The 57671-nt window shown below is 72.0% G+C and carries 53 protein-coding genes and 1 tRNA gene (2 of these 54 only partly in view); 44 read left to right on the plus strand and 10 right to left on the minus strand.

Annotated features, from left to right (window positions below; genetic code table 11):
• Positions 1 to 210 carry the 3' portion of a hypothetical protein gene (locus ACSQ2D_RS10630; protein ID WP_435985919.1) on the plus strand. The gene continues 141 nt to the left of window position 1, outside the view, so 210 of the gene's 351 nt are visible here — the last part of the coding sequence; the start codon falls outside the window, past its left edge; it ends in the stop codon at positions 208 to 210.
• Between the two features lie 49 nt (positions 211 to 259).
• Positions 260 to 781: a flavin reductase family protein gene (locus ACSQ2D_RS10635; protein WP_435985920.1), complete on the plus strand. Its 522-nt coding sequence runs from the start codon at positions 260 to 262 to the stop codon at positions 779 to 781.
• Between the two features lie 42 nt (positions 782 to 823).
• On the opposite strand, the gene ACSQ2D_RS10640 is transcribed toward ACSQ2D_RS10635, so the two are convergent.
• Both ACSQ2D_RS10640 and ACSQ2D_RS10645 read right to left on the minus strand, forming a co-directional pair.
• Positions 824 to 2815: an acyl-CoA dehydrogenase family protein gene (locus ACSQ2D_RS10640; protein WP_435985921.1), complete on the minus strand. Its 1992-nt coding sequence runs from the start codon at positions 2813 to 2815 to the stop codon at positions 824 to 826.
• 23 nt (positions 2816 to 2838) lie between these two features.
• A complete protein-coding gene (locus ACSQ2D_RS10645) occupies positions 2839 to 3564 on the minus strand; it encodes a TetR/AcrR family transcriptional regulator (RefSeq protein ID WP_435985922.1) in 726 nt (241 codons plus the stop codon).
• A gap of 98 nt (positions 3565 to 3662) precedes the next feature.
• On the opposite strand from ACSQ2D_RS10645, the gene ACSQ2D_RS10650 reads away from it, so the two are divergent.
• Genes ACSQ2D_RS10650 through ACSQ2D_RS10660 form a run of 3 tightly spaced genes read left to right on the plus strand, consistent with a single transcriptional unit; the run spans position 3663 to position 7145 of the window.
• Positions 3663 to 4958, plus strand: a complete 1296-nt coding sequence (locus ACSQ2D_RS10650; protein ID WP_435985923.1) for an acetyl-CoA C-acetyltransferase — start codon at positions 3663 to 3665, stop codon at positions 4956 to 4958.
• 2 nt (positions 4959 to 4960) lie between these two features.
• A complete protein-coding gene (locus ACSQ2D_RS10655) occupies positions 4961 to 6280 on the plus strand; it encodes a 3-oxoacyl-ACP reductase (RefSeq protein ID WP_435987844.1) in 1320 nt (439 codons plus the stop codon).
• A gap of 7 nt (positions 6281 to 6287) precedes the next feature.
• Positions 6288 to 7145, plus strand: a complete 858-nt coding sequence (locus tag ACSQ2D_RS10660; protein WP_435985924.1) for a MaoC family dehydratase — start codon at positions 6288 to 6290, stop codon at positions 7143 to 7145.
• A gap of 45 nt (positions 7146 to 7190) precedes the next feature.
• Here ACSQ2D_RS10660 and ACSQ2D_RS10665 read toward each other — a convergent pair whose 3' ends face one another.
• The gene (locus ACSQ2D_RS10665; protein ID WP_435985925.1) at positions 7191 to 8156 is read right to left on the minus strand and encodes a hypothetical protein; all 966 of its coding nucleotides are present in this window, start codon (positions 8154 to 8156) and stop codon (positions 7191 to 7193) included.
• Between the two features lie 240 nt (positions 8157 to 8396).
• On the opposite strand from ACSQ2D_RS10665, the gene thrS reads away from it, so the two are divergent.
• The 9 genes from thrS to ACSQ2D_RS10710 all read left to right on the plus strand — a co-directional run bounded on the left by thrS (position 8397) and on the right by ACSQ2D_RS10710 (position 20603).
• On the plus strand, positions 8397 to 10382 hold the full coding sequence (gene thrS, locus ACSQ2D_RS10670) for a threonine--tRNA ligase (RefSeq protein WP_435985926.1): 1986 nt from the start codon (positions 8397 to 8399) through the stop codon (positions 10380 to 10382).
• Positions 10383 to 10595: 213 nt separating this feature from the next.
• The gene (locus ACSQ2D_RS10675) at positions 10596 to 13880 is read left to right on the plus strand and encodes a GH92 family glycosyl hydrolase (protein ID WP_435985927.1); all 3285 of its coding nucleotides are present in this window, start codon (positions 10596 to 10598) and stop codon (positions 13878 to 13880) included.
• A gap of 480 nt (positions 13881 to 14360) precedes the next feature.
• Positions 14361 to 15002: an HIT family protein gene (locus ACSQ2D_RS10680; RefSeq protein ID WP_435985928.1), complete on the plus strand. Its 642-nt coding sequence runs from the start codon at positions 14361 to 14363 to the stop codon at positions 15000 to 15002.
• A 94-nt stretch (positions 15003 to 15096) separates the two neighbouring features.
• On the plus strand, positions 15097 to 15720 hold the full coding sequence (gene pgsA / locus ACSQ2D_RS10685) for a phosphatidylinositol phosphate synthase (RefSeq protein ID WP_435985929.1): 624 nt from the start codon (positions 15097 to 15099) through the stop codon (positions 15718 to 15720).
• Positions 15717 to 16727, plus strand: coding sequence for a phosphatidylinositol mannoside acyltransferase (locus ACSQ2D_RS10690; protein ID WP_435985930.1), 1011 nt, complete (start codon positions 15717 to 15719; stop codon positions 16725 to 16727). The genes pgsA and ACSQ2D_RS10690 overlap by 4 nt, the downstream gene beginning before the upstream one ends.
• Entirely contained in the window at positions 16724 to 17896 is a 1173-nt protein-coding gene (locus ACSQ2D_RS10695; RefSeq protein WP_435985931.1) for a glycosyltransferase family 4 protein, read from the plus strand. The genes ACSQ2D_RS10690 and ACSQ2D_RS10695 overlap by 4 nt, the downstream gene beginning before the upstream one ends.
• On the plus strand, positions 17893 to 18444 hold the full coding sequence (locus ACSQ2D_RS10700) for a hypothetical protein (RefSeq protein ID WP_435985932.1): 552 nt from the start codon (positions 17893 to 17895) through the stop codon (positions 18442 to 18444). The genes ACSQ2D_RS10695 and ACSQ2D_RS10700 overlap by 4 nt, the downstream gene beginning before the upstream one ends.
• Before the next feature lie 101 nt (positions 18445 to 18545).
• Positions 18546 to 19484: a pyridoxal 5'-phosphate synthase lyase subunit PdxS gene (gene pdxS, locus ACSQ2D_RS10705; RefSeq protein ID WP_435985933.1), complete on the plus strand. Its 939-nt coding sequence runs from the start codon at positions 18546 to 18548 to the stop codon at positions 19482 to 19484.
• A gap of 99 nt (positions 19485 to 19583) precedes the next feature.
• Positions 19584 to 20603: a DUF4037 domain-containing protein gene (locus ACSQ2D_RS10710; RefSeq protein WP_435985934.1), complete on the plus strand. Its 1020-nt coding sequence runs from the start codon at positions 19584 to 19586 to the stop codon at positions 20601 to 20603.
• Positions 20604 to 20700: 97 nt separating this feature from the next.
• On the opposite strand, the gene kynU is transcribed toward ACSQ2D_RS10710, so the two are convergent.
• Positions 20701 to 21954 (minus strand): kynureninase, encoded by a 1254-nt coding sequence (gene kynU, locus ACSQ2D_RS10715; RefSeq protein ID WP_435985935.1) that lies wholly within the window; start codon positions 21952 to 21954, stop codon positions 20701 to 20703.
• Between the two features lie 223 nt (positions 21955 to 22177).
• Here kynU and pdxT point away from each other — a divergent pair, with 223 nt between their 5' ends.
• From pdxT to ACSQ2D_RS10765, 10 genes are all read left to right on the plus strand, one after another.
• Positions 22178 to 22834: a pyridoxal 5'-phosphate synthase glutaminase subunit PdxT gene (gene pdxT, locus ACSQ2D_RS10720; protein WP_435987845.1), complete on the plus strand. Its 657-nt coding sequence runs from the start codon at positions 22178 to 22180 to the stop codon at positions 22832 to 22834.
• Positions 22831 to 23592 (plus strand): YebC/PmpR family DNA-binding transcriptional regulator, encoded by a 762-nt coding sequence (locus tag ACSQ2D_RS10725; RefSeq protein WP_435985936.1) that lies wholly within the window; start codon positions 22831 to 22833, stop codon positions 23590 to 23592. The genes pdxT and ACSQ2D_RS10725 overlap by 4 nt, the downstream gene beginning before the upstream one ends.
• Positions 23593 to 23735: 143 nt before the next feature.
• Positions 23736 to 24392, plus strand: a complete 657-nt coding sequence (gene ruvC / locus ACSQ2D_RS10730; RefSeq protein ID WP_435985937.1) for a crossover junction endodeoxyribonuclease RuvC — start codon at positions 23736 to 23738, stop codon at positions 24390 to 24392.
• A complete protein-coding gene (gene ruvA / locus ACSQ2D_RS10735) occupies positions 24389 to 24991 on the plus strand; it encodes a Holliday junction branch migration protein RuvA (RefSeq protein WP_435985938.1) in 603 nt (200 codons plus the stop codon). The genes ruvC and ruvA overlap by 4 nt, the downstream gene beginning before the upstream one ends.
• A complete protein-coding gene (ruvB, locus tag ACSQ2D_RS10740) occupies positions 24988 to 26124 on the plus strand; it encodes a Holliday junction branch migration DNA helicase RuvB (protein ID WP_435985939.1) in 1137 nt (378 codons plus the stop codon). The genes ruvA and ruvB overlap by 4 nt, the downstream gene beginning before the upstream one ends.
• 243 nt (positions 26125 to 26367) lie before the next feature.
• Entirely contained in the window at positions 26368 to 26715 is a 348-nt protein-coding gene (gene yajC, locus ACSQ2D_RS10745) for a preprotein translocase subunit YajC (RefSeq protein ID WP_435985940.1), read from the plus strand.
• Positions 26716 to 26722: 7 nt separating this feature from the next.
• A complete protein-coding gene (secD, locus tag ACSQ2D_RS10750; RefSeq protein ID WP_435985941.1) occupies positions 26723 to 28642 on the plus strand; it encodes a protein translocase subunit SecD in 1920 nt (639 codons plus the stop codon).
• A complete protein-coding gene (secF, locus tag ACSQ2D_RS10755; protein ID WP_435985942.1) occupies positions 28639 to 29787 on the plus strand; it encodes a protein translocase subunit SecF in 1149 nt (382 codons plus the stop codon). The genes secD and secF overlap by 4 nt, the downstream gene beginning before the upstream one ends.
• 64 nt (positions 29788 to 29851) lie before the next feature.
• Positions 29852 to 30376 (plus strand): adenine phosphoribosyltransferase, encoded by a 525-nt coding sequence (locus ACSQ2D_RS10760; RefSeq protein WP_435985943.1) that lies wholly within the window; start codon positions 29852 to 29854, stop codon positions 30374 to 30376.
• Positions 30377 to 30404: 28 nt separating this feature from the next.
• Positions 30405 to 32690 carry a RelA/SpoT family protein gene (locus tag ACSQ2D_RS10765; protein ID WP_020144302.1) on the plus strand — a complete coding sequence of 762 codons (2286 nt, stop codon included), beginning with the start codon at positions 30405 to 30407 and terminating at the stop codon, positions 32688 to 32690.
• A 126-nt stretch (positions 32691 to 32816) separates the two neighbouring features.
• Here ACSQ2D_RS10765 and ACSQ2D_RS10770 read toward each other — a convergent pair whose 3' ends face one another.
• On the minus strand, positions 32817 to 34874 hold the full coding sequence (locus tag ACSQ2D_RS10770; protein ID WP_435985944.1) for a DUF349 domain-containing protein: 2058 nt from the start codon (positions 34872 to 34874) through the stop codon (positions 32817 to 32819).
• Positions 34871 to 35713: a peptidylprolyl isomerase gene (locus ACSQ2D_RS10775; RefSeq protein WP_435985945.1), complete on the minus strand. Its 843-nt coding sequence runs from the start codon at positions 35711 to 35713 to the stop codon at positions 34871 to 34873. The genes ACSQ2D_RS10770 and ACSQ2D_RS10775 overlap by 4 nt, the downstream gene beginning before the upstream one ends.
• Positions 35714 to 35941: 228 nt before the next feature.
• Here ACSQ2D_RS10775 and ACSQ2D_RS10780 point away from each other — a divergent pair, with 228 nt between their 5' ends.
• Positions 35942 to 36643 (plus strand): MBL fold metallo-hydrolase, encoded by a 702-nt coding sequence (locus tag ACSQ2D_RS10780; protein WP_435985946.1) that lies wholly within the window; start codon positions 35942 to 35944, stop codon positions 36641 to 36643.
• On the plus strand, positions 36640 to 37992 hold the full coding sequence (hisS, locus tag ACSQ2D_RS10785) for a histidine--tRNA ligase (RefSeq protein ID WP_435985947.1): 1353 nt from the start codon (positions 36640 to 36642) through the stop codon (positions 37990 to 37992). Before ACSQ2D_RS10780 ends, hisS begins: the two co-directional genes overlap by 4 nt.
• Positions 37993 to 38070: 78 nt before the next feature.
• Here the strand turns inward: hisS and ACSQ2D_RS10790 are convergent, their stop codons facing one another.
• Together ACSQ2D_RS10790 and ACSQ2D_RS10795 are read right to left on the minus strand one after the other, a co-directional pair.
• The gene (locus tag ACSQ2D_RS10790) at positions 38071 to 38682 is read right to left on the minus strand and encodes a hypothetical protein (RefSeq protein WP_435985948.1); all 612 of its coding nucleotides are present in this window, start codon (positions 38680 to 38682) and stop codon (positions 38071 to 38073) included.
• Complete coding sequence (locus tag ACSQ2D_RS10795) at positions 38679 to 38942, minus strand: hypothetical protein (protein WP_435985949.1); 264 nt, start codon at positions 38940 to 38942, stop codon at positions 38679 to 38681. The genes ACSQ2D_RS10790 and ACSQ2D_RS10795 overlap by 4 nt, the downstream gene beginning before the upstream one ends.
• A gap of 311 nt (positions 38943 to 39253) precedes the next feature.
• Here ACSQ2D_RS10795 and ald point away from each other — a divergent pair, with 311 nt between their 5' ends.
• The 14 genes from ald to ACSQ2D_RS10865 all read left to right on the plus strand — a co-directional run bounded on the left by ald (position 39254) and on the right by ACSQ2D_RS10865 (position 53042).
• A complete protein-coding gene (gene ald, locus ACSQ2D_RS10800) occupies positions 39254 to 40369 on the plus strand; it encodes an alanine dehydrogenase (RefSeq protein WP_435985950.1) in 1116 nt (371 codons plus the stop codon).
• The gene (gene xerD, locus ACSQ2D_RS10805) at positions 40366 to 41352 is read left to right on the plus strand and encodes a site-specific tyrosine recombinase XerD (protein WP_435987846.1); all 987 of its coding nucleotides are present in this window, start codon (positions 40366 to 40368) and stop codon (positions 41350 to 41352) included. The genes ald and xerD overlap by 4 nt, the downstream gene beginning before the upstream one ends.
• A 204-nt stretch (positions 41353 to 41556) precedes the next feature.
• The gene (locus ACSQ2D_RS10810) at positions 41557 to 42393 is read left to right on the plus strand and encodes a ParA family protein (RefSeq protein WP_435987847.1); all 837 of its coding nucleotides are present in this window, start codon (positions 41557 to 41559) and stop codon (positions 42391 to 42393) included.
• Between the two features lie 14 nt (positions 42394 to 42407).
• Positions 42408 to 43526: a segregation and condensation protein A gene (locus ACSQ2D_RS10815; RefSeq protein ID WP_435985951.1), complete on the plus strand. Its 1119-nt coding sequence runs from the start codon at positions 42408 to 42410 to the stop codon at positions 43524 to 43526.
• Entirely contained in the window at positions 43519 to 44175 is a 657-nt protein-coding gene (gene scpB, locus ACSQ2D_RS10820; protein ID WP_435985952.1) for an SMC-Scp complex subunit ScpB, read from the plus strand. The genes ACSQ2D_RS10815 and scpB overlap by 8 nt, the downstream gene beginning before the upstream one ends.
• A complete protein-coding gene (locus tag ACSQ2D_RS10825; protein ID WP_435985953.1) occupies positions 44172 to 45134 on the plus strand; it encodes a pseudouridine synthase in 963 nt (320 codons plus the stop codon). Before scpB ends, ACSQ2D_RS10825 begins: the two co-directional genes overlap by 4 nt.
• A 46-nt stretch (positions 45135 to 45180) precedes the next feature.
• Positions 45181 to 46263, plus strand: a complete 1083-nt coding sequence (locus tag ACSQ2D_RS10830; protein WP_435985954.1) for a prephenate dehydrogenase — start codon at positions 45181 to 45183, stop codon at positions 46261 to 46263.
• 59 nt (positions 46264 to 46322) lie between these two features.
• Positions 46323 to 47030, plus strand: coding sequence for a (d)CMP kinase (cmk, locus tag ACSQ2D_RS10835; protein ID WP_435985955.1), 708 nt, complete (start codon positions 46323 to 46325; stop codon positions 47028 to 47030).
• Entirely contained in the window at positions 47027 to 47692 is a 666-nt protein-coding gene (locus ACSQ2D_RS10840; protein WP_435985956.1) for a lysophospholipid acyltransferase family protein, read from the plus strand. The genes cmk and ACSQ2D_RS10840 overlap by 4 nt, the downstream gene beginning before the upstream one ends.
• Before the next feature lie 12 nt (positions 47693 to 47704).
• Positions 47705 to 49204, plus strand: a complete 1500-nt coding sequence (gene der, locus ACSQ2D_RS10845) for a ribosome biogenesis GTPase Der (RefSeq protein WP_435985957.1) — start codon at positions 47705 to 47707, stop codon at positions 49202 to 49204.
• Positions 49205 to 49348: 144 nt separating this feature from the next.
• Positions 49349 to 49422, plus strand: a tRNA-Pro gene (locus ACSQ2D_RS10850).
• A 278-nt stretch (positions 49423 to 49700) separates the two neighbouring features.
• Positions 49701 to 50204 carry a hypothetical protein gene (locus tag ACSQ2D_RS10855; protein WP_435985958.1) on the plus strand — a complete coding sequence of 168 codons (504 nt, stop codon included), beginning with the start codon at positions 49701 to 49703 and terminating at the stop codon, positions 50202 to 50204.
• A 109-nt stretch (positions 50205 to 50313) separates the two neighbouring features.
• Positions 50314 to 51297 (plus strand): hypothetical protein, encoded by a 984-nt coding sequence (locus ACSQ2D_RS10860; protein ID WP_435985959.1) that lies wholly within the window; start codon positions 50314 to 50316, stop codon positions 51295 to 51297.
• Entirely contained in the window at positions 51297 to 53042 is a 1746-nt protein-coding gene (locus ACSQ2D_RS10865) for an Ig-like domain repeat protein (RefSeq protein ID WP_435985960.1), read from the plus strand. The genes ACSQ2D_RS10860 and ACSQ2D_RS10865 overlap by 1 nt, the downstream gene beginning before the upstream one ends.
• A 63-nt stretch (positions 53043 to 53105) precedes the next feature.
• Here the strand turns inward: ACSQ2D_RS10865 and ACSQ2D_RS10870 are convergent, their stop codons facing one another.
• A complete protein-coding gene (locus ACSQ2D_RS10870) occupies positions 53106 to 53909 on the minus strand; it encodes an acyltransferase (RefSeq protein ID WP_435985961.1) in 804 nt (267 codons plus the stop codon).
• Positions 53910 to 54029: 120 nt separating this feature from the next.
• Positions 54030 to 55463 (minus strand): YibE/F family protein, encoded by a 1434-nt coding sequence (locus tag ACSQ2D_RS10875; RefSeq protein ID WP_435985962.1) that lies wholly within the window; start codon positions 55461 to 55463, stop codon positions 54030 to 54032.
• A 148-nt stretch (positions 55464 to 55611) separates the two neighbouring features.
• On the opposite strand from ACSQ2D_RS10875, the gene ACSQ2D_RS10880 reads away from it, so the two are divergent.
• The 4 genes in view from ACSQ2D_RS10880 to ACSQ2D_RS10895 are tightly spaced (at most 2 nt apart) and all read left to right on the plus strand, a layout consistent with a single transcriptional unit that may run on beyond the window.
• The gene (locus tag ACSQ2D_RS10880) at positions 55612 to 56220 is read left to right on the plus strand and encodes a CDP-alcohol phosphatidyltransferase family protein (protein WP_435985963.1); all 609 of its coding nucleotides are present in this window, start codon (positions 55612 to 55614) and stop codon (positions 56218 to 56220) included.
• Positions 56217 to 57266, plus strand: a complete 1050-nt coding sequence (locus tag ACSQ2D_RS10885) for a DUF881 domain-containing protein (protein WP_435985964.1) — start codon at positions 56217 to 56219, stop codon at positions 57264 to 57266. The genes ACSQ2D_RS10880 and ACSQ2D_RS10885 overlap by 4 nt, the downstream gene beginning before the upstream one ends.
• Positions 57263 to 57595, plus strand: coding sequence for a small basic family protein (locus ACSQ2D_RS10890; RefSeq protein WP_028785606.1), 333 nt, complete (start codon positions 57263 to 57265; stop codon positions 57593 to 57595). Before ACSQ2D_RS10885 ends, ACSQ2D_RS10890 begins: the two co-directional genes overlap by 4 nt.
• A 2-nt stretch (positions 57596 to 57597) precedes the next feature.
• On the plus strand, positions 57598 to 57671 hold the start of the coding sequence (locus ACSQ2D_RS10895; RefSeq protein WP_435985965.1) for a DUF881 domain-containing protein. The gene runs 1102 nt beyond the window's last position; the window shows 74 of its 1176 coding nt (coding positions 1-74); it begins with the start codon at positions 57598 to 57600; its stop codon lies beyond the right edge, outside the window.

Consider the following 57671-nt stretch of genomic DNA (forward strand, 5'->3'; position numbering starts at 1 on the left):
GACTACGTCGCGACCCACCCCAAGGCCAACATCGTCCTCGACATGGACTCGTCGGTCCTCGAGAAGCTCGTGGGCCGGGTCGTGCGCCTCGGCGAGTGCACCCTCGAGGTGACCCAGACGCCTTCGCAGTGCGCCGGCGTGTACGCCCGCGTCGTCGTGCCGGGCGAGGTGTCGGTCGACGACGCCCTGCTCGTCGCCGAGGACGAGTGAGCGTCGATCCGGGCCGGCGGCCCGGACCGCCGGCGGGTGCGTGCGCGACGTGACGATCCACACCGAGCACCCCTTCGACACTCCCGACGAGGACCGTGACCCGGTCCGGCGACTGCGGGGCCGCATCGGTGGCACGGTGTCGCTCTGGACGTCGGGCGAGGGCATCGAGCGGGTCGGCCTGACCGTCTCGTCCTACCTCATCGCCACCGGCGACCCCGGCCGGGTGGTCGGGCTCCTGCACCCCGACGCCGACCTGCTCGACGCCCTCGACGAGACCGGCACGGCCGTCGTGACGCTCCTCGGCGCGCGCGACGAGCGCCTCGCCGACGTCTTCGCCGGCGTGATGCCCGCGCCGGGCGGGGCCTTCCGGCTCATCGAGTGGGAGCAGACCGAGTGGGGTCCCCGTCCCAGCCATGCCACGACGTGGATGGGCGTGCGCCTCGACCCTGGCAGCCGCCGCGACGTCGGCTGGTCGGTGCTCGTCGAGGCGACGATCGAGCACGCCGAGGTCGGGGCCGAGGACGCCCCGCTCGTGCACCGGCGCGGTCGCTACCAGCGCGCCACCGAGTGACGCGCGGCTGACCGCGCCGGACGGCATACGACCCAGGTGGGGTCAGGCGGTCCCTGACATCTCCGTCGTGAGCAGGCCGTCGGGGATGCCGAAGGCGTCGACGAGCGTCCGGGCGTGCGGGCGCAGCTCGGCGCACACCTCGTTGACGAGGGCGGTGAGGGCCTTCGTGCGTGCCGGGCTGAGGCGGTCGTGCTCGAGGTACCACGCCTTGTGGCGCTCGATGGTCGACAGGACATAGAGGTCGCAGACCCTGGCCAGCACGGCGCGGGCCTCGCCGTCGGCACAGGACTCCACCGACGCGGCGAAGGTCTCGGCGACCAGGCGCTCCACGTGGGCCGTCGCGGCATCGACGAGGTGGTCCTGCGTCGCGTTGAAGATCGCGAACGCGTCAGCGCCCGGCGCGGTGGCCCGTCGCAGCCGTCGGGCCAGGCCCTCGACGAGGTGGTCCTCGCGTTCGCGCAGCAGGCGCAGCTGGGTGCCGCGGATGCCGAAGGTGACGTCCTCCTCCCGGCCCGGGGCCGCGTCGACGAGCCGCTGGATGATGCCGCGCGCCGACGACCGCTCGATCACCGTGCCCCCGACGAGCCGGGCACCGAAGCGCACGATCCCGGCGGTGTCGAGGTCGCCGAACGTCGCCTGGTAGTCGGTGAGGAGCGACTTGGCGACGAGCTGGAGCAGCACGGTGTTGTCGCCCTCGAACGTCGTGAAGATGTCGGTGTCCGCCTTGAGCGCGGCGAGCCGGTTGGCCCAGAGGTAGCCGGCGCCGCCGCAGAGCTCACGGCACTCCTGGATGGTGTCGGTGGCGTGCCGGGTCGTCAGCACCTTGATACCGGCGGCCCGCGTCTCGAGCCGGCGCTGGTCCTGCTCCGAGGTCGCGCGCCCGGCGAGCACGTCGTCCATCGCCGCGACGAGCTCGTGCTGGGCGAGCTGGAGGGCGTATGCCGTCGCGATCCTGGGCAACAGCCGTCGCTGGTAGGTGCGGTAGTCGAGGACGGTCGTCTCCACCTCGCTGCCCGGGGCCGCGAACTGGCGCCGCCCCGCGGCATACGTCGTCGTGACGGCAAGGGCCGACCGGGCGGCGGCGCCCGCCCCGCCGGCCACGGAGATGCGGCCGCGGACGAGCGTGCCGAGCATGGTGAAGAAGCGACGACCGGGGTTGTCGATGGGGCTCGAGTAGGTGCCGTCGTCGCCGATGTCGCCGTAGCGCCCGAGCAGGTTCGTGCGCGGCACCCGGACGTGGTCGAAGAGGAGGCGTCCGTTGTCGACGCCGCCGAGGCCGAGCTTGGGCCCGCAGTCCTCGATGGTGACGCCGGGGGCCGGGGTGCCGTCCTCGTCGCGGATCGGGACGAGGACACAGTGCACGCCGCGGGACTCGCCGCCGACGACGAGCTGGGCGAAGACGGCCGCGAGCCGCCCGTCTCGGGCCGCGTTGCCGATGTAGTCCTTGCGCGCGGCGGGCTCGGGCGAGTGGACGACGATCTCGTCGGACGCCGGGTCGAAGGTCGCGGTCGTCAGCAGGCTCTGCACGTCGCTGCCGTGGCCCGTCTCGGTCATCGCGAAGCACCCCTGCAGCTCACCGGACGTGATGCGGGGCAGGAGGTGGTCGTGGCGGCTCGTGCCGAGGAGCGAGACGGCGCCTCCGAAGAGGCCCCACTGGACGCCGGCCTTGACGAAGAGCGAGAGGTCCGTGTGCCCGAGCATCTCGAAGGCGGCGACGGCCTCGCCGTAGCGGGCGGTGCCGCCCTGGCGCTCGGGGAAACCGTGGGCGGCGTAGGGCTCGGTCGCCAGGGCCGAGAGCTGGGCGGTGACCCGGGAGCGGTGCTCGTCCATCGGCAGCGGTGTCGGCGGCGGTCCGAACGTCGCCGGGTCGAGGGCGCGGCAGTGGTCACGCACCTCACCGAACGGTCCGTCGAGGTGAGCGCGGAGCGCCGCGGTGAGCGCGGGACCGGCCGGGTCGGCGGCCCCCGGGATCGGGTCGAGCTGCTCGGGTGCGGGTGCGGGTGACTCGGTGGGGGAGCCTGTGGCCGTGGACATCTCGGTGCCTTCCGGTCTGGACCTCAGGAGGTCGCGGTGGTCGAGGTGGTCGAGGGGGTGGATGCGGTGCTGGCGTGGGGCGTGAGGACGGGGGAGAGCCCGTGCCACGCGAGGTCGGTCAGGGCCTCGACGACGGCAGCCCGAGGTGCGCGGTCCCCCTCGGGGGTGGCGAGCCAGTCGTCGGCGACGGCGCGGACCGAGCCGACGAGGGCGATGGCCCACGTGCGGGCCCGGGACGGGTCGGTCGCGGGGGACCGGAGGGCCTCGAGGAGCAGGCCGGTCAGCTGGTCGGTCACCTGGCTCACCGTGCCGCCCACGGGGTCGTCGGCGAGCGGGAGGTCGACGAGCGGCCGGTTGACGACGAAGCGGTAGACCTCGGTGTCGGACTCGACGAGCGCGAGGTAGGCCTCGACGGTGGACGCGACGAGCTCGCGGGTGCCCGCGAGCGGTGTGCTCGACCGGCCGAGTGCCGACCCGACGTTGCCGACGACGCGACCGTCGATGCGGGCGGCCACGGCGCGGTAGAGACCCGCCTTGTCGTCGAAGTGGCGGTAGATGACGGTCTTGGAGGTGCCCGCCTCGGCCGCGATGTCATCCATCCCCACGCCGGCCCCGTGGGTCCGGATCGCGCGGATCGTCGCGTCGACGAGGGCGGCTCGGCGCTCCTCGCGGTGGCGCTCCCAGCGCGAGTCCCGCCCGTCCCGAGGGGCGGCGGGAGGCTGTCCCGGACGATCCACGTCGTTGTCCATCTCACGAAAGTAACAGGTACTTGCTGTATCGACTACTGCTGGTTTCGGTTATCTTGGTCGAGAACGACAGGTCACACATCCGACAGCAGGAGAGACCCATGGCTTCCCAGTCCACCCCGCGCGCACCGCGTCGAGTCGCGGTCCTCGGGGGCAACCGCATCCCGTTCGCCCGGTCCAACGGCCCCTACGCGAAGGCGTCCAACCAGGACATGCTGACCGCGACCGTCGACGGCCTCGTGGCCCGCTACGGCCTGGCGGGAGAGCGGCTCGGCGAGGTCGTGGCCGGCGCGGTCCTCAAGCACAGCCGCGACTTCAACCTCACCCGCGAGACCGTCCTCGGCACGCGTCTCGACCCGGCGACGCCGGCCTACGACATCCAGCAGGCCTGCGGCACCGGCCTCGAGGCCGCCGTCCTCGTCGCCAACAAGATCGCGCTCGGTCAGGTCGACGCCGGCATCGCCGGGGGGGTCGACAGCGCCAGCGACGCCCCGATCGCCGTCAGCGAGGGCCTGCGCCAGACCCTGCTCGCCGCCAACCGGGCCAGGTCCGCGGGGGAGCGGGCCAAGGCCCTCGCCGGCCTGCGTCCCGGTCACCTCGTGCCCGCCATCCCCGAGAACGTCGAGCCGCGCACCGGCCTGTCGATGGGCGAGCACATGGCCCTCACCGCGGCGCAGTGGGGCATCACCCGGGAGGCCCAGGACGAGCTCGCCGCCGCGAGCCACCAGCACCTCGCGGCCGCCTACGAGCGCGGCTTCTTCGACGACCTCGTCACGCCTTACCTCGGGGTCTCGCGCGACACGAACCTCCGTGCGGACTCGACCGTCGAGAAGCTGTCGACGCTCAAGCCCGTCTTCGGCAAGGGTGACGGTGCGACGATGACGGCCGGCAACTCGACCCCGCTCACCGACGGCGCGTCGGCGGTGCTCCTCGCGAGCGAGGAGTGGGCAGCCGAGCACCGGCTGACGCCTCTCGCCTGGTTCGTCGACGCCGAGACCGCAGCCGTCGACTACGTCCACGGCGACGAGGGCCTGCTCATGGCCCCGGCGTATGCCGTCCCGCGCCTTCTCGCGCGAAACGGCCTGACCCTGCAGGACTTCGACTTCTACGAGATCCACGAGGCCTTCGCCGCGACCGTGCTCACGACGCTCAAGGCCTGGGAGGACCCCGACTTCTGCCGCGAGCGCCTCGGCCTCGATGCCCCGCTCGGCTCGATCGACCGCAGCAGGCTCAACGTCAACGGCTCATCGCTCGCCGCGGGCCACCCCTTCGCGGCGACGGGCGGGCGCATCGTCGCCTCGCTCGCCAAGCAGCTCAAGGAGGCCGGCGGGGGCCGTGGCCTCATCTCCATCTGCGCTGCCGGTGGGCAGGGCGTCGTCGCGATCCTGGAGGCGTGAGCATGACCGATCTCTTCTCGACCATCGTCCGCTCGCCCGTGGCCCGCAAGGTCGGGGTCCCGCAGCCGACCCGCCTGCGGCGCTACGAGCCGGGCATGCCGCTCTGCGAGGGTCCCGTGCTCGTCGCGGGGGGCGGTCGCTTCGCCGACGGCGTCGCCGCCTGGCTCGGGGGTGCGGGGGTCGCCGCGGTGTCCACCCTGCCGGACGCGGGCGAGAAGGTCGGCGCCGTGGTCCTCGACCTCAGCGCGGCCGTCGACCCGGCCGAGCTCGACCAGCTGCGCCTGCTCGGCGCCCCGGCCGTCAAGGCGCTCAGACGCAACGGTCGCGTCGTCGTCATCGGCACCGACCCCGAGACGCTGACCGACGTGGCCGCGGTGGCGACCCAGCGTGCGCTCGAGGGTGCCGTGCGGTCCGTCGGCAAGGAGCTGCGCGGCGGTGCCACGGCGAACCTCGTTCTCGCGCAGGGGGATGCGCACGACGGCGTTCGTTCGGCCGTCGAGTTCTTCCTCTCCGGGCGGTCGGCCTACGTCGACGGCCAGGTCGTTCGCGTCGACGGGTCCACGAGCGGTGACGTGGACTCGCTGCGCCCGCTCGACGGCACGGTGGCCGTGGTCACGGGAGCCGCGCGGGGCATCGGCGCCGAGATCGCCCGGGTCCTGTCGCGCGACGGTGCGACGGTCGTCGCGGTCGACGTGCCTTCGGCCGGCGACGCGCTCGCCGTGGTCGCCAACGAGGTCAAGGGCACGGCCCTCCAGCTCGACGTCACGGCCGACGACGCGGGCCGGCGCATCGTCGAGCACGCGACCTCGCGCCACGGCGGTCTCGACATCGTCGTGCACAACGCCGGCATCACCCGCGACAAGCTCTTCGTCAACATGGACGACGACCGCTGGCGCAGCGTCATCGACGTCAACCTCCGCTCGGTCCTGCGGATGAACGACGCGATCCTCGGCGAGGGAGGCCTCTCCGACGGCGGGCGCATCGTCTGCGTCGCCTCGATCGCCGGCATCGCGGGCAACCGCGGCCAGACCAACTACGGCGCGAGCAAGGCCGGTGTCATCGGGCTCGTCTCCGCCCTGTCGCGTCAGGTCGCCGATCGCGGGATCACGGTCAACGCCGTCGCGCCCGGTTTCATCGAGACCGAGATGACGGCACGGATCCCCTTCGCCACGAGGGAGATCGGCCGGCGCATGAACTCTCTCCAGCAGGGCGGTCACCCGAAGGACGTCGCCGAGACCATCGCCTGGTTCGCCCAGCCCGGCGCCGCTGCGGTCACGGGACAGGTGGTCCGCGTCTGCGGCCAGAGCCTGCTCGGGGCGTGAGCGTCCGATGACGAAGGAGATCACCCTCGAGGCGTCACCGGACCTGCGCCGCATCTACGCCACGGCCGCCCTCCGGCGAGGCAACGCGAGCGACACGCTGCCCGACGTGCGCTGGTCACGAGCCGGCATACGCGTCGACGTCGACGACCTCGTCGCCTACGCGCACGTGTGCCGCTTCCCCGTGTCGGGCACGCTGCCGCCCACCTACCCGCACCTCGTCGCGTTCCCGCTCCAGATGGCGGTCATGAGCGGCGACCGCTTCCCGCTGCCGCTGCTCGGAGCCGTCCACGTCGAGAACCGCATCGAGTCGCTGCGGCCCATCCAGCTCGACGAGCCCCTCGACGTCTCGGTGTGGGCGCAGGACCTCCGGCCGCACCGCCGCGGGCGCCAGGTCGACCTCGTGTCCGAGGTGGGCGTGCGTGGCGAGGTGGTGTGGCGCGGGGTGAGCACGTACCTCTCGCGGGGAGCCGAGCACCCGGACGCCGAGCCGTCCGAGCCGCCGTCGACCGAGTCGCTCGCAGCCGTGGCGGCCGGGCCGACGTGGCGGCTCGGAGAGGGCACCGGACGGGCGTATGCCGCCGTGTCGGGCGACTGGAACCCCATCCACGTGCACGCCCTGACCGCCCGACCGCTCGGCTTCCCGAGCGCCATCGCCCACGGGATGTACTCCTACGCCAGGGTGCTCGCCTCACTCGGGCCACGGCTCCCTGATGCGGGGCTGACGAGCCGCGTCTGGTTCCGCAAGCCGGTGCGGCTCCCGTCGACCGTGCGCCTGCGCACGGCGTTCGAGCCCTCTCGCACGCTCTCGGTCCTCGAGCACGCGAAGGGCGAGGTCGAGCACGCCGTCGTCGAGAACGCCTGGTGACCCGTCGCCTGCCCGAGGGCTGTGACCGTCAGGGCCTCGGGCAGGTCAGGGACCAGCCGGGTGGATCGGCTGTGTCAGCCGGAACACACCGCTGCGCACCACGTAGCCGAGCTCCCGGTTGATGCGACGGATCCCGTGGTTGTGCTCCTCGTTGTTCGTCCGGCTCGAGGTCGCGCCCGCGGCGCGGGCGGACAGGTGCGCCTGCTGCTTGACCAGCGACATGAGTCCCCGGCCGCGGTGGGCCGGGTCGACGCCGCTGTAGGCGATCGAGAGGCTGCCGTCCTCGACGCCCCCGAACGTGATCGCGACGGGCACCCCGTCGACCCGGGCCACGACACCGATCGGCGTCTCGCCGGACGCCACGAGACCGCGCAGCCTGGCCAGGTCGAAGAGCCAGCCCTGCGCGGCCTCGGGGTTCGTCTGGCTGGCGAGGAGCATGCGTTCGACGGCGTCCTCGTCGTCGAAGACGAGGTCGGGGGCGTCGTGGAGGGAGACCCCGTCCGGAGGATCGGGCTCGGGCAGCTCCGTGAGGTCGAGCACGGACTCGATCGAGTGCTCTGCCACCGAGAAGCCCCAGTGACGCGCGACCTCGAGCGAGCGCGGGTCGTCGTCGAAGGTGCCGCCGATGAGGTGGGTCGTGCCGGCGGGCAGGTGCTCGAGCAGGCTCGAGCGCACCGCACGGCCGACGCCCCGTCCCTCGTGCTCCCGAGCGACGACGACGCGGAGGAAGGACCGCCCCGTCGGGGCGAACCGCGGGTGCGCGGTGAACCCCACCCCGAGCATGACCCCGTGTCGGTCCACGGCCTCGACGGCGCAGAGCCCCTCGAACATCTCGGGGGAGGTGAACACCCATCCCGCGTCGCTCCGCGTGACGTGCACCTGCCGGGCGCACACGAGGTCGAGGGCCTCCGTGTGGCGGTCGGTGGGAAGGGCGGCCACGCGTACCTCGGACGGGTCCGGGGGAGCCGTCGACCGGCGGCCCCCGAAGCCGACCACCTCGGCAGGTTCCATCAGGACGTCCCCCTTCGCCAGACCTCCGTCGGGCCGCCCTCCGAGGCGGCCTTCCGGCTCACCAGTATCCGCTCGGCCGGGGTCTCACGGGGGTCTTTCGAGTCAGCCCGGCAGGGCCACGACCAAACCGTGTCGCCCGGCTCGCCGGGGCCTCGATACGCTTGCACGAGCCGCTTCGAGCGGCACCACCCACGACCCGCCGCCCGCCGGCGGGTCCCTGTCGAACGAGGAGCACCAACCGTGTCTGCACAGATCACCGTCACCGTCGCCGGAAGCGAGCGATCGGTGGCGGAGCAGACGACGGCGGGTGAGCTCTTCGAGGGTGACCGCGCCGTCGTCGTCGCGCGCGTCAACGGTCAGCTGCGCGACCTCTTCCACGTCCTCGCGGAGGGCGACGTCGTCGAGCCCGTCACCGTCGACAGCGAGGACGGCCTCGCCGTCCTGCGCCACTCGACCGCCCACGTGCTCGCCCAGGCCGTCCAGTCGCTCCACGCCGACGCCAAGCTCGGCATCGGCCCGCCGATCCGCGACGGCTTCTACTACGACTTCGACGTCGAGACCCCGTTCAACCCCGATGACCTCAAGGCCCTCGAGAAGGCCATGCAGAAGATCATCAACGAGGGCCAGACCTTCGCACGCCGGGTCGTCACCGACGCCGACGCCCTCGAGGAGCTCAAGGACGAGCCGTACAAGTGCGAGCTCGTCGGGCTCAAGGGGGGCAACGCCGACGACGCGGCCGAGGGCGCGGGCGTCGAGGTCGGCGCCGGCGAGCTGACGATCTACGACAACATCCGTCGCGACGGCACGCGCGCCTGGGGCGACCTCTGCCGCGGCCCGCACATCCCGAGCACCAAGCTCATCGGCAACGCCTTCAAGCTGATGCGCTCGGCCGCCGCGTACTGGCGCGGATCCGAGAAGAACCCGCAGCTCCAGCGTGTCTACGGCACCGCGTGGCCGACCAAGGACGAGCTCAAGGCCTACCTCGACCGCCTCGCCGAGGCCGAGCGGCGCGACCACCGTCGCATCGGCGCCGAGATGGACCTCTTCAGCTTCCCCGACGAGCTCGGATCCGGCCTCGTGGTGTTCCACCCCAAGGGTGGTGTCATCAAGCGGGAGATGGAGGACTACGTCCGCCGCCGGCACATCGAGGAGGGCTTCTCCTACGTCGGCACGCCGCACATCAGCAAGGAGGGCCTCTTCCACACCTCGGGCCACCTGCCGTACTACGCCGACACGATGTTCCCGCCGATGGAGCTCGAGGGCGTGAAGTACCAGCTCAAGGCGATGAGCTGCCCCATGCACAACCTCATCTACCAGTCGCGTGGCCGCTCGTACCGCGAGCTGCCCCTGCGCCTCTTCGAGTTCGGCGGGGTCTACCGCTACGAGAAGTCCGGCGTCGTGCACGGACTGACCCGCGTGCGCGGCCTGACCCAGGACGACTCGCACAGCTACGTCACCAAGGAGCAGGCGCCGAGCGAGATCAAGCACCTGCTCGACTTCTGCCTCGGGCTCTTCCGCGACTTCGGCCTCGACGACTTCTACCTCGAGCTGTCGACCCGCGAGACCGAGGGCGAGAAGGCGGCCAAGTTCATCGGCTCCAACGCGCAGTGGGAGGAGGCCACCGCCGTCCTCGAGCAGGTGGCCACCGAGTCGGGTCTCGACCTCGTGCCGGACCCGGGTGGTGCCGCGTTCTACGGCCCGAAGATCTCGGTCCAGGCGCGAGACGCCATCGGCCGCACCTGGCAGATGTCGACGATCCAGTACGACTTCAGCCAGCCCGAGCGCTTCGGCCTCGAGTACCAGGCGGCCGACGGCTCGCGCCAGCAGCCGGTCATGATCCACTCGGCGAAGTTCGGGTCGATCGAGCGCTTCCTCGGCGTCCTCGTCGAGCACTACGCCGGCGCCTTCCCGGTGTGGCTGGCCCCGGTCCAGGCCCTCGGCGTACCCGTCGCCGAGGACTACGCCGACTACCTCGGTGAGGTGCTCGACCGCCTCAAGCGCAAGGGAGTCCGCGTCGAGCTCGACGCGAGCGACGACCGCTTCCCGAAGAAGATCCGCAACGCGAGCAAGTCCAAGGTGCCCTTCACGCTCATCGCCGGCGAGGAGGACCGCGCCGCCGGCGCGGTCTCCTTCCGCTACCGCGACGGGTCGCAGAAGAACGGCGTGCCGGTCGACGACGCCATCGCCGAGATCCTCGCCGCGATCGAGAGCCGCGCGCAGGTCTGAGCGCAGGTCCGACCGCGGCCAGGGGCCGCAGAGCCACCGACGACGTATGCCGTCGGGCCGGGTGCCCGTCCACGGGACCCCGCCCGGCGGCATACGTCCACTTCTGTCCGATGTCGCGCGTCCATCGGACAGGACACCGGTCACCGGTTGACCGTCGCGCCGGTCGTCACGAGTCTCGGGCAGGACATCGTCGTCGCCCGTGAAGGAACTCCCATGCGCCCCGTGCTCCGCTCGCTCGGCACCGCCGTCCTCGCCGCCGCCGTCCTCGGCCCCGTCCTGCCGTCCGGGGCGCCACCTGCCGAGGCCGCCGCGGCCGAGAGGCTCGTCGACGCGGTCAACCCCTTCATCGGCACGCAGGACAACGGGAACACCTTCCCGGGGGCCAGTGCGCCGTTCGGCATGGTCCAGGTGAGCCCGGACACGGGGGGCGAGGGTGGCTACGACCACTCCCAGGGCTCGATCTACGGCTTCAGCCAGACCCACCTGTCAGGGGTGGGCTGCCCCGTCGTCGGTGAGCTGCCGGTCATGCCGACGACCGGCACCGTGACGACCGTCGACCCGGGCCGCTACCGGTCGAGCTACAGCCACGCGGACGAGGAGGCCGAGCCGGGCTACTACCGCGTCGGGCTGCCGACGTACGGCGTCCAGGCCGAGCTGACGGCGAGCGACCGCACGGGCTGGCAGCGCTTCACCTTCCCCGCCGACAAGCAGCCGAACGTCCTGCTCAACACCGGCAAGGCCAACATGCGCGTCTTCGACTCCGAGGTGCACGTCGTCGGTGACCGGGTCGTCGAGGGGCGCATCCACGACGGCAACTTCTGTGCGGGCAAGGACGAGCACACCGTGTGGTTCCGGGCCGAGTTCGACCGCCCCTTCAGCTCGTTCGGCACGTGGAGCGGGTCGACGCTGACGTCGGGAGCGCGCGACGCCTCGACGAAGGACGGCGGCAACGGTGCCGCGGTCACCTTCCCGACCGGCACGACGTCCGTGACGATGAAGGTCGCCCTCAGCTACACCGGCCCCGACGGCGCCCGCGCCAACCTGACCGGAGAGACCGGCGACTCCTTCGACTTCGACGCCACCCGCGCCGCGCTCGCGCAGCGGTGGGAGTCCGAGCTCGGCAAGGCACGCGTCACGGGCGGCACGACCGAGCGCCGCACCGCCTACTACACGGCGCTCTACCACTCGCTCATGCACCCGAACCTCGCCTCCGACGTCGATGGGCGCTACCACGGCTGGGACGGGAAGAACCATGTGGCACAGGGCTACACGCCGCGACAGAACTTCTCGCTGTGGGACACCTACCGACCGCAGAACCAGCTCCTCGAGATCCTCGCCCCCGACGTCGCGCGGGACTCCTACCTGTCCGTGCTCGCGATCGGTCGGGAGGGTGGCTGGCTGCCGCGGTGGGCCCTCGTCAACAGCGAGACGAACATCATGACCGGCGACCCGGTGACGCCGTTCCTCGTCGAGGGCTGGAGCAAGGGCTTCCTCGCCGGCCACGAGGCCGAGGCGTACGCGCTCCTCAGGCAGAACGCGACCGAGCGCCCGCCGGCCGACAGCCAGTACAACGGCCGCGCCGGGCAGCACTGGTACGAGAAGCTCGGCTACATCCCGTTCGGCCTCGACGTCGGCACCGACTGCGTCTCCCACGGCGGCGACAACGACTGCGCCCACCCGGCGTCCGCGACGATGGAGTACGCGGCCGCGGACGCGTCCCTCGCCCTCATGGCCAAGGGCCTGGGGCACACGGCGGACGCGGCGATGCTGACGGAGCGCAGCGGCTGGTACCGCAACCTCTGGGACGCCGGCACGCAGACGTTCCGCCCGCGACTGGCCGACGGCACGTGGCTCGACCCGTACGACCCGGTCGAGGCGTCGCACGCCTTCCACGAGGGTGGCTCCTACCAGTACCAGTGGCTCGTCCCGCAGGACCCGGCCGGGCTGACCGAGCTCATGGGTGGCCGGGCGGCGACCGAGAAGCGCCTCGACGACTTCTTCGCCTACCCGAAGCTGCTCACCGACCCGGCGGGCACCGCGCGCACCGACTGGATCGAGGCGACGTACGCCTACTACAGCAAGCCGACCTACAACCCGAACAACGAGCCCGACCTGCTCGCGCCGTACGTCTACGCGTGGGTCCAGCAGCCCGCCAAGATCGCGACGGTGGCGCGGGCCGCCTTCACGCTCTTCACGTCCGGCCCCGACGGGATGACCGGCAACGACGACCTCGGGACGATGTCCGCGTGGTACGTCTTCTCGTCGTGGGGGCTCTACCCGACCATGAGCGGGTCGAACGTCTTCGTCGTCAGCTCGCCCCAGTTCGAGCGCGTCGACGTCGCCGTGGCCGCGCCGTCGTCGGTGCGGACCGGCCAGGGCGGTCGCCTCACGATCACCGCGCCCGGCGTCTCGGACGACCGGCGCTACGTCCAGACCCTCACCGTCGACGGCTCGCGCAGCACGAAGAGCTGGGTCGGCTGGGACGCCCTCCGGCAGGGCGGGTCGATCGCGCACACCGTGGGCACGACCCCGAGCCGGTGGGGCACGACGCCGGCCGACGTGCCGCCGTCGGCCGTCCAGGCCGGACGCGACCCGCGTCTGTCGCTCTCGATGGCCGTCCGGCCGAGTCCCGTCGTCGTGCCGACCGGTGCCCGTGAGGCCCGCCTCACCGTGGACCTCGTGGGCCAGGCACCCAAGAGCCTCCCCGTCGACGTGTCCGTGACGGCCCCGGCCGGGTGGACGGCCGTGGTGGGCTCCGGCGACGAGGGCGCCGCCGTGCTGCACAGCAACGGTGTCCCGGCGAGCGCATCGGTGCCGGTGACCCTGCGCCTGCCCGCGGGTCTGGGGGTGGGGGACCACGAGGTGGTCGTCACCGCCACGGCGCCCGGTGTCGATCCCGTGACGCGCACCGTCCCCGTCCAGGTCCGGGAGGCGCTCGACTGCGTCGCCGGTGCACCGGGCTGCGCGCTGGACCTGACCCCGGCCCGCAACCACGACGGCACGGCGACCGTCGCCGCGCCGAGCGAGGGCAACTTCGACGGCAGCGGCTGGAGCTACGACGCCGCTCTGCTGCCCGTCCCCGGCCCGTGGGTCCACGACGGCATCACGTATGCCGCACCGGTCACGTCGGGCACGACGCCCAACCTCGTCGAGGGACGAGGCCAGACGCTGCTCGTGCAGGCCGGAAGCCGCTCCACGATCCACCTCGTCGGGTCGACGCACAACGGCGACGTGTCGACGGCCCTGCGTCTGACGTACACGGACGGCAGCGTCCAGTCCGTCCCGGTGGCACTGACCGACTGGGCCGCGGGCAGCGGGCACAACGGCAACACCGTGGCGATCGCCATGGACCACCGGATCAAGGGCGGCTCCGGCGTCGACGGGCCCCCGGTCCAGATCTTCGGCACCACCGTCGCCGTCGACCCGGCCCGGCAGCTCCAGGCCGTCACGCTGCCCGCTGACGACCGCTTCGAGGTCTACGCCCTGACGCTCCGCTGACGGGCGCCCGGGCGGGCTGAGGGTATCGGTGCGGCGTGTCCCAGCGACACGCCGCACCGTCCGGGTCACCGTGAAGAAAGTGCCGACAAGGCCTTGCGCGCAGGCGTCCGCGGGGTTACAAATGAGGGACCGAACCGCTTCGGCGGATCGGTTTCAGAATCGCTTCGGCGAGGACGAACAGAAGGCCCGGGAACTCATACTTCCCGGGCCTTCACCTTCCTTCACGCGCGGTCGACCGGCGAGTCCGTCGACGCCGTGCGCGACCGAGGATCCCGGCCCTGCGGCTCTCACACCCGCAGGGCTGTTCCATGCCGCAGGGCAGTCCCGCGTCCGTCGATCGCGCCGGGGGACGTCGAAGGCCCTGCGGTCTCACACACCGCAGGGCCGACTCCATTGAACCGAAGGTCGGCCCGATGGGGAAATCGACACGCGGCCGGTGGGTCGTCGCGGCTCACGGACCTCGTCCTAGGATCAGTCACCATGACGACGCAGGGGAGTGGCCCGACGCCCACGGGTGGGAGCCCCGCCCCCGGGCACGAGCACGGGCGCCACCAGGGGCCCGACCGCGGGCCTGACCACCAGCCCGTCCTCGAGCCGGCAGCCGACTTCGCCCGCGTCGAGGACGGCTTCGAGCGGCTCTGGACCCCGCACCGGATGGCCTACATCCTCGGTGACAAGCCGACGGAGGAGGCCGGGCACGGGTGCCCGTTCTGCGCCGCTCCGGGCAAGACCGACGCGGAGGGCCTCATCGTCCACCGCGGCGAGCACTGCTACGTCGTCATGAACCTCTTCCCCTACAACCCGGGCCACGTCCTCGTCTGCCCCTACCGCCACGTCTCCCTCTACGTCGACCTCACGGACGACGAGACGGCCGAGTTCACGGCACTGACGAAGCAGGCCGTGCGTGCGCTCCAGGCCGCCTCGGAGCCGCACGGCTTCAACCTCGGCATGAACCAGGGGGCCGTCGCCGGCGCCGGCGTCGCGGCTCACCTGCACCAGCACGTCGTGCCCCGCTGGAGCGGCGACTCGAACTTCCTGCCGATCGTCGGCCAGACCAAGGCGCTGCCCGTCCTCCTCGAGGACACCCGCGCACGGCTCGTCCAGGCCTGGCCCGCCGGCTGAGGACCGCTCGGCTCGGTGTCCGCAGGTCACGGACGCGCCACGGTGCGTGCGCCCGGCCCGAGCACGCCCGAGCGGTCAGTACGCTGTCACCACCATGCTCAACAGACTCCTGCGCGCGTCGCTGACCAAGATCCTCGGTCCGATCGCCCACCTCTTCCTCCGCCTCGGGATCAGCCCCGACGTCGTGACGGTCGTCGGCACCCTCGGGGTCTGCGCCGGGGCGCTCGCCTTCTTCCCCCGCGGTGAGATCTGGGTCGGCGTGCTCGTCATCACCGCCTTCGTCTTCTCCGACAACGTCGACGGCATCATGGCCCGCGAGTCCGGCCGCTCCAGCAAGTGGGGCGCCTACCTCGACTCCACCCTCGACCGCATCGGTGACGCCGCGATCTTCGGCGGCCTCGTCCTCTACTACGCCGGCAAGGGCAACAACCAGCTCATGGCCGGTCTCGCGCTCAGCTGTCTCATCCTCGGCAGCGTCGTGTCCTACGCCAAGGCCCGGGCCGAGGGCCTCGGCTACACGGCGAACGTCGGCATCGCCGAGCGCGCCGACCGGCTCGTCGCCGTGCTCGTCGCGGCGTTCTTCGCCGACCTCTTCAACTCGACGATCCTGCTCGGCGTCGTCCTGGGGCTGCTCGCGGTCGCGAGCCTCGTCACGGTGCTGCAGCGGATGCTCACGGTCCGTCGCCAGGCCCTCGCCTCCGGCGAGGTGGGCGCGTGACCGACCTCGCGCGCCGGGCCACCGACACCGTCAGCGTGCTCGGCTTCAGGCTCGGGTGGTCCGTCGTCCGCGCCCTCCCGGAGCGGGCGGCATACGCCCTCTTCGACCGGGTGGCCGCCATCGCCGTCCGGCGCGGCGGCAAGGGCATCGTGCGCCTCCGCTCGAACTACCGCCGGGTGCGTCCCGAGCTGTCCGAGGCCGACCTCGACGCCCTCGTGCGCCAGGGGATGCGCTCGTACATGCGCTACTACTGCGAGGCGTTCCGGCTCCCGTCGCTGACCCGGGCCCAGGTCGACGGTGCGGTCGTCGTGCGCGGCGACGCCGAGATCCGCGAGCTGTGCGCGCGCGGCGAGGCGGGCGTGGTCTTCGTCGGCCACCTCGGCAACTTCGACCTCGCTGCGGCCTGGTCCGCCGGCAACCTCATGCCGGTGACGACCGTCGCCGAGCGGCTCAAGCCCGAAGAGGTCTTCCAGGAGTTCGTGGCGTTCCGGCGCAGTATCGACATGGACATCATCCCGCTCACCGGCGGGGGCGACCCCTTCCACGGGCTGCTCGACGCGACGCGGGCGGGAGGTCGGCTCATCGCGCTGGCCGCCGACCGCGACCTCACCAACGGCGGCGTCGAGGTCGACCTGCTCGGCCACCGCGCCCGGATGGCCAAGGGCCCGGCCGTCCTCTCGCTCATGACGGGCGCACCGCTCTACGCGGCCCGGATCTGGTACGAACCCGCGCCCGCCGGCACGGGACTCGGCGGCCACCGCACGGTCATCGAGTTCAGCGACCCCCTGGTGCCTCGCGTCGAGGGCACGACCGCGGCCAAGGCGGCCGACCTCATCCAGCAGTGTGCCGACCACCTCGCCGTCGCGATCCGCGAGCACACGTCGAGCTGGCACATGCTCCAGCGGGTCTTCGTCGACGACCTCGCGGCCCCCGCGGGGCCGTCCGCCGGTGCGGCGTCGCCAGCGTCCGTGGAGGCGTCCACCCCGACGACGGGACGCGCGACGTGAGGATCGGGATCGTCTGCCCGTACTCGTTCGACGTCCCGGGCGGGGTGCAGTTCCACGTGCGCGACCTCGCCGAGCACCTCATCAGCCAGGGCCACGACGTGTCGGTGCTCGCCCCGGCCGACAGCGAGACCGAGCTGCCCGACTACGTCACGTCGGCCGGACGGGCCACGGCCGTGCGCTACAACGGCTCCGTCGCCCGCCTCAACTTCGGCCCCGTCACGGCGTCCAAGGTCGGCAAGTGGCTCGACGCCGGCCAGTTCGACGTGCTCCACCTGCACGAGCCCGTGACGCCCAGCGTCAGCGTGCTCGCCCTCATGGCGGCCGAGGGGCCCATCGTCGCGACCTTCCACACCTCGATGCTGCGGTCGCGGACGATGCAGACGGCCTACCCCATCATCCGACCGAGCCTCGAGAAGATCGCCGGCCGCATCGCGGTGAGCGAGGACGCCCGACGGACCGTCACGACCCACGTCGGCGGCGACGCGGTCGTCATCCCCAACGGGGTCTACGTCGACCGGTTCGCCCAGGCGCCACGTCGCTCGGCGTGGATGGGCACTCCCGCCTCGCCGACGATCGCCTTCCTCGGCCGGATGGGCGAGCCCCGCAAGGGGCTTCCGGTGCTCGCGGCCGCGCTCCCCGAGATCCTGCGCTCGGTCCCGGGACTGCGCGTCCTCGTGGCCGGGCCCGGCGACCCCGAGGAGGTCACCGAGGGCTGGCCGCCGGAGGTCGTCGACGCGTGCGAGTTCCTCGGCTCGGTCTCCGACGACGACAAGGCGTCGCTGCTCGCGTCCGTCGACGTCTACGTGGCGCCCAACACCGGTGGAGAGAGCTTCGGCATCATCCTCATCGAGGCGATGAGTGCCGGCGCCTGCGTCCTCGCCAGCGACCTCCCGGCGTTCTCGCGGGTCCTCGACGGCGGCACCGCCGGTGCGATGTTCGCCAACGAGCAGCCCGACGACCTCGCGCGCACGCTCGTCGACCTCCTGCGTCGACCCGAGCGCCGGGCCGAGCTCGCCGCCGCCGGTCAGCACCGCGCCCGACTCTTCGACTGGTCGGTCGTCGCCGACGAGATCCTCGCCGTCTACGAGACGGTCATCGAGGGTGCTGCGGCCGCGCACCTCGAGCCGCACGGACGCTGGAACCGCTTCCTGCGCGGGGGTGCCCGGTGAGCGAGGTCCTCTCGTGGGTCTTCGCGATCCTCTTCGTCCTCGTCGTCATCGCCTGGTACCTCTCCTACACGGCGGCCCGCCTCGACCGGCTCCACGTGCGCCTCAGCGGCACGCTCGCAGCCCTCGACGCGCGGCTCGTGCGCCGGGCCGAGGCGGCGGTAGAGCTGGCCAACTGCGGGCTCCTCGACGGCGCGACGGCGCTCATCCTCGCCAACGCCGCGGCCGAGTCCCTCGAAGCGCCGTCGGAGCACGGCGAGGCCCGCGAGCTCGCCGAGAACGACCTCACCGAGGCCCTCGACCTCGCCCTGACGCCCCAGGCCGTCAGCACGCTGCGCTCGACGGCGCTGGGGCAGGACGTGCTCGCACGGCTCGCCTCGGCCTGCACCCGCGTGCAGCTCGCGCGACGGTTCCACAACGACGCCGTCACCGACGTCCGCCGGGTGCGGCGCAAGTGGACCATCCGCATGTTCCACCTCGCGGGCTACACCCCGATGCCGCACACCGTCGAGTTCAACGACGACTCGCCGGAGCACCTCGCCCTCGTGTGACCGGGCCCACGCGCGGGACGGCGGACCCCGTCGTGCGCCCCTCGCGCGGGGGCCTACGCTTTGAGGCACACCGAACCCAGATCACGGGAAAGCAGGACATCGTGAGCACCACCCCGACCTCGGGCAGCACGCCCGCGGCTGACCAGCAGAGCGGCACGAGCCACACCGGCACGACGCGCGTGAAGCGCGGCATGGCCGAGATGCTCAAGGGCGGCGTCATCATGGACGTCGTCACGGCCGAGCAGGCCAAGATCGCCGAGGACGCCGGCGCCGTCGCCGTCATGGCCCTCGAGCGGGTCCCCGCCGACATCCGCGCCCAGGGCGGCGTGTCGCGAATGAGCGACCCCGACATGATCGACGGCATCATCGAGGCCGTCTCGATCCCCGTCATGGCCAAGGCCCGCATCGGCCACTTCGTCGAGGCGCAGGTGCTGCAGAGCCTCGGCGTCGACTACATCGACGAGTCCGAGGTCCTGACCCCGGCCGACTACGCCAACCACATCGACAAGTGGCAGTTCACCGTGCCCTTCGTCTGCGGCGCGACCAACCTCGGCGAGGCCTTGCGCCGCATCACCGAGGGCGCGGCCATGATCCGATCCAAGGGTGAGGCCGGCACCGGCGACGTCTCCAACGCGACGACGCACATGCGCACCCTGCGCGCCGAGATCAACCGCCTGCACTCGATGAGCCCCGACGAGCTCTACGTCGCGGCCAAGGAGCTCCAGGCGCCCTACGAGCTCGTCAAGGAGGTCGCCGAGGCCGGCAAGCTCCCCGTCGTGCTCTTCACGGCCGGTGGCATCGCGACCCCCGCCGACGCGGCGATGATGATGCAGCTCGGTGCCGAGGGTGTCTTCGTCGGCTCGGGCATCTTCAAGTCCGGCAACCCGGCCCAGCGCGCCGAGGCCATCGTCAAGGCGACGACCTTCCACGACGACCCCGACGTCATCGCCAAGGTCTCGCGCGGCCTCGGCGAGGCGATGGTCGGCATCAACGTCGACGAGATCGCCCAGCCGCACCGCCTCTCCGAGCGCGGTTGGTGACCTCCGCACCCCCAGCCACACGCTGACGTATGCCGCCGTGCCCCACCGGGCGCGGCGGCATACGTCGTCCTGCGGCCTCGTGGCTGGCACGATCGTGGCGTGAGTCCCACCGGTGCCGAGCTGTCACGGTCCTACTCCGAGCAGGTCGTCGAACCGCTCGTGCGCGGGCGATGGCCCGGGATGCCCTGTGCCGCAGCGAGTCTCGGGAGCGGTTCGGACGTCCTCGGTCTGGATGACGCGATGTCGCGCGACCACGACTGGGGCCTGAGGCTCAACCTCCTCGTCCCGCACGACCTCGTCCCCGCGGTCGACGACCACCTCGCCGAGCAGCTGCCCGAGTCGTTCGCCGGCCACCCGACGCGGTTCGCGACGACGTGGGACCCGACCGTGCGCCACCGGGTGCAGGTCGAGACGGCCCGAGACCTCGCCGTGTCGCGCCTCGGCGTCGACCCCACCCGCGACCTGACGGTGGACGACTGGCTCCGCCTGACGGGCCAGGCCGTCCTCGAGGTCACCGGGGGAGAGGTGTTCGTCGACGACGCGGGCGAGCTGGACGGCATACGCCGTCGGCTCCAGTGGTATCCCGACGACGTCTGGCGGCACGTCGTCGCGACGGACTGGGCCCGGCTCGCGCAGGAGCTGCCCTTCGTGGGCCGGACGGGGGAGCGCGGCGACGACCTCGGCTCGAGGGTGGTCGCGGCGCGGCTCGCCGGCACCGCGATGCACCTGGGCCACCTGCTCGAGCGGCGCTGGCCGCCCTACGCCAAGTGGCTCGGCACGAGCTTCACCCGGTTGCCGCGGGCAGGTGCCGCGGGGGAACCGCTGCACGCGGCGCTGGCGGCCGGCAGCTGGCGAGAGCGCGAGCAGGGCCTCGTCGCGGCGCTTCGGGTGCTGAACCGGGTGCAGGGTGAGGCTGGGCTGCCGACTGTCGCCGACCCCGTCGAGCCGTTCTGGGACCGGCCCTACCGCGGCGTGCGCGAGGCCGTGGTCGTCGTGCTGGAGCAGGGCGTCGAGGACCCGGCCGTCCGGGCGCTGCCGCGCGGCGTGGGCTCGGCCGAGCAGTGGAGCGACAACGTCGACGTCCTCACCAGGTCCGGTCGCCGCCGGTCGTCACCGTGACCCGCACACCCTGGCAACTCACCGAGCAGGTCACGGCTCACCGGCTCCCGATCCCGGTGAGCTGGAACCTTCTCCGTGTGGTGCGGGAGGGGCCGACTCAGGTGACGGCGCCGCGCTCGGCGAACTCCGGACGCTCGAACTCGCGACCGTCGAGGACCTCCTTGACGTGCTGCGCGGCCCGCACCGCGTCGACGTGCGTGACGTAGAGGGGCGCGAAGCCGAGACGGATGATGTCGGGCTCACGGAAGTCGCCGATGACGCCGCGGGCGATGAGCGCCTGCACCACGGCGAAGGCCTGCGGATGGCGTAGCGACACCTGCGACCCGCGGCGCTCCGGCTCACGCGGCGTCGCCAGCGGGAGGTCGACCCCGAGCGCGTCGAGGGCGTCGATGAAGGTGCCGGTCACCGAGAGCGATGCCGCCCTGACGTCGGCGGGCGAGAGGCCGTCGTATGCCGTGAGCGCGGCCTCGAGGGCGAGGACCGACAGCAGGGGCGGGGTGCCGACGCGGGCCCGGGTGATGCCGGGCGCCGGCTCGTAGTCCGGCCGCATCTCGAACGGGTGCGCGTGCCCCTGCCAGCCGGTGAGGGGCTGCTCGAAGTCGTCCTGGTGGCGGCTCGCGACGTAGAGGAAGGCCGGCGCACCCGGCCCGCCGTTGAGGTACTTGTAGCCGCACCCGACGGCGAGGTCCGCGCCGCCCTCGTCGAGGTCGACCTCGATGACGCCGGCGGAGTGGCACAGGTCCCAGCAGGCGAGCCCGCCGACGGCGTGGGCGGCCTCGGTGATCGCGCGCAGGTCCCACAGCTCGCCCGTGCGGTAGTCGACGCTCGAGTAGGAGGCCAGGGCGAGGGCGTCGCCGGCCTCGGCGATCGCGGCGACGGCGTCACGAGGGTGGACCCGGCGCACCTCGAGGCCGGCCAGAGCGGCTGCCGACTCGGTCATGTAGAGGTCGGTCGGAAAGGAGTCGGGGTCGGTGAGCACGACCGTGCGACCGGGCCGCAGCCGTCCGGCGCCGATGACCGCCTTGAAGAGGTTCACCGACGTCGAGTCGGTCACGACCACCTGTCCGGGTGCGGCTCCGACGAGACGGCCGACGAGGTCGCCGACGCGGGTCTGCGCACCCCACCAGTCGGCCTCGTTCCACGAACGGATGAGCCGCTCGCCCCACTGCCGGTGCATGACGTCGTCGACGACGGCGGGCACGGCCCTGGGCAGCGCCCCGAGCGAGTTGCCGTCGAGGTAGATGACGTCGTCGGGGAGGGCGAAGCGGTCCCGGGTGCCGTGCAGCGGCGAGGCGGCGTCGGCCTCCGCGGCGCGGGCGGTCAGGTCGTCGTGGGTGTGCACCGTCGTCATGGCCGCAACGTATCCGGTGGCGTCGTGCCGATGTCAGGGCCGCCACCACGGACGTCTGGCATCCGAGACGGTTCTCGGCGCTCGACCCCTGGCGCGACCGTCACGACGGGCGCTCTACGCTGACCGGGTGAGCACCACCAGCACCGTCTCCGGCACGACCGCCGGCACGACCGGCAGCACGACCGCAGGCACGACTGCCGCCCCTGCGGACGTCTCCCTCGGCGTGCCGCGCATCGGCGTCCTCGCCGTCCAGGGCGACGTCCGCGAGCACCTCGCCGCCCTCACGGCGCTCGGCGCCGAGGGCGTCACCGTTCGCCGGCCGTCCGAGGTCGAGGCCGTCGACGGGCTCGTCATCCCCGGCGGGGAGTCGACCGTCATGGACAAGCTCGTCCGCGCCTTCGACCTGCGAGAGCCCCTGCTCCGGCGCATCGCCGAGGGCATGCCGGCCTACGGATCCTGTGCCGGGATGATCATGCTCGCCGACCGCATCGCCGACGCCCGACCCGACCAGCAGACCCTGGGCGGCCTCGACATCACGGTGCGGCGCAACGCCTTCGGCCGCCAGGTCGACTCCTTCGAGCAGGACCTCGACTACGCCTGGAGCGACCCGTCCACGACCGGCACGGTGCACGCCGTCTTCATCCGCGCGCCGTGGGTCGAGCAGGCCGGCCCGGGCGTCGAGGTCCTCGCCCGCGTGAGCGAGGGCCCGGCCGCCGGTAGGATCGTCGCGGTCCGGCAGGGCAACCTCATGGCCACGTCCTTCCACCCCGAGGTGGGGGCCGACCGCCGGATCCACGCCGAGTTCGTCTCGATCGTCAGAGAGCACCGACTCCAGCAGTCGGGTGCACGCCAGTCACCGGAACGCGAGGACACTGCATGAGCGGCCACTCCAAATGGGCCACCACGAAGCACCAGAAGGCGGCCAAGGACGCCAAGCGCGGCAAGCTCTTCGCCAAGCTCATCAAGAACATCGAGGTCGCGGCCCGCCAGGGCGGCGCCGACCCCGCCGGCAACCCGACCCTCTACGACGCCATCCAGAAGGCGAAGAAGACGTCGGTGCCCAACGACAACATCGACCGCGCCGTCAAGCGCGCCTCGGGTGCCGAGGCGGGCGCGGCCGACTGGCAGACGATCATGTACGAGGGCTACGCCCCCAACGGTGTCGCCGTGCTCATCGAGTGCCTCACCGACAACCGCAACCGGGCCGCCGCCGAGGTGCGGACGGCGCTGACCCGCAACGGCGGTCAGCTCGCCGACCCGGGCTCGGTGTCCTACGTCTTCAACCGCAAGGGCGTCGTGACCGTCCTCAAGGACGCCGGCTCCGAGGACGACATCCTCGAGGTCGTGCTCGAGGCGGGCGCCGAGGAGGTCAACGACAACGGTGACACGTGGGAGATCATCTCCGAGGCCACCGACTTCGTCGCGGTCCGCAAGGCGATCCAGGACGCCGGCATCGACTACGAGTCGGCCGAGGCCTCGTTCGTCCCGAACCTCCAGGTCCCGCTCGACCTCGACGGTGCGAAGAAGATGATCCGCGTCATCGAGGCCCTCGAGGACAGCGACGACGTGCAGAACGTGTTCGCCAACGGCGACATCCCCGACGACGTGCTCGCGCAGCTCGACGACGACGAGGACTGACCGCACGGGCCCACCCGGCCCGGGGGTTCGACGAGGAGGCACGCCGGGACCGGCGTGCCTCCCGTCCTTTCGGGGGAGGCCCGTTAGCGTTGTCCCGAACACCTGTTCGGATCGTCCAGTGCCCCAACCCAGGGAGGTATGCCGTGCGCGTCCTCGCGGTCGACCCCGGGCTCACGCGCTGCGGCGTCGGCGTCGTCGACGGGGTCCCGGGGCGCAAGCTGTCCCTCGTCGAGGTCGGGGTCATCCGGACGCCGTCCGGAGACCCGACACCGAGACGGCTCGTCGCCGTCGAGGACGAGATGCGCCAGTGGTTCGCGCGGCACCGTCCCGAGGCCGTGGCCATCGAGCGCGTCTTTGCCGACACCAACGTCTCCACCGTCATGGGCACCGCGCAGGTGACCGGGATCGTCATGATCATGGCCGAGCGGCTCGGCCTGCCCGTCACCCTCCACACCCCGACCGAGGTCAAGGCCGCCGTCAGCGGCAACGGCCGGGCCGACAAGGCGCAGGTCACGACGATGGTGACCCGCCTGCTCGGTCTCGACACCCCACCCAAGCCGGCCGACGCGGCCGACGCCCTCGCCCTCGCGATCTGCCACGTGTGGCGCGGCGGCACCCAGAGCCGCCTCGAGACCGCGCGGCTCGAGGAGCTCGCGCGCTCCGGCCGCCGGGGGAGCGGCATACCCCGCCGTGTGCCGCCGGGAGCCGCCCCACCGGTGCAGCGCCTGCGCGCCGCGACCACCCAGCCCACCCGCACCGGCCCGACCACCCGACCCCACCCTGGAGCCCAGCCCCGATGATCGCCTCGCTCTCCGGCACCGTCCTCAAGGTCGGCCTCGACTCGGTCGTGGTCGGCGTCGGGGGTGTCGGCATGCTCGTCCACACCACGCCGGCCACGGCGACGTCCGTGCGCCTCGGGCAGCCCACGCAGCTCGCCACGAGCCTCGTCGTGCGCGAGGACTCGCTGACGCTCTACGGCTTCGCCACCGACGACGAGAAGCACGTCTTCGAGACCGTCCAGACGGTCTCGGGTGTCGGCCCGCGCCTCGCTCTGGCCGTGCTCGCCGTCCACTCGCCCGACGCCGTCCGGGTCGCACTGGGCACCGGAGACCTCGTCGCGCTGACCAAGGTCCCGGGCATCGGGAAGAAGGGCGCGGAGCGGATGGTCCTCGAGCTCAAGGACAAGCTCGGCGCCCTGCCCGGCTCCGCCGGCCAGACCGACCCGGTCCACCTCGACACCGGCGAGGCGTGGCGCGAGCAGGTCCGCGAGGCCCTCGTCGGTCTCGGCTGGACCGCGCGCCAGGCCGACGAGGCGCTCGACAAGGTCGCGCCGCTCGCCGCCGAGGGCGCCGGTGTCTCGGCCCTGCTGCGGGCTGCCCTGCAGGAGCTCGGCCGATGAGCGTCGACCGCTCCTGGGAGCTCGACGCCGGCGCCGAGCCGGACGTCTGGGACGACGGGTCGTTCGACGCGACCGCGCGCATCGTCGACGCCGCCGGCGACACCGACGAGCGCCAGGTCGAGGCCGCCCTGCGTCCCAAGCGCCTCGATGACTTCCCGGGGCAGACCCGTGTCCGCGACCAGCTGGGGCTCGTCCTCAAGGCGGCGAAGGGTCGTGGCACGCCGCCCGACCACGTGCTGCTCTCCGGGCCGCCGGGCCTCGGCAAGACCACCCTGGCCATGATCGTCGCCGGTGAGCTCGAACAGCCGATCCGCATCACCTCGGGCCCCGCGATCCAGCACGCCGGTGACCTCGCGTCGGTGCTCTCCTCGCTCGCCGAGGGGGAGGTGCTCTTCCTCGACGAGATCCACCGGATGTCCCGCTCGGCCGAGGAGATGCTCTACCTCGCCATGGAGGACTTCCGGGTCGACGTCATCATCGGCAAGGGCCCGGGCGCGACCGCGATCCCGCTCGAGCTGCCGCCCTTCACCGTCGTCGGTGCGACGACGCGTGCCGGGCTGCTGCCCGCGCCGCTGCGGGACCGCTTCGGCTTCACCGGCCACCTCGACTACTACGCCGCGGCCGACCTCGTCACGATCCTGCACCGGTCGGCCCGGCTGCTCGGCCTCGATGCCGACGAGGACGGCATCCGCGAGATCGCCCTGCGCTCCCGTGGCACGCCCCGCATCGCCAACCGGCTGCTGCGCCGGGTCCGCGACTGGGCCCAGGTGCACGGCGAGGACCGCGTCACCCACTCCGCCGCCCGTCAGGCGCTCGCGCTCTTCGACGTCGACGAGCGCGGCCTGGACCGCCTCGACCGTGCCGTGCTGGAAGCGCTCTGCCGACGCTTCAACGGTGGCCCGGTGGGCCTCTCGACCCTCGCCGTCGCCGTGGGCGAGGAGCCCGACACCGTCGAGACGGTCGCCGAGCCCTACCTCGTGCGGGAGGGCTTCATGGTGCGCACCCCGCGCGGCCGCGCCGCCTCGAGCCTCGCCTGGGAGCACCTCGGGCTCACGCCACCGCACGACGCGCAGGCCCTCTGGACGGCGACCCTGCCGATCGACGAGGCCGGGGGCGCGCGGTTCGACTCCTGAGGACAGCCCCGGCGCGCCGTGCCGAGGCCTCCAACTGCAGCCAAAACGTGACACGGGCAGACGGCGGCACCCGTTCAACCGGTCTGACAAACTGCACCGGCGCACGTAGACTCCTGCGGGCACCATCGCCGCTGCCGCGGCACCATCCGGTGCCCCCGGTCGTTGACGCGACATCCGACCCGATCGACGGGTCGTGGCGCGCGCCCGCGCTGACCGGACGAAGACACGAAGGACTGAGCTGACATGAACAACAACGGGGCCCTCTCGTTGCTGATTTTCGCCCTGCCCCTGCTGCTGCTGGGCTGGCTGTTCTTTTCCCAGAACAAGCGGATGAAGCAGATGCGCGACTTCAGCTCGGCACTCAACGTCGGTGACGCCGTCGTCACGTCCTCGGGCATCTTCGGCACGATCAAGCACCTCGACGACAGCAGCGCCTGGCTCGAGATCGCCGAGGGCACGACCGTCCGTTTCGACCGGCGCGCCATCGCGATGAAGCAGACCGACACCGTCGCGAGCGACACGCCTGCGGCCGACGCCCCCGTCGACGACGCACCGGGTGCGACGCCCGGCCCCCAGCAGAACGGTCAGTGAGGCTTTCGTGGCACGCAGCTCCACCAAGACGTCGGCGAGACGGAGCCTCCTGGCACTGGTCGTCGTCATCCTCGCCCTCGGCGGTCTGGCCGTCGGCCTGACGAAGTGGGCCGACGGGTCGATGACCCCCCGCCTCGGTCTCGACCTCGAGGGCGGCACGGAGCTCGTGCTCCAGCCGCAGCTCAACGGCACCGAGACCATCAGCGAGGGCCAGGTCAACCGCGCGGTGGACATCATCCGCCAGCGCATCGACGCCAACGGCGTCTCCGAGGCCGAGATCACCACGCAGGGCGGTCGCAGCATCGTCGTGTCGATCCCCGGCCAGCCCACGGCCGAGCAGCTCGACGCGCTGAAGAAGCCCTCGCAGCTGCGGTTCCGCGCCGTCTACGTGCAGGCCCTCGACGCCAACGCCAGCCAGGCCAACCCGAGCGGGACGCCCACCGGCACCTCGACCGGCACGACCACCCCCTCCGGCACCGCGACCGGCACCGGCACGCCGAAGGCCACGAGCACCGCGACGCCCTCGACGTCCGCGACCGCGCAGAACGGCGTCGTCCCCGACGCGCTGCGCGCCGCCACGACCCCTGCCACTCCGACGCCGACCGGGTCGGCGACCACGCCCTCCGGCACCGCGACGACGCCTGCCCCCGCCGCCACCGAGGCCCCGGCCCCGACGGCGGCCCAGACCGAGGCCGCCATCAAGACGCAGGTCAGCACCGGCCTCGTCGGGCTCGGCTGGGACAAGGCCAAGGCAGACGCCGCCGCCGCCAAGGTCGCCAAGGAGTACACCGCGCTCAACTGCTCGACCCCGGGCGCCCTCGACAAGATCCAGGACGACCCGACGCAGCCCATCGCGACCTGCGGTGAGGACCGCGTCACGAAGTACGTCCTCGGCCCGAGCGAGATCGACGGCAGCGAGATCGCCGACGCCACGAGCGGCTACCAGCCCGGCCCCAACGGCCAGCCCACCTCCATCGTCGAGGTCGCCCTGTCGTTCAAGGACGCCGGCAAGGCCAAGTTCGCGGCCGTGACCAAGCGCCTCTACGGCCTCCAGTCGCAGCCGCCGCTCGACCAGTTCGCCGTCGTGCTCGACAAGGCCGTCATCACGGCCCCGCAGGCACGCGCCGTCATCACCGACGGTCGGGCCTCCATCACCGGCTCGTTCACCATCGACTCGGCCAAGCAGCTCGCCGAGCAGCTGAAGTTCGGTGCGCTGCCGATCTCGTTCGCGCTGCAGACGCAGGACAACATCACGCCCCAGCTCGGCGAGGAGCAGCTGCGCATCGGCCTGCTCGCCGGCTTCATCGGCCTGCTGCTCGTCGTCGTCTACTCGCTCATCCAGTACCGCGCCCTCGGACTCGTCACGGTCGCCTCGCTCGTCGTCGCGTCGGTCATCACCTACCTCGCGGTGACGGTGCTCGGGACGACGCACGGCTTCCGCCTGACGATGGCCGGTGTCACGGGTCTCATCGTGGCCATCGGGGTCACGGCCGACAGCTTCATCGTCTACTTCGAGCGCATCCGCGACGAGGTGCGTGACGGCCGCCCGCTCGTGGCCGCCGTCGAGACCGGCTGGAAGCGCGCCCGCCGCACGATCATCGCGGCCGACGCCGTGAACTTCATCGCCGCCGGTGTGCTCTACTTCCTCGCCTCGAGCAACGTCCGTGGGTTCGCCTTCACGCTCGGTCTCACGACCCTCATCGACCTGCTCGTCGTCATCCTCTTCACGCACCCCACGGTCCAGCTGCTCGCGCGGACGAACTTCTTCGGCACCGGTCACAAGTGGTCCGGTCTCGACCCGGAGCGCCTCGGCGCGAAGGAGTCGCCCCGCTACCGCGGCCGGGGCCAGTTCGGGGCACCCGGCGCCCAGCGCCCGCCCGCCACCGTGGGCTCGGCCCGCCTCTCGGATGGGAAGGCCCAGGCATGATCAACTTCGCCCAGGTCGGCAACGACCTCTACACCGGCAAGCGCTCGATCGACTTCATCAAGCGCCAGAAGACCTGGTACGCCATCTCGGCGGTGCTCATCGCCCTGGCCCTCGTCGGCATTTTCGTCAAGGGCCTCAACTTCGGCATCGAGTTCAGCGGTGGCTCGGAGTTCCGCGTCCAGGGCGTAGCCAACAGCCAGGGCTACGAGGAGAAGGCGCAGAGCGCCATCGCCGATGCCGGCATCGACGGCAACGTCGTCACGACGATCGTCGGCCAGGACACCGTCCGCGTGCAGTCCGAGGCCGCCGCCGACCGCACGGACGAGGCGCGCACCGCCCTCGCGGAGCGGTTCGGCGTCGAGGAGGGCTCGGTCAGCGCCTCGCTCATCGGCCCGAGCTGGGGCCAGTCGGTCAGCCAGCAGGCGATCCGAGGACTCATCGTCTTCCTCGTCATCGTGACCCTGGTCATGGCGCTCTACTTCCGCACATGGAAGATGGCCGTCTCGGGGCTCGTGGCCCTGCTGCACGACCTCGTCATCACGGTCGGCATCTACGCCCTCTTCGGGTTCGAGATCACCCCGTCGTCGATGATCGGGTTCCTCACGATCCTCGGGTACTCGCTCTACGACACCGTCGTCGTCTTCGACAAGGTGCGCGAGAACACCGCCGACGCGTTCCGCACGAAGCGCATGACCTACTCGGCCGCGGCCAACCTCGCCGTGAACCAGACGCTGGTCCGCTCGATCAACACGACCGTCGTCGCGTTGCTGCCGATCGCGGCAGTGCTCTTCGTCGGCTTCACCCTGCTCGGCCCGGGCACGCTGCTCGACCTGTCGCTCGCGCTCTTCATCGGCATCGCGGTCGGCGCGTACTCCTCGATCTTCATCGCGACGCCGCTGCTCGTCGACCTGCGTCGCAACGAGCCCGCCGTCCGTGACCTCGACAAGTACGTTGCGCGCCACGGCGCCAAGCAGGGTGCCTCCGCGGCCCAGGGAGCCGCCGAGCCGGCCTACGTCGGCGCGGACACCACGGGTGCTGCGGCCGATGCCGACTACACCGTCGACGGCGCTCCGCGACCCGTGCACAAGTACGCCCAGGCCGGCCCGCGCAACCAGCCCAAGCGCGCGCCGAAGTCGCGACGCTGAGGCCGGGGGTCGCAGGAGCGGCCCCCGTCCCGCACACCGCACGTCCACACCTGTAGGAGCCGGCGTGAGCCAGATCAGTGACCTCGTCGCGTCGCGCGTCCGCGACGTCCCCGACTTCCCGAAGCCCGGGATCGTCTTCAAGGACCTCTCGCCGCTGCTCGCCGACGGCGTGGCCTTCGGCGCCCTCGTCGACGACATCGCCCGGCGCTGGGAGGGGCAAATCGACATCGTCGCCGGCGTCGAGGCGCGCGGCTTCATCTTCGGCGCGCCGGTGGCCCACGCCCTGGGACTCGGCTTCGTCCCGATCCGCAAGGCCGGCAAGCTTCCCGGCGACACGATCGCGTCGGCGTACTCCCTCGAGTACGGCACCGCCGAGGTCGAGGTGCAGGCGGACGCCTTCCCGGCGGGCGCGCGCGTGCTGCTCATCGACGACGTCCTCGCCACGGGCGGCACGGCCGCGGCGGCGTGCGAGCTCATCGAGCGGTCCGGCGCCACGACCACGGCTCTCGAGTTCCTCATCGAGCTCGCCTTCCTCGAAGGCCGCTCCCGGATCACGTCCGGCGCCGTCAACGCCATCCTCACCGTCTGATCACAGAGGGACCGCCTAGACTCTCTTCATGAGCGAGGACGTCCGCAACGAGCTGTCCACCCCGTCGCGGGTGCGCGCCCGTTTCGCCCGGTTCGGGGCCACCCGGCCGGCGGGCAACCCCGTGCTCGAGCCGCTCATGACGGCCGTGCGGCAGAACCACCCCAAGGCCGACCTCTCGGTCATCGAACGGGCCTATGCCGTCGCGGAGAGCGCCCACGAGGGCCAGATGCGCAAGAGCGGCGACGCGTACATCACGCACCCGCTCGCCGTGACGACGATCCTCGCCGAGCTCGGCATGACGCCGCCCACCCTCGCGGCGGCGCTGCTGCACGACACGGTCGAGGACACGGCATACGGCCTCGACGAGCTGCGCCACGACTTCGGTGACGAGATCGCGATGCTCGTCGACGGCGTGACCAAGCTCGACAAGGTGACGTACGGCGAGGCCGCCCAGGCCGAGACCGTGCGCAAGATGGTCATCGCGATGGCGCGCGACATCCGCGTCCTCGTCATCAAGCTCGCCGACCGGCTGCACAACGCCCGCACGTGGCGCTACGTCAGCCCCGAGTCGGCCAAGCGCAAGGCCAACGAGACGCTCGAGATCTACGCGCCGCTCGCGCACCGCCTCGGCATGAACACCATCAAGTGGGAGCTCGAGGACCTCTCGTTCGCGACGCTCTACCCGAAGGTGTACGACGAGATCGTGCGCCTCGTCGCCGAGCGCGCCCCCGCCCGCGAGGAGTACCTCGCCGGCGTCCGCACCCAGGTCACCGAGGACCTCACGGCCGCCAAGATCAAGGCCGTCGTCACGGGCCGGCCCAAGCACTACTACTCCGTGTACCAGAAGATGATCGTGCGGGGCCGCGACTTCGAGGAGATCTACGACCTCGTCGCCGTCCGGGTCCTCGTCGACACGGTGCGCGACTGCTACGCGGCGCTGGGCGCCCTCCACTCGCGGTGGAACCCGGTGCCGGGGCGCTTCAAGGACTACATCGCGATGCCGAAGTTCAACATGTACCAGTCGCTCCACACGACGGTCATCGGCCCGCAGGGCAAGCCGGTCGAGATCCAGATCCGCACGCACACGATGCACCGCCGCGCCGAGTACGGCGTCGCCGCGCACTGGAAGTACAAGGACCAGAGCAACGGCGGCGGTCCCGCGCGTCCCGGCGAGATCACGCCCCAGAACGACATGGCCTGGCTGCGCCAGCTGCTCGACTGGCAGCGCGAGACCGAGGACCCGGGCGAGTTCCTCGACTCGCTGCGCTTCGAGATGGGCAGCAGCGAGGTCTACGTCTTCACGCCGAAGGGCTCGGTCGTCGCGCTCCCGATGGGCGGCACTCCCGTCGACTTCGCGTATGCCGTCCACACCGAGGTCGGGCACCACTGCATCGGGGCGCGCGTCAACGGGCGCCTCGTGCCCCTCGAGTCGACGCTCGAGAACGGCGACGTCGTCGAGGTGCTGACGTCCAAGGCCGACGGTGCCGGTCCGTCGCGCGACTGGCTCCAGTTCGTCAAGAGCCCGCGCGCCCGCAACAAGATCAAGCAGTGGTTCTCCAAGGAGCGCCGCGAGGAGGCCATCGAGGCCGGCAAGGACTCGATCGCCAAGGCGCTGCGCAAGCAGAACCTCCCGCTCCAGCGGCTCATGAGCCACGAGTCGATGACCGCCGTCGCAACCGACCTGCGCTACCAGGACATCGAGGCGCTGTATGCCGCCGTGGGCGAGGGGCACGTCTCCGCGCAGCACGTCGTCGGCAAGGTCGTCGCGTCGATGGGTGGCGTCGACGGCGCGACCGAGGACCTCGCCGAGGCCACCGTCCCGACGCGCGCGGCCAGCCGCCGCAAGCCCGGCGACCCCGGCGTCGTCGTCGTCGGCACGGCCGACGTGTGGGTCAAGCTCGCCAAGTGCTGCACCCCGGTGCCCGGCGACCCGATCATCGGCTTCGTGACGCGTGGCAACGGTGTCTCCGTGCACCGCGTCGACTGCACCAACGCCGACCAGCTGACGGCCAACCCCGAGCGGCTCATCGACGTCGAGTGGGCGCCGAGCTCGGCCAGCGTCTTCCTCGTGCAGCTGCAGGTCGAGGCGCTCGACCGCAACCGCCTCCTCAGCGACGTGACCCGCGTCCTGTCGGACCAGCACGTCAACATCCTGTCGGCGTCCGTCCAGACCTCGCGCGACCGGGTGGCCATCTCGCGCTTCACCTTCGAGATGGGCGATCCCGCGCACCTCGACCACGTCATGCAGGCGGTCCGCAAGATCGACGGGGTCTTCGACGTCTATCGCGTCAACGGCGGCAAGTCGACGATGTAGGCGAGGCCCGGTTGCCCGAGCCACCCGCCTGAACCGTCGAAAGGCCACAAACCGGGGGCTGGGCGGGCCTCAGGCCCGCCTTCGCTCCCCGGTTTGTGGCCTTTCGACGGTGGGGTGGTCGAGTGGTCAGCCGCCGAACTCGGCGACGCCCGCGCGGGCCTGGTCGAGCCAGACCTGACGCGCGTCGAGGGCCTCGCGGGCCTTCTTGATCTTGCTCGCGCTGCCGGACGCCTCGGCCTTGGCCAGGTCGTCCTGGAGGTCGGCGACGGCACGCTCGAGCTGGTCGACCATGGCCCGGGCGCGAGCTGCGACCTCGGGGTTGCTCGACTTCCACCTGCGGTCCTCGGCGTCCCGCACCGTCTGCTCGACGCGGCGCATGGCCTTCTCGACCCGCTCCATGTCGGACCGCGGGACCTTGCCGGCGGCATCCCACTTGTCCTGGACGACCCGCAGCTGGGCCTTGGCCTTCTCGAGGTCGGTCACGGGCAGGATCGCCTCGGCCTCGACGAGGAGAGCCTCCTTGACCGTGAGGTTGCCGCGGTACTGCTCCTCTTCGGCGGCGACGACCTCGTCCTTGGCGGCGAAGAAGGCGTCCTGCGCGGCCTTGAAGCGGGCCCACAGCTTGTCGTCGTCGGACCGGCTGGCCCGGCCGGCGCGCCGCCACTCGTCCATGAGGCGCTTGAAGGCGCCCGCGGTGGCCGCCCAGTCGGTGCTCGTCGCCAGCTTCTCGGCCTCGGCCACGAGCCGCTCCTTCGCGCCCTTGGCGTCGGCGTGCTGCGCGTCGAGACCCGCGAAGTGGCTGCGTCGTGCCTTGTCGAAGCCGTTGCGCGCGCTGCTGAAGCGCTGCCACAGGTTCGACTCCGTCTCGCGGTCGAGCCGGGTGGCAGAGCGCTGGTGCGCCTTCCACTCGTCGAGCAGCTCACGCATCCGGGCGCCGCTGCTCTTCCACTGGATCCGGTTCTCGGGCTGCCCGGCGATCGACTCGGCCTCGGCCACGATCTTCTCGCGCTCGGCCGTGGCGGCCGCCCGCGCCTCGGCGCGGTGCTGCTGCTCGACGTTGCGCTTGGCCGCGAGGCCGGACTGGATCTCGTCGAGCTTCGTGGCCAGGGCGTCGAGGTCACCGACGACGGTCGCGTCCTTGACCTGGGCCGCCAGGGTCTTGAGGGCCTCGGCGACGTCCTTGGACGGCACCTCGGGCTGCGAGAGCCGCTGTTCGAGCAGCACCGCCGAGGCGAAGAGCTCGTCGTACTTGCGCGCGAAGTAGGTCAGCGCCTCCTGGTCGCTCGCGCCGGGGTAGGAGCCGACCTCCTGCTCCTCGCCGTCCTTGGTGCGCACGAAGACCGTGCCGTTCTCGTCGACGCGCCCGAACGCCGCCGAGGCGGAGTGGTCGGTCGTGATCGGCGCCGGTGCGGCAGGCGTCACCGTCGGGTGCGCCACGACCTTGGCCAGCGCTGCCGGGGTCGGGATCGCCGAGGGCTTGGGGACGCTCGCCGGCGAGGGCGCGGCGGGCGCGGCCTCGGTGGCGGGCGCGGCCTCGGTGGCGGGTGCTGCCTCGGTGGCCGGGGTCGCCTCGGTGGCGGGTGCTGCCTCGGTGGCCGGGGTCGCCTCGGTGGCAGCTCCGGACTCCGTGCTGCTGACGGACGCCACGGCATCGGCGGTCTCGACCGCCGCTGCCACCGGCTCGCCACCCTCCACCGCGGCCGGGGCGGCGCCGGCCGGCTCGGCTGCCTCGGGCTCGGACACGGGCGCCGCGGCCGCTGCCTCGGGTGCCGTGCCCGCAGCGACGGCGCTCTCCGGCTCCGTCGTTGCGACCGGCTCGCTCTGGACCGTGGGCTCGGCCTCCTTCGGCTCGGCGTGCGCGGGCTCCGCCTCCGCGACGGGCTCTGCGACGGGTTCTGCGACGGGTTCTGCGACGGGCTCGGTCACCGCGGACTCCGTGGGCTCGCTGGCCGTCTCGGTCGTGTCGCCGGACTCCGTGGCCTCCACCGACGCGACGGCGTCAGCCGTCTCGGTCGCGGGCTCGGGTGTCGCTGCAGGCTCGGGCGTGGCCGGGCTCTCGACCGTCTCGACCGTGTCGACCGTGTCGGCGTTCTCGGCGGCCGGTTCGACCGCTGCCTCGCCGTGCTCGGCCTCCGTCCCGGGGTCGGTGGTGTCGTCCGGCTCGGGCTGCTTGATGTCGGTCATGCCTTCTTCTCCGTCACGCTGACGCTGAGGATGCTGATCGGGGAGACGGGGGTTCCGTCCGTCGGGCTCGGGGGCAGGGCCTTGTTCGCGGCGATCTTCTCGACGATGTTGAGGCCCTTGGTCACCTTCCCGAAGATCGTGTAGCCACCGCCGTCGGTGGGCAACTGGGTTTCCTTGTAGGTGATGAAGAACTGGCCGCCGTTGCTGTTCGGGTCGGAGGTGCGCGCCATGGCGAGCACGCCGGTGGCGTACTTCCCGTCCTTGGGCGCGTTCTCGATGCCGAAGGTGTAGCCGGGGCCACCCTGACCGGTGCCGGTGGGGTCACCGCACTGGAGCACGTAGATGCCCTCGGTCGTGACGCGGTGGCACGGGCTCGGGGCCCAGAAGCCGGTCTTGGCCAGGTTGATGAACGAGGCGACGGTCTGCGGCGCCTTCGTCCCGTCGAGCTCGAAGGTGAGGTCACCGCACGTGGTCTTGACGGTCGCGACAAAGGTCTTGCCGGCCGCCGTGGCCTTGGCCGGGACCTCCTTCTGCTGCTTCGGGGTGGTCTGGTTCGCCGGGGGAGCGGTGCAGCCGGCCGCGAGCTTCTGCCCCTCGGCGAGCCCGCCCGAGCTCGTCGGGGTGCTCGCCGGAGTCGTCGACCCGGCCGCGGGAGTGGCTGCGTCGGAGCTGCCGACGAGCTTGGGCACGACGATGACCGCAGCGATGATGAGGATGACCGCGAGGATCACACCGAAGACCTGCTTGTCGCGCGTCGAGTCGCTCACCGGCGGCTTGGCGGTCTTCTGCTGTTCCTCGTGGCGGCGGCGCGCACGTGCGCGTTCCTGCTCTTTGGTCACGAACCTCTCCTCGTACGGGCCACATGGGCTGTCCCCGGGCGTTCGGTCATTTTATGGAACGACTGCGGTGCGCACGCAGCGGGACGGGTCACGAGTCCGTGACATCTCCCCTCCGACGCGCGGATTTGCGCCCGGAACCCCCGCTGACGGCATACCCGCGGTCGTCCGTCCCCACTCCCGAGCACGTATGCCGCGTGCCCCGGCGCGCGTCGTCGCTAGGCTCCCAGCGTGCTGACCATTGCCTTCCCGGCCCGGGCGTTCGACACCAACTGCTACGTCCTCGCCCCCGGCGCGGGGGAGGAGTGCGTCATCGTCGACCCGGGGATCGGGGTCGAGGAGACGCTGCGCGAGGTGCTGGCGGAGCACCGGCTGCGGCCGGCCGCGGTGCTGCTCACGCACGGGCACGTCGACCACGTCTACTCCGTGACGCCCGTCTGCGGGTCCGACACCGCCGCCTACATCCATGCCGACGACCGCTACCGGCTCCACGACCTGCTGGGACAGAGCAACCCTGGCCTGATCGCCATGCTCGAGCAGCAGTTCGGCGCCGCGGCGACGTGGACCGAGCCGACCAACGTCGTCGAGATCACCGACGGCACCCGACTGACGCTCGCCGGCCTGGAGCTCGACGTGCTCCACGCACCCGGGCACACCGAGGGCTCGGTCATGTTCGGGATCGACCGGGTGCCCGACGGCATCCGCGACCAGGTGGACGTGGACCGGACGATGGTGACCGGCGACGTGCTCTTCGCCGGTTCGGTGGGACGCACCGACCTGCCGGGCGGCGACCCGGCGGCGATGCAGCGCAGCCTGCGCGACGTGGTGCTGCCGCTGCCCGACACGACGCTCGTGCTGCCGGGCCACTACCAGGCGACGACGATGGCCCACGAGCGCGCCACCAACCCCTACCTGAGAGACTTGCCCGCGTGAGCACGCGTCCCGCCTCGAAGTCCGGCAAGGTCACCCCGATCAGCGGCTTCCCCGAGTACCTCCCGTCCGAGCGCATCGTCGAGCAGCGCTTCCTCGACGTCATCCGGGAGACCTTCGAGCTGCACGGGTTCTCGTCGGTCGAGACCCGGTCCATCGAGCCCATCGAGCGCCTCAGCGCCCAGGGCGAGGACGCCGACAAGGAGATCTACGCCGTGTCCCGCCTGGCCGGCGGCAGCGACGACGACGCCCGCTGGGGCCTGCACTTCGACATGACCGTGCCGTTCGCACGCTACGTCCTCGAGAACGCCGGCAAGCTCGCCTTCCCCTTCCGCCGCTACCAGATCCAGAAGGCGTGGCGCGGGGAGCGGCCCCAGGAGGGTCGCTACCGCGAGTTCACCCAGGCCGACATCGACGTCGTGGACGTCGGCTCGCTCTCGCCGCACTTCGAGGCCGAGATGCCGCTCGTCATCGCCGACGTCTTCAGCCGGTTCCCGGTGGGCGAGTTCGTCATCCAGGTCAACGACCGCAAGATCCCCAACGGCTTCTACCAGGGCATCGGCATCACCGACGTCATCGGGACGCTGCGCATCGTCGACAAGCTCGACAAGATCGGCCCCGAGAAGGTCAAGGCCCTGCTCGTCGAGTCGGGCACGACGGACGAGCAGGCCGACCAGTGCCTCGCGCTCGCCGCGATCCGCTCGACCGACCTCGGCTTCGTCGAGCAGGTCCGCGCCCTCGGCGTCGAGCACCCGCTCCTCGACGAGGGGCTCGACTCCCTCGCCAACGTCATCCGCACCGGCATGGCCCACGCCCCCGGCAAGCTCGTCGCCGACCTGCGCATCGCGCGCGGCCTCGACTACTACACCGGCACGGTGTACGAGACCCAGTTCGTCGGCCACGAGTCGTGGGGCTCGTTCTGCTCCGGCGGCCGCTACGACGCCCTCGCCAGCGACGGCAAGAACACCTACCCGGGCGTCGGCATCTCCATCGGCGTGACCCGCATCCTCGGCCTGCTCATCGGCCGTGGGCTCGTCACCGCGTCGCGGTCCACGCCCGCCGCCGTGCTCGTCGCGCTGACCGACGACGAGTCGCGCGAGGGTGCCGTCGCGGTGGCCACGGCCCTGCGCCGGCGCGGGATCGCCTGCGAGGTCGCCCCGTCGGCGGCCCGCTTCGGCAAGCAGATCCGCTACGCCGAGCGTCGCGGGATCCCGTACGTCTGGTTCCCCGGGGCGGGGCAGTCCGGTGACGAGGTCAAGGACATCCGCAGCGGCGAGCAGGTCCCGGCCTCCGCCGACGCGTGGACCCCGCCGGCAGAGGACCTCGTGCCGCAGGTCACCCGCGCCGACTGAGCCCCCGACCGAGCCCCCGACCGAGCCCCCGACCGAGCCCCCGACCGACCGCCCCGCGCGACCAGGCGCGTGGCGAGGTCAGGTGCCGGGCGGCGGGCGCAGACCCTGGTCGCGCAGCTCGAGCAGGGCGAGCTCCCGGATGACGTCACGGTCCTGGCGTCGCCACGCCCCCGCCGGGTCGTCGGAGACACGGGCGAGTGCGCGCATCGGCTGTGTCGCCATCGCACGGAAGGCGAAGAGGTCGAGGTCCTCGCCGGCGTCGATGAAGCGTTGCGACTGGGTCGCGTTGCGCACGAAGCGAACCCGGACGTAGAGCCAGACCACGAGGACGAGCAGGATCGGCACGAGCGCCGTGCCGAACCCGAGTCCCCGGGCGAGCGTGTCGACGGTGTCGGCCATCGACGTCCCCGCCTCCTGCAGGGTCGTGCCCGATCCGGCCGCCTGGGTCAGCCACGTCTTCAGCTGGTCACCCACGAGGGGCAGCTGCCCCGCCTGGTCGCCCGCGCCCGTGAGGGCGCCGTTGACCGACTGGCCCGCCGACGTGATCGAGTCCGCGGGGGCACGCAGCTGCTCGACGGTGTCGTGGACCTGGCGACCGGCATACGCCCAGAGACCGATCCAGAGGAGCATGAGCACGTCGGACAGCAGCTGTCGGGTGCGGCGGGCGGGGGTGTCTGCGTAGAGCTTCACGGACCCATGTTGGCGAAGACGACGACGAAGAACACGACAAGGGCGATGAAAGCGGCGAACCCGCCCACCAGGGAGCCCACGACGAAGCCCCCCGCGAACGAGCGCAGTGCCGGGAAGGCCGAGGCCGCCGCGGCGACCGCGAGGCCGATCGCAAGCAGCACGAACGCCCCGGGTGGCTCCACGCCCTGGAAGGTCGGTCCCCAGACGGCAGGCACGGCGAAGACCGCGCCGGCGACGACGCCGTGGCGCCGTGTCAGCACGGGCCCCTCCGCCCTCGGGTGCCTCGAGGGCCTCGGCGGCCTCGGCGGCCGTGAACCGGCCGGCGCCACCGGCCAGGTGTATCCCTCGTGCCCCGGCGGATCGGTCACGACCCCTCCTTCTCCGAGCTCGTCGACCGCGGTTGGCGGTGAGCACACTGTGGCACGGGTCCAAGGCCGGTCGGAGGCAGTTGCACGAGGTCGTGACCGGGCCGTGACGCCCACGGATACAGTGGCCTCGCGGCCCCTGCGGGCCTCTTCTCACCACGGCAACGGCGCCGTGGCCGAGTCAGTCCGGAAGGAAGTGCAGCAGCATGAAGGTCGGCATCCCCCGCGAGGTCAAGAACCACGAGTACCGCGTCGCCATCACGCCCTCGGGAGTCCACGAGCTCACCGAGAACGGTCACGACGTCATCGTCGAGAAGGACGCCGGGGTCGGCTCGCAGATCAGTGACGACGACTACGTCGCGGCCGGCGCGCGCATCCTCGGCTCGGCCGACGACGTGTGGGGCGAGGCCGACATGGTCCTCAAGGTCAAGGAGCCCGTGGCGGAGGAGTACCACCGGATGCGGGAGGGCCTGACCCTCTTCACGTACCTGCACCTCGCGGCCGACAAGCCGCTCACCGAGGAGCTCGTCAAGCGCAAGGTCACGGGCATCGCGTACGAGACCGTTCAGCTGCCGTCCGGTGCGCTGCCGCTGCTCTACCCGATGTCCGAGGTGGCCGGCTGCCTCGCTCCGCAGGTCGGCGCCCACGCGCTGATGCGCGCCCAGGGCGGCCGCGGCGTGCTCATGGGCGGTGTCGGCGGCGTGGCCAACGCCAAGGTCGTCATCCTCGGCGCCGGTGTCTCGGGCCAGAACGCCGCCAACATCGCCCTCGGCATGGGCGCCGACGTCACGCTGCTCGACACCGACCTCGACAAGCTGCGGATGTCCTTCTGGCGCTACGAGAACCAGGTCCACGGTCTGGCCTCGAACCGTCTGACGGTGCAGCAGCAGGTCCAGGAGGCCGACATGGTCATCGGCGCCGTGCTCATCCCCGGCGCGGCCGCTCCCAAGCTCGTCTCCAACGAGCTCGTGTCGCAGATGAAGCCGGGCTCCGTGCTCGTCGACATCGCCATCGACCAGGGCGGCTGCTTCGAGGACAGCCACGCCACGACGCACGCCGACCCCACCTACACGGTGCACAACTCGGTCTTCTACTGCGTCGCCAACATGCCGGGCGCGGTGCCCAACACCTCCACCTACGCCCTGACCAACTCGACCCTGCCGTATGCCGTGAAGCTCGCCAACCAGGGCTGGCGCGACGCCCTGCGCGCCGACCACGCGCTCGGCCTCGGGCTCAACACGCACGACGGGCACGTCACCTACGCCGGTGTCGCCGAGGCCCACGGCATGGCGTCGGTCGGTCTCGACGAGGCGCTCTCCTGACCGAGCAGGTCCTCACCGAGCCACCCGCGGCACGTCCCTCGCGCCTCGAGCGCGACGTCCGCGGGTGGCTCGACCACGTCCGCGTCGAGAAGGGCGCGTCGGACAACACCCTCAAGTCCTACGCCCGCGACCTGCGCTCCTACGCGGCGTTCCTGGCCGCCAAGGGGATCGACGACGCGAGCCGGGTCACCGAGGCCGACGTCACCGACTTCCTCGCGTCCCTGCGCGAGCGCGGGCTCGCCGCCTCCTCCGCGGCGCGCACCCTCGTCGCCGTGCGTGGCTTCCACCGCTTCCTCGCGCTGGAGGGTGAGGTGGCCGGCGACCCAGCTGCCAACGTCGCCCCGCCCAAGCCACCCGCCCGGCTGCCCAAGGCGATCCCGATCGAGGCCGTGGAGCGGCTGCTCGCGGCGGCATCCGTCGGCGACACGCCCGAGTCGCTGCGCGATCGCGCACTCCTCGAGGTCCTCTACGGCGTCGGCGCGCGCATCAGCGAGGCCGTCGACCTCGACGTCGACGACATCGAGACCGCCGGCCCCGCAGACACCTCCGGCACCGCACCGACGGGTGGGGGAGTGGCGTCCGTCCGGCTGCACGGCAAGGGCGGCAAGGAGCGCGTCGTCCCCGTCGGGCGCTACGCGGTCGAGGCCGTGACGGCCTACCTCGTCCGAGGTCGACCGGCCCTCGCCACGCACGGCAAGGGGGGTCCGGCGCTCTTCCTCAACCAGCGCGGCGCCCGGCTCTCGCGGCAGTCGGCCTGGGCCATCATCCGGCGCGCCGCCGAGCGGGCCGACCTCACCGAGCACGTGTCCCCCCACACGCTGCGCCACTCCTTCGCCACGCACCTGCTCGACGGCGGGGCGGACGTCCGGGTCGTCCAGGAGCTGCTCGGGCACGCCTCCGTCACGACGACGCAGATCTACACGATGGTCTCGGTGCACCGACTCCGCGAGGTCTATGCGGGCGCCCACCCCCGTGCCCGCTGATAAGGTCACACGTGATCAGCGCGAGGCTGACCGCAGCATCCCAGGGCAAGGCCGAGCGGAGTGGAACACCCGGTGAACGAGGAGTCACACGACACCATGCAGTCCGTGCCGTCCGAGGACCTCGACCAGCCCCGACAGAGTCCGGTCAGTGCCTCCCCGCGGGTCGCGCACCTGCCGGGCACCGAGTCCGCCGGCTCCGGCGCCATGGGCCCGACCGGCCGGCCGCTGCCGGACTTCCCGAACCCCGCGCCGCTCTCGAGCCACGGTCCCGCGCGCATCATCGCCATGTGCAACCAGAAGGGCGGCGTCGGCAAGACGACGACGACGATCAACCTCGGCGCCGCGCTCGCCGAGCTCGGTCGCAAGGTCCTCGTCATCGACTTCGACCCGCAGGGCGCGCTCTCGGTCGGGCTGGGCGTCAACGCGCAGGAGCTCGACACGACGATCTACAACCTCCTCATCGAGCGCGGCCACGAGATCCACGACGTCATCCAGCACACGCGCACGCCCAACCTCGACCTGGTCCCGGCCAACATCGACCTGTCCGCGGCCGAGGTCCAGCTCGTCGGCGAGGTCGCCCGCGAGCAGATCCTCGCCCGCGTGCTGCGCCCCGTCGTCGACGAGTACGACCTCGTGCTCATCGACTGCCAGCCCTCGCTCGGCCTGCTCACGGTCAACGCGCTGACGGCCGCGCACGGCGTCATCATCCCGCTCGAGTGCGAGTTCTTCGCGATGCGCGGCGTCGCCCTGCTCATCGACACGATCGACAAGATCACCGACCGCCTCAACCCGCGCCTGCAGGTCGACGGCATCCTCGCCACGATGTACGACAGCCGCACGCTGCACAGCCGGGAGGTCGTGCGCTCGGTCGTCGACCACTTCGGCGAGCAGGTCTTCCACACGGTGATCAGCCGCACCGTGAAGTTCCCCGACGCGACGCTGGCCGCCGAGCCGATCACGTCCTACTCGTCCGAGCACTCCGGTGCCAACGCCTACCGCCAGCTCGCCCGTGAGCTCATCGCGCGCGGCGGCGCGGCCTGATCCGCAGTGATCTGATGACCGAGCAGGACACCGTCGACCGCACCGCGGTCGACGCCGACGACGCTGCCGTGCCCTCCCAGCCCTCCCAGCCCGGGCAGCCCGCCCAGCCTTCAGCGACCGGCGATCCCGACGACCTCACGCTCGCCGCGGTGCCTCGCCGGACGGCGCCGGAGGAGCTGACCCCCGGCGGTGTCATCACGCGCCGTTCGGCCGCGCCGTTCGAGGTCCACCTCGACGTCTTCTCCGGGCCCTTCGACCTGCTGCTCGGCCTCATCAGCAAGCACAAGCTCGACATCACCGAGGTCGCCCTCGCCAAGGTCACCGACGAGTTCGTGGCCCACATCAAGACCGCCCAGGCGGCCAACAGCGACTGGGACCTCGGCCAGGCGTCGGAGTTCCTCCTCATCGCGGCGACCCTGCTCGACCTCAAGGCCTCGCGCCTGCTCCCGCAGTCGGGCCCGCAGGACGACGAGGACCTCGCCCTCATCGAGGCCCGCGACCTGCTCTTCGCCCGGCTCCTGCAGTACCGCGCCTACAAGGACATCGCCGCCACCTTCCGCGAGCGGATGGCCACGGCCGGGCGCATCACCCCGCGCCAGGCCGGCCTCGAGCCGGAGTTCGCCGCCCTGCTGCCCGAGCTCGTCATCGCGATCACGCCCGAGCAGTTCGCGATGATCGCGGCACGCGCGATGACGCCGAAGGTGGTGCCGACGGTCGGTCTCGAGCACCTCCACGCCCCCCAGGTCAGCGTCCGGGAGCAGGCCGCGATCATCGTCGAGCGGCTGCGCCACCGCGGCCAGGTCTCGTTCCGCAGCCTCGTCGCCGACGCCGACAGCACCCTCGTCATCGTGGCGCGCTTCCTCGCCCTGCTCGAGCTGTTCAAGGAGGCCGCCATCGCCTTCGAGCAGGCGGAGGCCCTGGGCGAGCTCGACATCCGCTGGACCGGCACCGACGACGGCGACATCGCCATCGACGACGAGTTCGACGAGGACGACGAGGTCGACGAGGACGACGAGGACGCAGGCACCGAGGGTGACGCGGTCGACGACGAGCCAGCCGGCGACGCGTCCATGCACGACACCGAGGAGACGGGTGGCGACGCCACCGCACGAAGAGGAGCAGACGATGAGTGACCAGTCGGCGCAGGGGCCCGACGCGACCGTCGAGCCCGAGGGGCTCGGTGACCGCGAGGGTGCCGACGAGCAGATCGCCTTCGACATCAACGACTTCCCGGGTGGCGCCCGCTCGGCGCTCGAGGCCGTGCTCATGGTCGTCGACGAGCCGGTGACCGAGGTCGCCCTCGCGTCCGCGCTCGAGCTGCCCGTCGACGACGTGCGGGGCCACCTGCACGCCCTCGAGGAGGAGTATGCCGCCGCGCAGCGCGGGTTCACCCTGCGCAGCGTCGCGGGTGGGTGGCGCGTCTACAGCCGGTCCGACTTCGCGCCCGTGGTCGAGAAGTTCGTCCTCGACGGCCAGCAGGCCAAGCTGACCCAGGCCTCGCTCGAGACGCTCGCCGTCATCGCCTACCGCCAGCCCGTGTCCCGCGCGCGGGTCAGTGCCGTGCGGGGCGTCAACGTCGACGGCGTCGTGCGCACCCTGGCCTCGCGAGGCCTCATCGAGGAGGTCGAGGACGTGGGCGAGAGCGGTGCCATGCTCTTCCGCACGACCCCCTACTTCCTCCAGCGGATGGGACTGTCGTCGCTCGACGACCTCCCGGCGTTGGCGCCCTACCTCCCGGACGCCGACGTCATCGACGAGCTCATCGAGGAAGGACACGCATGAGCGAGTACTCCAGATCCCCCCGCCAGCCGCGCAAGAAGGGCTCCGGGCCCTCCGGGGGCCCGGGAAGCGTCGGTGGCGCCCGCCGCGGCGGCCGGCCCGTGTCGGGCGGCAAGACCGGCGGCGGCAAGAGCGGCGGCAAGTCCTCCGGCCCGCGCTTCGCCGGATCGACCAAGGCCAGCCAGCCCACCAGGCTGCCGGACCGCAAGGCCGCTCCCGAGATCGACGTCCACGACCCCGACGGCGTGCGCCTGCAGAAGCTCATGGCCGCCGGCGGTGTCGGCTCGCGGCGCGTCTGCGAGAACCTCATCGAGCAGGGACGCGTCCAGGTCGACGGCCAGGTCGTGACCGAGCTCGGGGTGCGCATCAACCCGCAGACCCAGGTGGTCCACGTCGACGGCGTGCGGGTCAACCTCGACGAGGACCGCGTCTACCTCGCCTTCAACAAGCCCAAGGGCGTCGTCACCACGATGCACGACGAGCTCGGCCGCATCTCGCTCGAGGACTACGTCGGCAACCGCGAGCAGCGCCTCTTCCACGTCGGGCGCCTCGACGCCGACACCGAGGGCCTGCTGCTGCTCACGAACGACGGCGACCTCGCCCACCGACTGCAGCACCCGGCATACGGCGTCCTCAAGACGTACGTCGCGACGATCCGCGGCCCCGTGCAGCGTGACGTCGGCAAGCGTCTGCGTGAGGGCGTCGAGCTCGAGGACGGTCCCGTCAGCGTCGACTCGTTCCGGATCGTCGACCACCAGCCGGGCAAGGCCATGGTCGAGGTCGTCCTGCACGAGGGTCGCAAGCACGTCGTGCGCCGGATGCTCGAGGCCGTCGGGCACCCGGTCCTCGAGCTCGTCCGCACCGAGGTGGGGCCGATCCGTCTCGCCGACCTGAAGTCCGGGCGCACCCGACGGCTCAACAAGGCCGAGATCGGGGCGCTCTACAAGGCCGCCGGTCTGTGATCCGGACGTCCCGGCCCTGGGACGACCCGCTCGCTACGCTGACGGGGTGAGCACGCACGTCCGCATCGTCGGCGCTGGGCTGATCGGGACCAGTCTCGGTATCGCCTTGTCCAACAACGGATTTCGCGTGTCGCTGGCGGACCCGTCCCCGACGGCAGTCCGCCTCGCACGCGACCTTCGGGCAGGCGAGATGGCCGAGGACGTGAGCGACGCGCCGGACGTCGTCGTCGTCGCCGCCCCGCCCGACGTCGCGGCGCGCGTCGTCGTCGAGGCCCTGGGGCGCTGGCCCGACGCCGTCGTCACCGACGTCGCCTCCGTCAAGGAGTCGGTGCTCCGCGTCGTGCTCGACTCGGGCGCCGACGCGAGCCGCTACGTCGGGTCCCACCCGATGGCCGGTCGCGAGCGCTCGGGTGCCGCGGCCGCGCGCGCCGACCTCTTCGACGGCCGGGCGTGGGTCGTCGTGCCCCACGAGGCGTCGACCGAGGCGGCCGTGCGCCGCGTGAGGGACCTCGCGATCGCCGTCGGCTCCGCGGTGCGGGTCATGCCGGCCCACGAGCACGACGAGGCCGTGGCGGCCGTCTCGCACGTGCCGCAGCTCGCGGCGAGCATCGTCGCGGCGTGCCTGCGAGAGCTGCCCGAGTCCGCCGTCGGTCTCGCCGGGCAGGGTCTGCGCGACGTCACCCGCATCGCGGCGAGCGACCCACGGCTCTGGACCCAGATCCTCGCCGGCAACGCAGCGGCCGTCCGCGACGTCCTGCGCCACGTCCGCGACCAGGTCGACGACGTCGTCGGGGCCCTCGACGCGCTCGTGGACGCCGACGGCGCCGGGTCGCTCGGCACCCTGAGCCGAGTCCTCGAGGCCGGCAACTTCGGCCACGCCCGCATCCCCGGCAAGCACGGCGCCGCTCCGGCCGCGTACGAGGTCGTCTCGGTCGTCGTCCCCGACGAGCCGGGATCGCTGGCGCGGCTGCTCACCGACGTCGGCCACGCCGGGATCAACCTCGAGGACCTCCACCTCGAGCACGGGCTCGGGCAGGCCGTCGGCGTCGCCGAGATCTCCGTGGTCCCGGCCTCCGTCGAGCCGCTGCGGGCCGAGCTGGCCCGGCTCGGCTGGCGCGTGCACGACTGAGGGTCCCGGCTCCCGGGCAGGTCCGGGAGCGGCCGGGACGAGGCACTATCCTCGTCCGCATGCCGCAGACCCCCGAGGACCCCCTGTCCGGTTTCGTCGTCGCCGTGGACGGTCCCTCCGGGTCCGGCAAGTCGAGCGTCAGCAAGCAGGTCGCACGGTCGCTCGGCTACGGCTACCTCGACACCGGCGCCATGTACCGCGCGCTCACGTGGTGGTGCCTCCACGAGGGTGTCGACCTCGCCGACGCAGACGCGATCACCACTGCGGCACAGCGCTTCCCGCTCGTCATCGGCACCGATCCCGACGCACCGACGGTGGAGGTCGACGGCACCGACGTCGCCGCGGCCATCCGAGAGACCGGCATCTCGACGAACGTCTCCGCGGTCGCCACGGTGATCCCCGTGCGCGAGATCCTCCGGGTCCTGCAGCGCCGCCTCATCTCCGAGGCGGCCGCGGCCACCGGCGGCGTCGTCGCGGAGGGCCGCGACATCACGACCGTCGTGGCCCCCGACGCTCCCGTGCGCATCCTGCTCACGGCCTCCGAGGAGGCGCGGCTGGCGCGCCGCTCGAAGGAGCTGCACGGCGCCGACGACGCCGACGCCGTCGCCGCCACCCGCTCGCAGATCGTCGACCGTGACAAGGCCGACTCCGCCGTGTCGGAGTTCACCGTCGCCGCCGACGGCGTCACGACGATCGACACCTCGCACCTCGACTTCGAGGGCTCGGTCGAGGCGGTGCTCCAGGTGGTCGAGGCGGCCCGGGCGTGAGCCAGGCGGTCGCTCCCCACCCGAACCGGGCCCGGATCGGCCGCCCGATCGGCAAGGTCATCTTCAGCACCCTCTACCGCGGCACGGCCCTGCACCTCGAGCGGGTGCCGCTCACCGGGCCCGTCATCCTCGTGGCCAACCACGCTGCGTTCCTCGACGGACCCCTCGTCTTCGGCATGGCCCCCCGCCCCGTCAGCTTCCTCGTCAAGCAGGAGGCCTTCTCCGGCTTCTGGGGCTGGACGATCCGCAACGTCGGCCAGATCCCCATCGACCGCTCCGTCGGTGACCGTGCAGCGCTCGCCTCGGCGAGCGCCGTCCTCGAGGGTGGGGGAGCGGTCGGGATCTTCCCCGAGGGAAACCGGGGAGACGGCGAGGTACACCAGGTCAACCACGGGGCCGCCTGGATCGCGCTGCGCACCGACGCGCAGATCGTGCCGGTGGCGGTCAGCGGCACGCGCGTCCAGGGCGCGACCAAAGACGACTGGCCGCCCTTCCGCTCGCGTCTGCTCGTCGACTTCGGCGTGCCGTTCCGGCTCGCCGTCGACGCCTCCGCACCCGGCCGCGACCGCCTCCGGCTCGCCAGTGACCAGCTGCGCGACGCCCTCGCGTCACATGTACGCCGCTCGCGGGTGGAGAATGGTCCCTCAACAGACGTTCACTGATTCGAGGACACCGTGACTGACGAGACCGCCCGCCCCATCGACGAGGGCGTTCCGATCTCGACCCCCGACCCCTCCGTCGACGACGCCGCCGTGGAGCGCGCCCTGCGCGCCGGGCTCGACGACTTCGAGCTCAGCCCCGAGGACCAGGCGCTGCTCGATGCCCAGGGGCCGGTCTCCGACGGCGGCGCGGCCCAGGGCCCGCTGCCCGTCGTGGCCGTGGTCGGCCGACCCAACGTCGGCAAGTCGAGCCTGGTCAACCGCATCCTGCGGCGCCGTGAGGCCGTCGTCGAGGACGTGCCGGGTGTGACGCGCGACCGCGTCTCCTACGAGGCCGAGTGGGGCGGGCGTCGCTTCACGATCGTCGACACCGGGGGCTGGGAGGCGGACGCCACGGGCATCCACCTGCGCGTCGCCGAGCAGGCCGAGATCGCGATCGACCTCGCCGACGTCGTCATGTTCGTCGTCGACGCCACGGTCGGTGCGACCGACGACGACGAGGCGGTCGTCAAGCTCCTGCGCCGCTCCGGCAAGCCGGTGGTGCTCGTGGCCAACAAGGTCGACGACCAGCGGGGCGAGGCCGACGCGGCGATGCTGTGGAGCCTCGGCCTCGGCCAGCCCTTCCCGGTGTCCGCCGTGCACGGCCGCGGGAGCGGCGACGCCCTCGACGCCGTGCTCGAGGTGCTGCCCGACGTGTCGGCCCACGGGGCCTACGCGCAGGGCGGTCCGCGACGGGTCGCGCTCGTCGGGCGCCCCAACGTGGGCAAGTCGAGCCTGCTCAACCGCCTGGCGGGCTCGGAGCGCGTCGTCGTGGACAACGTCGCCGGCACCACCCGCGACCCCGTCGACGAGCTCATCGAGCTCGGCGGCAAGACGTGGCGCTTCGTCGACACCGCCGGCATCCGTCGCCGGGTCCACCAGAGCCGGGGCGCCGACTTCTACGCGTCGCTGCGCACCCAGACGGCCCTCGAGAAGGCCGAGGTGGCCGTCGTGCTCATCGACGCCGAGGAGCCGATCGCCGAGCAGGACATCCGTGTCGTGCAGCAGGTCATCGACTCGGGCCGTGCGCTCGTCATCGCCTACAACAAGTGGGACAACCTCGACGAGGAGCGCCGCTACTACCTCGAGCGCGAGATCGAGAAGGAGCTCGTCCAGGTGCCGTGGGCGCCCCGGGCCAACATCTCGGCGCGCACGGGCCGCCACATGGACCGCCTCGTGCCCGCCATCGAGACCGCCCTCGAGTCGTGGGACACCCGCGTCCCGACCGGTCGGCTCAACGCCTTCCTCGGCGAGATCGTGGCTGCCCACCCGCACCCGCTGCGTGGCGGCAAGCAGCCCCGCATCCTCTTCGCGACCCAGGCCTCGACGCGTCCGCCGCGCTTCGTCATCTTCGCGTCGGGCTTCATCGAGGCCGGCTACCGCCGCTTCATCGAGCGACGTCTGCGCGAGCAGTTCGGCTTCGAGGGCACGCCGATCGAGGTCTCCGTGCGCGTCCGCGAGAAGCGCCGGCGCTGACCCCGACGCCGACCGAACGCCCTCCCCGGCACCGTCCCGACGCCGAGGCGCCGCCGGCCCGGAGGGGCCGGGGGTCGTTCACGGGGGCCGATTGGGACCAGCGGCATCCGGTGCGCTAATGTTCCTTTCGCCCCGAGGGGCATTCGGGCTGTGGCGCAGCTTGGTAGCGCACTTGACTGGGGGTCAAGGGGTCGCAGGTTCAAATCCTGTCAGCCCGACCGAACGACGAAGGGCCGCACTCTCCACGGAGAGTGCGGCCCTTCGTCGTGTCTGCCGGGACTCGATCCACCCGGTTCCGTGGTGGTCTGAATCCGCTTGTTGTGCAAGGTGTCCCGGCCGCCGCTGCAAGGTCGGCGTCGTGTCCACAAGCAACCCGCAAGGTATGCGCAACGTTGCCCGAGGTGCCCCCGAATCGGCCGAATCGCGTGTCACTGTTCCCTCAGCAGCACACCAAGAACCGGTAAAGCCACTCGAGGGAAAGGTCATGGGGGACACCATGCGCACTCAGAAGAAGTCCAGCTCCAGGAAGAAGAAGTCCGCAGCCTTCGTCGCAGCCGGGGTCATCGGCCTCGCGACCGCCGGCGGCGCCTACGCCTACTGGACGAGCCTCGGTGGCGGCACCGGCACGGCCTCCACGCGGGCCGGGGCCGGCAACGTCTTCCTCGTCACCGGCGGCAGCGCGACCCCGATGTACCCCGGCGACTCCGCCCAGACGATCACCGCGACGGTCAAGAACACGGGCACCGAGAACTACAAGATCCAGGCGGTCAAGGCCTTCGTCACGACCGACAAGGAGGGTTGCGACGGCACCGACTACATGCTGAACGGCAACCCGGCTCCCACGTCGCAGGCCACCGCCGCCTCGCTCAGCCTCACGCCGACCGACCTCGCGCCGGCCGCGACGACGACCGTCGACTACACCCTGCAGTTCAACAACAAGACGACGAACCAGGACGCCTGCAAGGGCGCCGCGGTGACGATCACCTACGTCGCCAGCTGAGACCCGGAAGGGGTGGGACGCCGCATCGACCCCGGCGCCCCACCCCTTCCGCGTCCGTCGCACGACGTCACGAACCACAGGCCGCACCGACCATGACCGGGGGAGTCCCATGAAGACGCCGACGAACGCCAGGCACACCGCCCTGGCGCTGCTCGGCGTCTTCGTCGCGCTCCTCGCCACCGTCCACGGCATGCCCCGCGCGGCCTCGGGCCCGTCGGTCGTCAGCCCGACGATCACGGCGAGGCCCTCCAACCCGTCGGCGAGCACCAGCGCGACGTTCGCCTTCACCGCCATGGCGGGAGCCGGCTTCCGGTGCGCGCGCGACGGAGCCGCGTTCACGGCCTGCGCGAGCCCGGTCACCTACTCAGCCCTGGCGCAGGGCGGCCACACGTTCAGCGTCAAGACGGTCGTCAGAGGCACGGAGAGCATGCCCACGGCATACACCTGGGTCGTCGACACCGTCGCGCCGCCGGCGCCCGTGCTCACGACGACCCCGTCGAACCCCACGTCGACGGCGACGAACACCGCGACGTGGACGTCCGCCGAGACGGGCGTGACGTTCCGGTGCTCCCTCGAGAACGGTGCGTGGACCGTCTGCACGACACCGCTGACGTGGGTCATCGACACCTCGAACAACGGACAGCACCAGCTCGCGGTCCGGGCCGTGGACGCAGTGGGCAACGTCTCCGCCACGACGGCGTACGCGTTCAAGTACCAGAAGGGCCTGCCCGAGACCGGCCTGCCCTTCACGGTCACCGGCAGCGTCGGTGACCTCGCACCGGGTGTGTGGCGGCCCGTCTCGGCCACCGTCACGAACCCGAACCCCGTCACCATCAGGGTCTCGGCGCTCACGGTCGCCGTCGCGGCCGACAGCACGCCACCCGGCTGCACCTCGGCACCGAACCTCGAGCTGCGCCAGCCCACGGCCTCGGCGGACCTCGTGCTCCTCGTCCCGGCCCGGGGCACCGTGACGCTTCCGGACCAGGGCGTGGCGACGGCGTCCATCCGCCTGCGCAACCTGCCCACGGTCAACCAGGACGTCTGCAAGAACAAGAGCTTCGCGCTCACGTGGTCGGGGACGGCGAGCAACTGATGCCGGCCCCGACGCCCCCGAAGACGCGCGCACGCCGTGCCGCCCCGAGCCGCGGCGTGCGCGCCCTCCACGTCGGCATCCTGCTGACCGTGCTGATGACCGTGTCCGGCACCGCCTGGGCGTACTGGGCCGTGAGCGGGGGCGGGACGGGCAGCGCCCCGACCGCGACCCTCACGGCCCCGTCGTCCGTCACGGCCACCGCTGCCGCGGGCGCCACGAGCGTGGCCGTCGCGTGGACCGCGCCGTCCGCGGGCGTGGCGCCCGCGGGCTACCGCATCGAGCGCACCGACGTCGCAACGGCTGTCAGCGCCGCCGCGTGCGGCACGTCGCCGTCGTCGCTCCTTCCCACGACCTCGTGCAGCGACGCGTCGGTGCCGGACGGGACCTACCGCTACACCGTCGTCGCGGTGCGCTCCGGCTGGTCGGCCACGAGCGCGTCCAGCGCCCCGGTGACCGTCCAGGCGTCAGTCGCGACGACGACCTCGGTGAGCTCGGCGACGAACCCGTCGGTGGTCGGACAGGCCGTGACGTACACCGCGAGCGTCAGCTCGGCCTCCGGGACACCGACCGGGTCGGTCACCTTCCGTGACGCGGGCTCGGCGATGACGTGCGCGGGCGGCTCACCGACGCTCAGCTCGGGCACTGCGACGTGCACCGTCAGCCACCCGTCCGCGGGCACCCGGTCGGTCACCGCGGCGTATGCCGGATCGGCGCCTTACGCGGCCTCGTCCTCCGCAGCCATCACGCAGGTCGTGGGCGCCGCCTCGACGACGACGGCACTGACGTCGTCGACGAACCCGTCGGCCGTCGGACAGGCCGTGACGTACACCGCCACCGTGTCGGTGGTCGCACCCGGCGGCGGCACCCCGAGCGGGACCGTCATCTTCAAGGACGGCTCCACGACCCTGACCTGCGCGGGTGGCAGCCAGAGCGTCAGCTCCGGATCGGCGACCTGCGTGGTGAGCCACGCGTCCGCCGCGACGCGCAGCATCACCGCCGTCTACGGCGGCTCGACCAACCACCTGACCTCCACCTCGCCGGCCGTCAGCCAGGTCGTCGGCCCAGCCACCACGACGACGAGCCTCACGACCTCCGCGACGACGGTCCGCACCGGCCAGAGCGTCACCTACACCGCGACGGTGGGCGCCACCGCACCCGGCGGGGGAGTCCCGACCGGCAGCGTCACCTTCAAGGACGGCGCGACCGCGATCAGCTGCTCCTCCGGCTCCCAGACGCTGAGCGCCTCGGGTGTCGCCACCTGCACGACGACCTTCGCGACGCCCGGCACCCGCTCGGTCACGGCGACGTACGCCGGCACGGGGAACCACTCGGCGTCCACGTCCGCGGCGGTCGGCCAGGACGTCGTCAACGGACAGGCGGCGGGGCTCGTGTTCTCGGGCGTCACCCTCAACGGCGTCGCGGTGACACCGAGCTGCACCGGCACCGTGGGCTCCACGTACAGCTGCACGGTCTCCGGAGGCGGCAACAACGCCGTCGTCCGGGCGACGGTCGGGTTCGGCACCGGCTCGGGGACCGCGGTGTCCTACAGCGGCGCGACGGAGACCATCAGCTGGTCCTCGACGGGCAAGACCGCCGGCACGGGCACGGTCAGCGTGGCGGCGAACGCCACGACCTCGACCGCCTCGGTCTCGGCGACGAAGAACGGCGTCAACGCGGCGGCGGTCACGGTGACGTTCACCGAGTCCGGGGGCGCGACGTGGACCGCGGTCCTGACGGCCTCCTGACCGTCGCCACGCCGGGTCCGCGACGGTGTGGCAGCGGACGCCGAGAAGGGTGAGGTGCGCGGGTCAGGTGCGACGGGTCATCGCGCCGGCCCGGGCACGGACGGCCTTGAGGCTCCGGCGGGTGCGTCGACGTGCACCGGCGTAGATCTCGCGGCTGCGTGACGGCCTGCTGTCGGGGTCGACGGTCAGGGTCCAGTAGTCGGTCGACTTCTTGACCGAGGCCGCGGTCGGCTTCCGGTAGGGCGGGTCCAGCGTGAGGTGCGGTCGCTCCCAGGCCACGTTGCGCTTGACGACCTTCGCCGGCGATCCGGCGCCGACGACGTTGTTGGGGAGGGACCGGGTCACGACCGAACGCATGCCGACGACGGTGCCGTCGCCGATGGTCACGCCACCGAGGACACAGGCGCCGAGGCCGAGCCACACGTGGTTGCCGATGACGATCGACCGGGCGGCGTTGACCCGCTTGCCGGTGCGGACGTCGAAGATGGGGTGGCCGTCGTCGGCACGGATCTGGATGTCGGAGGCGATCATGACGTCGTCGCCGATCGTGATCGACGTGCCCTCGGCCGTCGACATGGCCACGGTCGTCGTCGACGAGACGTTCTTGCCGATGCGCACCTGGCAGCCGTCCCCGACACGGATCGCCGCCCGCAGGCCAGGCACGCCCTGGCTGCTGTCGATCTCCACGAGGCCGTTGTCACAGTCGAAGTCGACGTAGAGCTGGGCGATGTTCTGCTGGGTCGCGACGCGCAGGACGTTGTTGCGTCCCCTGAACTTCACACGGATGTTCTTCTCGACGCTCCCGCCGAACTCGATGCGGTTCCCCCGGTCGTCTTCGTACGCCTCGAGGGTCGTCACACGGTTCATGGCGGCGAGCCTAGTGGTTGCTGAGAACTCGTTGAAAGTCCGACGAGTCCCGCCTGACGCGACCTGCGGAGTGACCTGCGCCGATGCCGTGACGGACGTTCTGGGACGCCTCCGTCACGGTCAGGACGAGGACATCCGCGAGCGCGCCTCGGCGCGTGTCGCGGGTTCCGGCGGCCCGCTCGCGGCGCGGACGAGGTCCGCCGCGGTGGGACCCTGCTGCCCCGCCCCGTCGGCAGCACGCGGGTGGCCCGGGCCGCGTCCTGCGCCATCCACCGGCGCCGGCGTCCGCGCGGCCCCGACGGTGAGGGCAGCGATCGCCGTCGTGACGGGCACGGCGAGCACGAGTCCGATGGCGCTCGCGAGCGTGCGCACGATCTCCTCGGACAGCGACTCCGTCTGGAGCATCTCGAGCACGGGACGCTCGTAGAGGAAGAGGAGCAGGAGCACGGGAAGCGCGGCACCGGCATACGCGAAGACGATCGTGTAGATCGTCGAGGCGATGTGGTCGCGCCCGATGCGCATGCCCGACTGGAAGAGCGCACGCCGGCCCATGGAGGGAGCGGCGGCCCGCAGCTCCCACACCGCCGACGACTGCGTGATCGTCACGTCGTTGAGGACGCCGAGACCGGCCACGATGATCGCGCACGTCAGCAGCTCGCGCGGGTTCATCGTCGTGACGAAGGACGCCAGCGTGGCCCCCTCGTCGTTGGCGACTCCGCTGAGGCGGGCCAGGTCGACCGCCAGCAGGCCGAGACCGGCCGTGATCGCGACACCGAAGAGCGTCCCGGCGAGAGCGGTGCTCGTCCGCACCGAGAGCCCGTGCGCGAGGTAGAGGACGACGAACATGATGGCCGAGGAGCCGATGAGGGCCACGAGCAGCCCGGACTGGCCCTCGAGCAGGGCCGGCAGCATGAACCTCACCACGACGAAGCCGCCGAAGACGAGACCGACGAGGGCGAGCACCCCGCGCCATCGTGCGACGACCGCCACGACGAGGAGGAAGAGCGCGAGCATGAGGGACAGGGGAGCGCCGCGCTGCACCTGGAGGAAGGAGTACGTCTCGGGCTGGGAGTCCTGGGGCGGGGTCCGCAGGAGCATGACGGTGTCGCCCTCGCGCAGCCCCGACGTGGAGATCGCGGGGGGCACCGAGACCGACACGACCGGACGGACGTCACCCGAGGTGGCGGTCGGCTGCTCGAGCTGGACGGTGATGGCGCCGCAGGTCGGGTCCCCGTCGACGACGTCACCGCCCTGGCCGTCCGCCGGGTCGGCCCCGGTGGCGGCGTCGGGGCCCTCGCAGACCGGGAGGACCCGCTGGACCTCGGCGACGGGGAAGGTCACCCCGGGTGCCGCGAAGTCCGAGGTGCCCACCCGGTCGGGCCCCTGGGCCTCCGCCGGCCAGTAGCGCACGAGACCGAAGACCGTGGCCGCGGCAGCGAGCACGATCAGGATCGTCAGGCCGACGCGGGCCAACGTGCTGACGGCGACGGTGCCCGACGCCGCATGGGCTCCGTGGGCTCCGTGGGCATGGCTGTGGGAGTGTCCGCCGGGCATGGTGCCGAGTGTGCCAGAGCAGGTCGAGCCGGAGGCGCCGGCGGCACCGGGCTTCCGAGTGCTCGTCCTCGGGCCCGAGCCGGGTCGTGTCCGGATCGATGCCGGGGACGGAACTCGCCCACTCCGGGCGCCCGTTAGGCTTGCCGCCGTGGAGGTCGAGAGAACGGGGGAGCGCGAGCACGTCGTGACGGAGCGCCTGCTGACGATCCCCAACGTGCTGTCGGTGCTGCGGCTGCTCGGCGTGCCCGTCTTCCTGTGGGCGATCGTCGCGGAGCAGGACGGGCTCGCCTTCCTCCTGCTGCTGTTCTCCGGCGTCACCGACTACCTCGACGGCAAGATCGCCCGCCGGTTCAACATGGAGAGTCGCCTCGGCCAGTTCCTCGACCCCATCGCCGACCGGCTCTACATCCTCACGACGCTCATCGGGCTCATGTGGCGCGACATCATCCCGGTGTGGCTCGTGGTCGTGATCCTGGCCCGCGAGGTCGTCATGGCCCTGATGCTGCTCTACCTGCGCACCAAGGGGCAGCTCGGGCTGCCGGTGCACTTCGTCGGCAAGGCCGCGACGTTCAACCTGCTCTACGCCTTCCCCCTCCTGCTCCTCGCGCACCGCGACGACTGGCTCGGCGACCTCGTCCGCCCGATCGGCTGGGGTTTCGCGTGGTGGGGCGTCGCCCTCTACTGGCTCGCGGCGGTGCTGTATGCCGTCCACGCGCGTCTCGTGCTCGCGCAGCGTCCGCGGGTGGTGACCCCGTGAGCACCGAGCGGCGGCCGGACGAGTCGATGACGCTCCTGACGACGATGATGGAGCGTCCGCTCGACGCCGGCTATCAGGAGGCCGCCGACCGACGGGTCGCGGCCGGGCTCCCGGGAGCCACGTCCACGCGTACCGTCCTCGTCGTCGTGCTGGCGATCCTCACGGGCTTCCTCTTCGCCGTGGCGGCACAGTCCCTGCGCCCGAAGCCCACGGCCGCGGCGGCCGTGAAGAAGGAGCTCGTCACCCGCATCGAGGCCCTGCAGAAGCACGGGACCGACCAGGAGGCCAAGGTGGCCGCGCTCGGCAAGCAGGTGCGCGACTACGAGGCCCTCGCCCTGCAGCAGTCGGGTGGCACCGATCTCACGAGCACCATCAAGGACCTCGAGGTCCAGGCCGGCGCCGTGCCCCTGAGCGGGCCCGGGCTGACGCTGACGCTCGACGACGCCGCCTCGACCGACGCCGGCGCCGACGCGGGCAGCCGCCCGAGCAGCGGGTTCGAGGAGGGTCGGGTCACCTCCGGCGACCTCCAGATCATCGTCAACGGCCTCTGGGGTGCCGGAGCCGAGGCCATCTCCATCAACGGGCACCGGCTCAGCTCCACCGCCGCCATCCGTTTCGCCGGCCAGGCGATCATCGTCGACTTCCGACCGCTCTCGCGCCCCTACGTCATCACCGCCCTCGGCGACACCCAGGGCATGCAGCAGCTCTTCGAGCCCTCGTTCGCGGGGCTCTACCTCTCGCAGCTGACCGACGAGTACAAGATCCGCTCGATCATGGCCGGGAGCGACTCCCTGACCGTGCCCGGCGACTCGGCCGCACGGCTCGAGGTCGCAGAACCCATCGGTCCGCCCGTAGGCTCGGCCGGGCCGGGCGCGACGACGCTCCAGCAGGGCACGACCCCCCAGAAGCGGAACGCGGGTGCCAGCGGCGCCCCGACCGGCACGAGCACGTCGAGCACGGACACCCCGTCGGACACCCCGCGCGGCACCACCGACTCCGGCACCGGTAGCCCGGTGTCACCGACCAGTCAGGAGAACCCTTCGTGATCCCAGTTCTCGGCCTTCTGGCCGGACTCGCGGTGGGGCTCTTCCTCGATCCCTCGGTGCCGGTGTGGCTCCAGCCCTACCTGCCGATCGCGGTCATCGCGGCCCTCGACGCCGTCTTCGGTGCCATCCGCGCGATCCTCGACGGCATCTTCAACGACAAGGTCTTCGTCGTCTCGTTCCTGTCCAACGTCGTCGTGGCCGCGTTCATCGTCTTCCTCGGCGACCAGCTCGGCGTCGGGTCGCAGCTCTCGACCGGTGTCGTCGTCGTCCTCGGCGTGCGGATCTTCTCCAACGTGGCCTCGATCCGCCGGCACCTGTTCAAGGCCTGAGCATGGGCAAGCGCAAGAAGGGTCGCCCCGCACCCGCTCCCGCCGACCAGCAGGAGCCGGTGGTCGACGCCACCGG

The sequence above is a fragment of the Terrabacter sp. LjRoot27 genome, assembly GCF_964254175.1.
Taxonomy (GTDB): domain Bacteria; phylum Actinomycetota; class Actinomycetes; order Actinomycetales; family Dermatophilaceae; genus Terrabacter.

Bases quoted from the DNA above. Each gene is read 5' to 3' on its own strand.
- ACSQ2D_RS10660 (WP_435985924.1), top strand. From the start codon at position 6,288: ATGACGAAGGAGATCACCCTCGAGGCGTCACCGGACCTGCGCCGCATC.
- ACSQ2D_RS10865 (WP_435985960.1), top strand. From the start codon at position 51,297: ATGCCGGCCCCGACGCCCCCGAAGACGCGCGCACGCCGTGCCGCCCCG.
- ACSQ2D_RS10815 (WP_435985951.1), top strand. From the start codon at position 42,408: ATGACCGAGCAGGACACCGTCGACCGCACCGCGGTCGACGCCGACGAC.
- ACSQ2D_RS10855 (WP_435985958.1), top strand. From the start codon at position 49,701: ATGCGCACTCAGAAGAAGTCCAGCTCCAGGAAGAAGAAGTCCGCAGCC.
- ACSQ2D_RS10650 (WP_435985923.1), top strand. From the start codon at position 3,663: ATGGCTTCCCAGTCCACCCCGCGCGCACCGCGTCGAGTCGCGGTCCTC.
- ACSQ2D_RS10825 (WP_435985953.1), top strand. From the start codon at position 44,172: ATGAGCGAGTACTCCAGATCCCCCCGCCAGCCGCGCAAGAAGGGCTCC.
- scpB (WP_435985952.1), top strand. From the start codon at position 43,519: ATGAGTGACCAGTCGGCGCAGGGGCCCGACGCGACCGTCGAGCCCGAG.
- ruvB (WP_435985939.1), top strand. From the start codon at position 24,988: ATGAGCGTCGACCGCTCCTGGGAGCTCGACGCCGGCGCCGAGCCGGAC.
- ACSQ2D_RS10875 (WP_435985962.1), bottom strand. From the start codon at position 55,463: ATGCCCGGCGGACACTCCCACAGCCATGCCCACGGAGCCCACGGAGCC.
- secF (WP_435985942.1), top strand. From the start codon at position 28,639: ATGATCAACTTCGCCCAGGTCGGCAACGACCTCTACACCGGCAAGCGC.
- ACSQ2D_RS10655 (WP_435987844.1), top strand. From the start codon at position 4,961: ATGACCGATCTCTTCTCGACCATCGTCCGCTCGCCCGTGGCCCGCAAG.
- ACSQ2D_RS10675 (WP_435985927.1), top strand. From the start codon at position 10,596: ATGCGCCCCGTGCTCCGCTCGCTCGGCACCGCCGTCCTCGCCGCCGCC.
- ACSQ2D_RS10640 (WP_435985921.1), bottom strand. From the start codon at position 2,815: ATGTCCACGGCCACAGGCTCCCCCACCGAGTCACCCGCACCCGCACCC.
- ACSQ2D_RS10680 (WP_435985928.1), top strand. From the start codon at position 14,361: ATGACGACGCAGGGGAGTGGCCCGACGCCCACGGGTGGGAGCCCCGCC.
- ald (WP_435985950.1), top strand. From the start codon at position 39,254: ATGAAGGTCGGCATCCCCCGCGAGGTCAAGAACCACGAGTACCGCGTC.
- yajC (WP_435985940.1), top strand. From the start codon at position 26,368: ATGAACAACAACGGGGCCCTCTCGTTGCTGATTTTCGCCCTGCCCCTG.
- ruvA (WP_435985938.1), top strand. From the start codon at position 24,389: ATGATCGCCTCGCTCTCCGGCACCGTCCTCAAGGTCGGCCTCGACTCG.
- pgsA (WP_435985929.1), top strand. From the start codon at position 15,097: ATGCTCAACAGACTCCTGCGCGCGTCGCTGACCAAGATCCTCGGTCCG.
- ACSQ2D_RS10860 (WP_435985959.1), top strand. From the start codon at position 50,314: ATGAAGACGCCGACGAACGCCAGGCACACCGCCCTGGCGCTGCTCGGC.
- ACSQ2D_RS10725 (WP_435985936.1), top strand. From the start codon at position 22,831: ATGAGCGGCCACTCCAAATGGGCCACCACGAAGCACCAGAAGGCGGCC.
- ACSQ2D_RS10770 (WP_435985944.1), bottom strand. From the start codon at position 34,874: ATGACCGACATCAAGCAGCCCGAGCCGGACGACACCACCGACCCCGGG.
- ACSQ2D_RS10765 (WP_020144302.1), top strand. From the start codon at position 30,405: ATGAGCGAGGACGTCCGCAACGAGCTGTCCACCCCGTCGCGGGTGCGC.
- kynU (WP_435985935.1), bottom strand. From the start codon at position 21,954: ATGACGACGGTGCACACCCACGACGACCTGACCGCCCGCGCCGCGGAG.
- ACSQ2D_RS10810 (WP_435987847.1), top strand. From the start codon at position 41,557: ATGGGCCCGACCGGCCGGCCGCTGCCGGACTTCCCGAACCCCGCGCCG.
- ACSQ2D_RS10870 (WP_435985961.1), bottom strand. From the start codon at position 53,909: ATGAACCGTGTGACGACCCTCGAGGCGTACGAAGACGACCGGGGGAAC.
- cmk (WP_435985955.1), top strand. From the start codon at position 46,323: ATGCCGCAGACCCCCGAGGACCCCCTGTCCGGTTTCGTCGTCGCCGTG.
- ACSQ2D_RS10645 (WP_435985922.1), bottom strand. From the start codon at position 3,564: ATGGACAACGACGTGGATCGTCCGGGACAGCCTCCCGCCGCCCCTCGG.
- ACSQ2D_RS10665 (WP_435985925.1), bottom strand. From the start codon at position 8,156: ATGGAACCTGCCGAGGTGGTCGGCTTCGGGGGCCGCCGGTCGACGGCT.